This window comes from Streptomyces luteolus, from assembly GCF_029968015.1.
Taxonomy (GTDB): Bacteria; Actinomycetota; Actinomycetes; order Streptomycetales; family Streptomycetaceae; genus Streptomyces; species Streptomyces luteolus.
Genome location: NZ_JASCIS010000005.1, coordinates 113,845 through 168,899 on the forward strand (window position 1 = coordinate 113,845; position 55,055 = coordinate 168,899).

The 55,055-nt window shown below is 71.8% G+C and carries 52 protein-coding genes and 1 pseudogene (1 of these 53 running past the window's edge); 28 read left to right on the top strand and 25 right to left on the bottom strand.

The window, feature by feature from the left end:
• Nucleotides 1–142: 142 nt before the first annotated feature.
• Nucleotides 143–703: a nitroreductase family deazaflavin-dependent oxidoreductase gene (locus QIT00_RS06525; RefSeq protein ID WP_282534137.1), complete on the top strand. Its 561-nt coding sequence runs from the start codon at nt 143–145 to the stop codon at nt 701–703.
• Between the two features lie 58 nt (nt 704–761).
• Here QIT00_RS06525 and QIT00_RS06530 read toward each other — a convergent pair whose 3' ends face one another.
• A complete protein-coding gene (locus tag QIT00_RS06530) occupies nt 762–1,970 on the bottom strand; it encodes a geranylgeranyl reductase family protein (RefSeq protein ID WP_282534296.1) in 1,209 nt (402 codons plus the stop codon).
• Between the two features lie 328 nt (nt 1,971–2,298).
• Between QIT00_RS06530 and QIT00_RS06535 the strand changes: the two genes are divergently transcribed.
• The 3 genes from QIT00_RS06535 to QIT00_RS06545 all read left to right on the top strand — a co-directional run bounded on the left by QIT00_RS06535 (nt 2,299) and on the right by QIT00_RS06545 (nt 6,284).
• Nucleotides 2,299–3,654, top strand: a complete 1,356-nt coding sequence (locus tag QIT00_RS06535; protein WP_282534138.1) for a dipeptidase — start codon at nt 2,299–2,301, stop codon at nt 3,652–3,654.
• Nucleotides 3,655–3,799: 145 nt separating this feature from the next.
• Nucleotides 3,800–4,258, top strand: a complete 459-nt coding sequence (locus tag QIT00_RS06540) for a hypothetical protein (RefSeq protein ID WP_282534139.1) — start codon at nt 3,800–3,802, stop codon at nt 4,256–4,258.
• Nucleotides 4,259–4,349: 91 nt separating this feature from the next.
• The gene (locus tag QIT00_RS06545; protein ID WP_282534140.1) at nt 4,350–6,284 is read left to right on the top strand and encodes an ATP-binding protein; all 1,935 of its coding nucleotides are present in this window, start codon (nt 4,350–4,352) and stop codon (nt 6,282–6,284) included.
• 87 nt (nt 6,285–6,371) lie between these two features.
• Here the strand turns inward: QIT00_RS06545 and QIT00_RS06550 are convergent, their stop codons facing one another.
• The 4 genes from QIT00_RS06550 to QIT00_RS06565 all read right to left on the bottom strand — a co-directional run bounded on the left by QIT00_RS06550 (nt 6,372) and on the right by QIT00_RS06565 (nt 11,139).
• Nucleotides 6,372–7,397: an NUDIX hydrolase gene (locus QIT00_RS06550; protein ID WP_282534141.1), complete on the bottom strand. Its 1,026-nt coding sequence runs from the start codon at nt 7,395–7,397 to the stop codon at nt 6,372–6,374.
• A gap of 449 nt (nt 7,398–7,846) precedes the next feature.
• On the bottom strand, nt 7,847–8,428 hold the full coding sequence (locus QIT00_RS06555; protein ID WP_282534142.1) for a DinB family protein: 582 nt from the start codon (nt 8,426–8,428) through the stop codon (nt 7,847–7,849).
• Between the two features lie 393 nt (nt 8,429–8,821).
• Complete coding sequence (locus tag QIT00_RS06560; protein ID WP_282534143.1) at nt 8,822–10,477, bottom strand: glycine/sarcosine N-methyltransferase; 1,656 nt, start codon at nt 10,475–10,477, stop codon at nt 8,822–8,824.
• A 224-nt stretch (nt 10,478–10,701) separates the two neighbouring features.
• Nucleotides 10,702–11,139 carry an STAS domain-containing protein gene (locus QIT00_RS06565; protein ID WP_282534144.1) on the bottom strand — a complete coding sequence of 146 codons (438 nt, stop codon included), beginning with the start codon at nt 11,137–11,139 and terminating at the stop codon, nt 10,702–10,704.
• Between the two features lie 344 nt (nt 11,140–11,483).
• Here QIT00_RS06565 and QIT00_RS06570 point away from each other — a divergent pair.
• The 3 genes and pseudogenes from QIT00_RS06570 to QIT00_RS06580 all read left to right on the top strand — a co-directional run bounded on the left by QIT00_RS06570 (nt 11,484) and on the right by QIT00_RS06580 (nt 13,966).
• Nucleotides 11,484–11,886 (top strand): annotated as a pseudogene (locus QIT00_RS06570) (DnaJ family domain-containing protein).
• A gap of 245 nt (nt 11,887–12,131) precedes the next feature.
• Nucleotides 12,132–13,070, top strand: coding sequence for a pentapeptide repeat-containing protein (locus QIT00_RS06575; protein WP_282534297.1), 939 nt, complete (start codon nt 12,132–12,134; stop codon nt 13,068–13,070).
• 86 nt (nt 13,071–13,156) lie between these two features.
• A complete protein-coding gene (locus tag QIT00_RS06580) occupies nt 13,157–13,966 on the top strand; it encodes an ArsR/SmtB family transcription factor (protein WP_282534298.1) in 810 nt (269 codons plus the stop codon).
• 276 nt (nt 13,967–14,242) lie between these two features.
• Here the strand turns inward: QIT00_RS06580 and QIT00_RS06585 are convergent, their stop codons facing one another.
• Nucleotides 14,243–15,610, bottom strand: coding sequence for a dipeptidase (locus QIT00_RS06585; RefSeq protein WP_282534145.1), 1,368 nt, complete (start codon nt 15,608–15,610; stop codon nt 14,243–14,245).
• Between the two features lie 176 nt (nt 15,611–15,786).
• A complete protein-coding gene (locus tag QIT00_RS06590) occupies nt 15,787–16,314 on the bottom strand; it encodes a GNAT family N-acetyltransferase (protein WP_282534299.1) in 528 nt (175 codons plus the stop codon).
• 211 nt (nt 16,315–16,525) lie between these two features.
• Here QIT00_RS06590 and QIT00_RS06595 point away from each other — a divergent pair, with 211 nt between their 5' ends.
• Both QIT00_RS06595 and QIT00_RS06600 read left to right on the top strand, forming a co-directional pair.
• Complete coding sequence (locus QIT00_RS06595) at nt 16,526–16,954, top strand: SAM-dependent methyltransferase (RefSeq protein WP_282534146.1); 429 nt, start codon at nt 16,526–16,528, stop codon at nt 16,952–16,954.
• Between the two features lie 82 nt (nt 16,955–17,036).
• The gene (locus tag QIT00_RS06600; protein WP_282534147.1) at nt 17,037–18,125 is read left to right on the top strand and encodes an S-(hydroxymethyl)mycothiol dehydrogenase; all 1,089 of its coding nucleotides are present in this window, start codon (nt 17,037–17,039) and stop codon (nt 18,123–18,125) included.
• 357 nt (nt 18,126–18,482) lie between these two features.
• Here the strand turns inward: QIT00_RS06600 and QIT00_RS06605 are convergent, their stop codons facing one another.
• Nucleotides 18,483–19,448 (bottom strand): ROK family protein, encoded by a 966-nt coding sequence (locus tag QIT00_RS06605; protein ID WP_282534148.1) that lies wholly within the window; start codon nt 19,446–19,448, stop codon nt 18,483–18,485.
• A 264-nt stretch (nt 19,449–19,712) separates the two neighbouring features.
• Between QIT00_RS06605 and QIT00_RS06610 the strand changes: the two genes are divergently transcribed.
• A complete protein-coding gene (locus tag QIT00_RS06610) occupies nt 19,713–20,699 on the top strand; it encodes a LacI family DNA-binding transcriptional regulator (protein WP_282534300.1) in 987 nt (328 codons plus the stop codon).
• 363 nt (nt 20,700–21,062) lie between these two features.
• Here QIT00_RS06610 and QIT00_RS06615 read toward each other — a convergent pair whose 3' ends face one another.
• The 6 genes from QIT00_RS06615 to QIT00_RS06640 form a co-directional block, all read right to left on the bottom strand.
• Nucleotides 21,063–22,886, bottom strand: coding sequence for a serine/threonine-protein kinase (locus QIT00_RS06615; protein ID WP_282534149.1), 1,824 nt, complete (start codon nt 22,884–22,886; stop codon nt 21,063–21,065).
• A gap of 93 nt (nt 22,887–22,979) precedes the next feature.
• Complete coding sequence (locus QIT00_RS06620) at nt 22,980–24,269, bottom strand: DUF6986 family protein (RefSeq protein ID WP_282534150.1); 1,290 nt, start codon at nt 24,267–24,269, stop codon at nt 22,980–22,982.
• A gap of 358 nt (nt 24,270–24,627) precedes the next feature.
• Complete coding sequence (locus tag QIT00_RS06625) at nt 24,628–25,590, bottom strand: electron transfer flavoprotein subunit alpha/FixB family protein (protein ID WP_282534151.1); 963 nt, start codon at nt 25,588–25,590, stop codon at nt 24,628–24,630.
• Between the two features lie 64 nt (nt 25,591–25,654).
• On the bottom strand, nt 25,655–26,449 hold the full coding sequence (locus QIT00_RS06630; protein ID WP_282534152.1) for an electron transfer flavoprotein subunit beta/FixA family protein: 795 nt from the start codon (nt 26,447–26,449) through the stop codon (nt 25,655–25,657).
• Between the two features lie 192 nt (nt 26,450–26,641).
• Entirely contained in the window at nt 26,642–27,151 is a 510-nt protein-coding gene (locus QIT00_RS06635; protein WP_282534153.1) for a flavin reductase family protein, read from the bottom strand.
• Nucleotides 27,152–27,357: 206 nt separating this feature from the next.
• A complete protein-coding gene (locus QIT00_RS06640) occupies nt 27,358–27,765 on the bottom strand; it encodes a TlpA family protein disulfide reductase (RefSeq protein ID WP_282534154.1) in 408 nt (135 codons plus the stop codon).
• A gap of 74 nt (nt 27,766–27,839) precedes the next feature.
• Here QIT00_RS06640 and QIT00_RS06645 point away from each other — a divergent pair, with 74 nt between their 5' ends.
• Nucleotides 27,840–28,268, top strand: coding sequence for a DUF4395 domain-containing protein (locus QIT00_RS06645; RefSeq protein ID WP_282534155.1), 429 nt, complete (start codon nt 27,840–27,842; stop codon nt 28,266–28,268).
• 202 nt (nt 28,269–28,470) lie between these two features.
• Nucleotides 28,471–29,178, top strand: coding sequence for a lysophospholipid acyltransferase family protein (locus QIT00_RS06650; RefSeq protein ID WP_282534156.1), 708 nt, complete (start codon nt 28,471–28,473; stop codon nt 29,176–29,178).
• A gap of 122 nt (nt 29,179–29,300) precedes the next feature.
• Here the strand turns inward: QIT00_RS06650 and QIT00_RS06655 are convergent, their stop codons facing one another.
• The 7 genes from QIT00_RS06655 to QIT00_RS06685 all read right to left on the bottom strand — a co-directional run bounded on the left by QIT00_RS06655 (nt 29,301) and on the right by QIT00_RS06685 (nt 36,258).
• Nucleotides 29,301–29,993 carry a B3/B4 domain-containing protein gene (locus tag QIT00_RS06655; protein ID WP_282534157.1) on the bottom strand — a complete coding sequence of 231 codons (693 nt, stop codon included), beginning with the start codon at nt 29,991–29,993 and terminating at the stop codon, nt 29,301–29,303.
• 22 nt (nt 29,994–30,015) lie between these two features.
• The gene (locus tag QIT00_RS06660) at nt 30,016–30,615 is read right to left on the bottom strand and encodes a transglutaminase domain-containing protein (protein WP_282534158.1); all 600 of its coding nucleotides are present in this window, start codon (nt 30,613–30,615) and stop codon (nt 30,016–30,018) included.
• Nucleotides 30,616–30,684: 69 nt separating this feature from the next.
• Nucleotides 30,685–31,776 (bottom strand): threonine aldolase family protein, encoded by a 1,092-nt coding sequence (locus QIT00_RS06665; RefSeq protein WP_282534159.1) that lies wholly within the window; start codon nt 31,774–31,776, stop codon nt 30,685–30,687.
• Nucleotides 31,773–32,537 carry an SDR family NAD(P)-dependent oxidoreductase gene (locus QIT00_RS06670; RefSeq protein ID WP_282534160.1) on the bottom strand — a complete coding sequence of 255 codons (765 nt, stop codon included), beginning with the start codon at nt 32,535–32,537 and terminating at the stop codon, nt 31,773–31,775. The genes QIT00_RS06665 and QIT00_RS06670 overlap by 4 nt, the downstream gene beginning before the upstream one ends.
• Nucleotides 32,538–32,566: 29 nt before the next feature.
• Nucleotides 32,567–33,967 (bottom strand): DUF6421 family protein, encoded by a 1,401-nt coding sequence (locus QIT00_RS06675; protein ID WP_282534161.1) that lies wholly within the window; start codon nt 33,965–33,967, stop codon nt 32,567–32,569.
• Nucleotides 33,968–34,048: 81 nt separating this feature from the next.
• Nucleotides 34,049–35,086, bottom strand: coding sequence for an alpha/beta hydrolase (locus tag QIT00_RS06680; RefSeq protein WP_282534162.1), 1,038 nt, complete (start codon nt 35,084–35,086; stop codon nt 34,049–34,051).
• Nucleotides 35,083–36,258, bottom strand: a complete 1,176-nt coding sequence (locus tag QIT00_RS06685; protein WP_282534163.1) for an LLM class flavin-dependent oxidoreductase — start codon at nt 36,256–36,258, stop codon at nt 35,083–35,085. Before QIT00_RS06685 ends, QIT00_RS06680 begins: the two co-directional genes overlap by 4 nt.
• Nucleotides 36,259–36,434: 176 nt before the next feature.
• Between QIT00_RS06685 and QIT00_RS06690 the strand changes: the two genes are divergently transcribed.
• Nucleotides 36,435–37,079, top strand: a complete 645-nt coding sequence (locus QIT00_RS06690; RefSeq protein WP_349017162.1) for a PadR family transcriptional regulator — start codon at nt 36,435–36,437, stop codon at nt 37,077–37,079.
• 1,574 nt (nt 37,080–38,653) lie between these two features.
• On the top strand, nt 38,654–39,337 hold the full coding sequence (locus QIT00_RS06695) for a glycerophosphodiester phosphodiesterase (protein ID WP_282534302.1): 684 nt from the start codon (nt 38,654–38,656) through the stop codon (nt 39,335–39,337).
• Nucleotides 39,338–39,417: 80 nt separating this feature from the next.
• On the opposite strand, the gene QIT00_RS06700 is transcribed toward QIT00_RS06695, so the two are convergent.
• Nucleotides 39,418–39,975: a GNAT family N-acetyltransferase gene (locus QIT00_RS06700; protein ID WP_282534164.1), complete on the bottom strand. Its 558-nt coding sequence runs from the start codon at nt 39,973–39,975 to the stop codon at nt 39,418–39,420.
• 155 nt (nt 39,976–40,130) lie between these two features.
• Here QIT00_RS06700 and QIT00_RS06705 point away from each other — a divergent pair, with 155 nt between their 5' ends.
• The 8 genes from QIT00_RS06705 (at nt 40,131) to QIT00_RS06740 (ending at nt 47,518) form a co-directional block, all read left to right on the top strand.
• A complete protein-coding gene (locus tag QIT00_RS06705) occupies nt 40,131–40,517 on the top strand; it encodes a VOC family protein (protein ID WP_282534165.1) in 387 nt (128 codons plus the stop codon).
• 235 nt (nt 40,518–40,752) lie between these two features.
• Complete coding sequence (locus QIT00_RS06710) at nt 40,753–42,048, top strand: cytochrome P450 (protein WP_282534166.1); 1,296 nt, start codon at nt 40,753–40,755, stop codon at nt 42,046–42,048.
• 182 nt (nt 42,049–42,230) lie between these two features.
• Nucleotides 42,231–42,848 (top strand): DUF5134 domain-containing protein, encoded by a 618-nt coding sequence (locus QIT00_RS06715; protein ID WP_282534167.1) that lies wholly within the window; start codon nt 42,231–42,233, stop codon nt 42,846–42,848.
• Nucleotides 42,849–43,012: 164 nt separating this feature from the next.
• A complete protein-coding gene (locus QIT00_RS06720) occupies nt 43,013–43,948 on the top strand; it encodes a M56 family metallopeptidase (protein ID WP_282534168.1) in 936 nt (311 codons plus the stop codon).
• A 66-nt stretch (nt 43,949–44,014) separates the two neighbouring features.
• A complete protein-coding gene (locus QIT00_RS06725; protein ID WP_282534169.1) occupies nt 44,015–44,725 on the top strand; it encodes a phosphatase PAP2 family protein in 711 nt (236 codons plus the stop codon).
• An 881-nt stretch (nt 44,726–45,606) separates the two neighbouring features.
• Nucleotides 45,607–46,302: an HAD family hydrolase gene (locus tag QIT00_RS06730; RefSeq protein WP_282534170.1), complete on the top strand. Its 696-nt coding sequence runs from the start codon at nt 45,607–45,609 to the stop codon at nt 46,300–46,302.
• Between the two features lie 44 nt (nt 46,303–46,346).
• A complete protein-coding gene (locus QIT00_RS06735) occupies nt 46,347–46,892 on the top strand; it encodes an AAA family ATPase (protein ID WP_282534171.1) in 546 nt (181 codons plus the stop codon).
• Entirely contained in the window at nt 46,889–47,518 is a 630-nt protein-coding gene (locus QIT00_RS06740; RefSeq protein WP_282534172.1) for a 2'-5' RNA ligase family protein, read from the top strand. Before QIT00_RS06735 ends, QIT00_RS06740 begins: the two co-directional genes overlap by 4 nt.
• Here the strand turns inward: QIT00_RS06740 and QIT00_RS06745 are convergent.
• Nucleotides 47,515–47,862 (bottom strand): VOC family protein, encoded by a 348-nt coding sequence (locus tag QIT00_RS06745; protein ID WP_282534173.1) that lies wholly within the window; start codon nt 47,860–47,862, stop codon nt 47,515–47,517. The genes QIT00_RS06740 and QIT00_RS06745 overlap by 4 nt on opposite strands.
• Nucleotides 47,863–48,053: 191 nt before the next feature.
• On the opposite strand from QIT00_RS06745, the gene QIT00_RS38905 reads away from it, so the two are divergent.
• The gene (locus QIT00_RS38905; RefSeq protein WP_373297613.1) at nt 48,054–48,128 is read left to right on the top strand and encodes a 50S ribosomal protein bL37; all 75 of its coding nucleotides are present in this window, start codon (nt 48,054–48,056) and stop codon (nt 48,126–48,128) included.
• Between the two features lie 73 nt (nt 48,129–48,201).
• Here the strand turns inward: QIT00_RS38905 and QIT00_RS06750 are convergent, their stop codons facing one another.
• On the bottom strand, nt 48,202–49,428 hold the full coding sequence (locus QIT00_RS06750) for an acyl-CoA dehydrogenase family protein (protein WP_282534174.1): 1,227 nt from the start codon (nt 49,426–49,428) through the stop codon (nt 48,202–48,204).
• Between the two features lie 163 nt (nt 49,429–49,591).
• Between QIT00_RS06750 and QIT00_RS06755 the strand changes: the two genes are divergently transcribed.
• Nucleotides 49,592–50,236: a TetR family transcriptional regulator gene (locus QIT00_RS06755; RefSeq protein WP_282534175.1), complete on the top strand. Its 645-nt coding sequence runs from the start codon at nt 49,592–49,594 to the stop codon at nt 50,234–50,236.
• Between the two features lie 267 nt (nt 50,237–50,503).
• On the opposite strand, the gene def is transcribed toward QIT00_RS06755, so the two are convergent.
• Entirely contained in the window at nt 50,504–51,046 is a 543-nt protein-coding gene (def, locus tag QIT00_RS06760) for a peptide deformylase (RefSeq protein ID WP_282534176.1), read from the bottom strand.
• Between the two features lie 138 nt (nt 51,047–51,184).
• On the opposite strand from def, the gene QIT00_RS06765 reads away from it, so the two are divergent.
• The 4 genes from QIT00_RS06765 to QIT00_RS06780 form a co-directional block, all read left to right on the top strand.
• The gene (locus tag QIT00_RS06765; protein ID WP_282534177.1) at nt 51,185–52,432 is read left to right on the top strand and encodes a Mur ligase family protein; all 1,248 of its coding nucleotides are present in this window, start codon (nt 51,185–51,187) and stop codon (nt 52,430–52,432) included.
• 41 nt (nt 52,433–52,473) lie between these two features.
• Nucleotides 52,474–53,202, top strand: coding sequence for a type 1 glutamine amidotransferase (locus QIT00_RS06770; RefSeq protein ID WP_282534178.1), 729 nt, complete (start codon nt 52,474–52,476; stop codon nt 53,200–53,202).
• 232 nt (nt 53,203–53,434) lie between these two features.
• Nucleotides 53,435–54,460, top strand: a complete 1,026-nt coding sequence (locus tag QIT00_RS06775) for a 6-phosphofructokinase (protein WP_282534179.1) — start codon at nt 53,435–53,437, stop codon at nt 54,458–54,460.
• A gap of 91 nt (nt 54,461–54,551) precedes the next feature.
• Nucleotides 54,552–55,055: the 5' portion of a cytochrome c oxidase assembly protein gene (locus QIT00_RS06780; protein WP_282534180.1), read on the top strand. The gene runs 447 nt beyond the window's last position; 504 of the gene's 951 nt are visible here — the first part of the coding sequence; the start codon lies at nt 54,552–54,554; its stop codon lies off the right edge, out of view.

The window sequence follows — 55,055 nt, forward strand, 5'->3', positions numbered from 1 at the left end:
GGTCCGATACGAGAGCGGCGATCCAACACGAGAGCAGCGCTCGCAAAAGAGAGCACTGCTCTTGCCCTGCGGCGCACGAACGTGGAACACTGCTCACAAGCGAGAGCAGTGCTCACAGTTTCCCTCGAGAACGGATCCCGCGATGACTTCCACAACGCCCGCGCACCCCACCCCGCACTCCACCGCACACTCCACCCCGAACCCCACCCCGAACCCCACCCCGCAGCACTCCACCCCGCAGCCGTCCAAGTCACACCAGCCCTACTACCTGCGGGCCGGTGCCGTAGCCGCGCGCCTGAACCGCGTGATCGGCTGGCTGGCCCGGCACGGGATCAGCCTTGCGGGCTCGGCCGAACTGTCCGTGGTCGGGCGGAAGAGCGGCAAGCTGTTGCGCCTGCCGGTCAACCCGTTCCGGCACGGCGGTGAGCAGTACCTCGTGTCCGCGCGTGGGCATTCGCAGTGGGTGCGGAATATGCGGGCCGCGGGCGGGGGTGAGCTGCGGGTCGGACGCAGGGTGCGCCGGTTCACGGCCACCGAGATCGCCGACGACGGGGCGAAGGTCGAGATTCTGCGCGGCTATCTGGAGCGCTGGGGCTGGGAGGTCAACGGGTACTTCAAGGGCGTCACGGCCAAGTCCGACGACGCCGTACTGCTCGCCGCCGGGCCGGACCACCCGGTGTTCCGGATCACGGTCCAGGACTGACGGCGCGGCGGGACGCAGACGCCAGGACGCGATCCCCTCGGCCCGGGCCGGCGTCCGCCTACGCCGATTCCGCAGCCCCCTCCCGCACCCCCTGCTTCTCCTCCCGGTCGAGTGTGGAGAGGGCGCGCCGGGCCAGCGGATGGGTGCGGACGATCTCCGTGAGGGACGTGGAGCCTCGGGTGATCTTCGCGAAGGCGTTCCACGCGGGGCGGAAGCCGGTGAGGACCGCGTGCAGCAGTCCCGGGCGGCGTTCGAAGACGCTCAGCATGCGCCGGCCCAGGCTCATCTCCACGCCGAGGCCCGCTCGTACGGCGAAGGCGTAGTTGAGGGCCTGCCTGCGGGTGTCGACCGCGTCGTGCGCCTCCGCGACCCGGACCGCCCACTCCCCCGCGAGCCGCCCGGAACGCAGCGCGAACGAGATGCCCTCGCGGGTCCACGGCTCCAGGAGGCCCGCCGCGTCACCGCAGACCAGGACACGGCCGCGGGAGAGCGGGGAGTCGTCGCTGCGGCAGCGCGTCAGGTGCCCGGAGGAGATGCTCGGCTCGAAACCGGCGAGGCCGAGGCGGGCGATGAAGTCCTCCAAGTACCGCTTGGTGGCGGCGCCTTCGCCGCGGGCGGAGATCACGCCGACGGTGAGAGTGTCACCCTTGGGGAAGACCCAGCCGTAGCTGCCGGGCATCGGGCCCCAGTCGATGAGGACGCGGCCCGCCCAGTCCTCGGCGACCGTCTCCGGAACCGGGATCTCCGCCTCCAGTCCGAGGTCGACCTGGTCGAGCTTGACGCCGACGTGCGCCCCTATGCGGCTGGCGCTGCCGTCGGCGCCGACCACGGCGTGCGCGAGGAGGGTCTCGCCTTCGGAGAGGACGACCGCCGCCGTGCGCCGGTCGGGCACCGCCGGTCCGTGCTGCTCCACCCGCGAGACGGTGGCGCCGGTGCGCAGTTCGGCACCCGCCTTCTGCGCGGCCTCGACGAGCCCCTGGTCGAACTCGGGCCGATTGATGAGGCCGAAGAGCATCTGCTTCGAGCGGCGCGTACGCGCGTACTTGCCGTCGAGGGAGAAGGTGACGGCGTGCACCCGGTCGCGCAGGGGCAGTTCGAAGCCGGGCGGCAGGGAGTCGCGCGAGGGGCCGATGATGCCGCCGCCGCATGTCTTGTACCGGGGCAGTTCGGCCTTCTCCAGGAGGAGCACGCGGCGTCCGGCGACAGCGGCCGCGTAGGCGGCGGAGGCTCCCGCGGGGCCGGCACCGACGACGATCACGTCCCACACGTCGCGCTCCGCCTCCGCGCCCCGGTCCGCCTCGGGCGATCGCGCCCCCTCGGGCGATCGCGCCTCCTCGGGGGTCGTGCCGTCCGGTCCCGTGCCCGGCTCGTCCGGTCCCGTGCCCGGCTGCTCCCGCCGCTCGTCGGCCGGCTTCTCGCTCGAGTTCTCGCTGCTCACGATGGGCTGCTGCTCCGATCCAGCTGTCTTCCGCCGCTGTCCACGGCATCCTACGGCGGGCACCGATCACACCCGCCTGTGGGAAGATCGAGCCCGTATTCGAGGTGCGCACACGCACCCATACGTACACAACGTCGCACCCACAAGGAGCGTGCCCATGCCGTCGCAGCAGATCGCCGAGACCGTCGCCTCCCTCTTGCCGCGCGCGCGGCAGGAGCTGGCCGAGCTGGTGGCGTTCAAGTCGGTGGCGGACTTCACGCAGTTCCCGAGGAGCGAGAGCGAGGCCGCCGCGAACTGGGTGGCGGACGCGCTGCGCGCGGAGGGCTTCCAGGACGTGGCGCTCCTGGACACCCCGGACGGCACGCAGTCGGTGTACGGCTTCCTGCCCGGCCCCGCGGACGCCCCGACCGTTCTCCTCTACGCGCACTACGACGTGCAGCCGCCCCTGGACGAGGCGGCCTGGGCGACCCCGCCGTTCGAACTCGTCGAGCGGGACGGGCGCTGGTACGGGCGCGGGGCAGCGGACTGCAAGGGCGGCGTCGTCATGCATCTGCTGGCGCTGCGCGCCCTGAAGGCGGACGGCGGGGTGCCGGTGAACGTCAAGTTCATCGCGGAGGGCTCCGAGGAGCAGGGCACCGGCGGACTTGAGCGGTACGCGGAGGCTCACCCCGAGCTCCTGAAGGCCGACTCGATCGTGATCGGGGACAGCGGCAACTTCCGGGTGGGGCTGCCGACGGTGACGTCGACGCTGCGCGGGATGACGCTCGTACGGGTCGAAGTGGACACCCTGGAGGGCAATCTGCACTCGGGCCAGTTCGGCGGTGCCGCTCCGGACGCTCTGGCGGCCCTTGTGCGGGTGCTCGACTCGCTGCGCGCCGAGGACGGTTCGACGACCGTGGACGGCCTGGACGGCGGGCAGGTGTGGGACGGACTGCAGTACGCGGAGGGCGACTTCCGCAAGGACGCGAAGGTTCTGGAGGGCGTGGAGCTGATCGGTGAGGGCACTGTCGCCGACCGGATCTGGGCGCGACCCGCGGTCACCGTGCTCGGCATCGACTGCCCGCCCGTGGTGGGCGCGACACCTTCGGTGCAGGCGGGCGCGCGGGCGCTGATCAGCCTGCGGGTGCCGCCGGGCGTGGACGCCGCCGAGGCCACGAGGCTGCTGCGCACACACCTGGAGGCGCGCACGCCGTGGGGCGCGCGCGTCCGCACCGAGCAGATCGGTCAGGGCCAGCCGTTCCGCGCGGACACCAAGAGCCCGGCGTACGCGGCGATGGCGGAGGCCATGCGGATCGCGTACCCCGGTGAGGAGATGCAGTACGCGGGGCAGGGCGGCTCGATCCCGCTGTGCAACACGCTCAGCTCCCTCTACCCGAACGCGGAGATCCTGCTGATCGGTCTGAGCGAGCCGCAGGCGCAGATCCACGCGGTCAACGAGAGCGTCTCCCCGGAGGAGTTGGAGCGCCTTTCGGTGACGGAGGCGCTGTTCCTGCAGAAGTACGCGACGAGTTGAGCCACGCCCGCATACGTGACGGGTCGAGCCACGCCCGGACAGGGCGCGCGCCCGCGCCCGCGCCCGGGCACGCGCCCTGTCCGGAACCGTGCCGGTGTGCTCACCCGGCTGTGCTCGGCTGCGGATCATCCGTAGGCTCGGCCCCATGGAATCCCTCGGCCTGCCCACGGAACGTCTGGTCGGCTCCTGGCGCATCGTCTGGTCCACGTTTCCCATGTGGCTGACGGGCCGGCGCAGTGGGGCGACGTTCACGTACGCGCCGTTGCCGGAACGCGGCGGTGCGGCCCGCCTGCGCGACGTGGTGTCCTACCGGGCCCGTGGCCGGGAGCGTCGCATCGTGGGAACGGACACCCGGCTCCCCGGCCGGGCGGGCACCGCCTTCCGCTGGCGCGGGCGCGGTGTGCTCGCGCCGTTGACCAGCGTCTGGGAGGTGGCGGAGATCGCCGAGGACGGGTCGTGGGCGGTCATCACGTTCGCCAAGTCCCTGGTGACGCCCGCGGGGATCGACGTGGTCGTACGTACGGAGCACCTGTCGGACCCCGAGGTCATGGCCGCGGCGGAGCGGGCCGGTGTCCGGCTCGGCGCCACCCGGCTGCCCGCCTGAACCGGTGCAGAACGCTGGAGGACTGAGCGTGTTCGTGGGTCGAGGCAGGGAACTGACCCGTCTGGGCAGCGCACTTGAGCAGCATCGGCTGGTGACCTTGACGGGGGTCGGCGGGGTGGGCAAGTCCCGCCTCGCGCGGCAGCGGATCGGCGAGGGGCTCCCGCCGGACGTGGGCACCGTCTGCTGGGCGGACCTGTGGCCCCTCCAGGGCGAGGATCTCCTCGCGGCTGTGGTGGCCGACGCCTGCGGGCTTTCCGACCACACGCCGCGGATGCCCCTCGAAGTGCTGTCCAGCTGGATCGGCGCGCGTCCGGTCCTGCTCGTCCTCGACTCCTGTGAGCATCTCCTCGACGCCTGCCGCCGCCTCGTGGCCGCGCTGCTGACCGCCTGCCCGCGGCTGACGGTCCTGGTGACCAGCCGTGAGCCGCTGCATCTCGACGGTGAGCGGGTGATCCGGGTCGACCCGCTGCCGGGTGCGACCGACGCCGTCGAGCTGTTCACGTACCGCGCCGCGGAGGCCGGGCACCCGCTGGCGAACGGCGAAGCCACCGAGCGGGTACGGGAGTTGTGCGAGCACCTGGACGGGCTGCCGCTCGCCCTGGAGCTGGCGGCCGGGCAGCTCGGCCACAGCACGCTCGAAGAGACCCTGATGCGGCCACGGCTCGGCCTGGACCGGCAGGACTCGGGCGTACGTCCCGTGGTGCCCCGGCGCCATGACGCGCTGCGCACCGCGCTCGGCTGGAGCCATGAGCTGTGCACCCCGGCCGAACGGCTGCTCTGGGCACGGCTCTCCGTCGTACGCGGCCACTTCGACGCGGGGACGGCGGCGGCGGTGTGTGCCGGTGGACCGCTGACCGTGGCCGATGTGTACCGCGCGCTCGACGGCCTCGTCGACAAGTCGGTCGTCGTGCACGACCGGGGCCGGCACCGCGTCCTCGACACCGTCCGGGAGTACGGCCGGCTGTGGCTGGAGGAGCTCGGCGAGGTGGACCGGGCGGCCGACCGGCACGCCGCGCACTTCCTCGAGCTGGTCCGCAGCGCGGACGCGGCGTGGGCGGGCCCGGAGCAGGCGGCGTGGTACCGCACGATCCGCGAGCCGTACCCGGACCTGTGCGCGGCCGCCGACCATCTCCTGGAGCACCGGCCCGACGAAGCGCTGGAACTCACCGCTCTGGTCGGCTTCTTCTGGATGTGCTGCGGCCATCTCCACGAGGCGCAGCGCTATGTCGAACGCGCCCTGTCCGCGAGCACCCTGGGCGGCCCGATGCGCGTGCACGGGCTGTGGGCGCTCGGTCTGACCCACATCCTCCAGGGCGACTACGCGGCGGGGCACGGCCTGGCGTCGGCATGCCTGAGCGAGGCCCGGCTCGCGGGGGACGAGGCGGGCCTTCTGCGGGCCGGGTATCTGCACGGGCTGAGCAACCTCCTCGAAGGGCGGGCCGCGGCGGCCCTCGACCTGGTCGACGAGGCCCTGCCGCGCGCCGGTGCTCCTGTCGGGGGCAGGGCGTCGGGGCCCGCGTTGATGTGCCGGCTCGTCCGGGTCTTCGGGCTGACCGCGTCCGGCCTGCTCCAACAGGCCCGGCGGGAGGCGCAGTTGCTGCGCGAGACATGTGTGACGGACGGGGAGCACTGGACCCGGTCGTACGCGGACTACCAGCTCTGTGTGATCGCCCTGAGCGAGGGCGACGCCGATGCGGCGGTCCGGCACGCCCGCTCGATGCTTGCCTCGAAGCAGCAGATCGGGGACAGCTTCGGCATCGCCCTGGGGCTCGACATGCTGTCGGCGGCGTTCGCCGCGGCCGGTGACGGGGAGGGGTCGGCGCTCGCCTACGGCACGGGTGACCGCTTCTGGCAGGTGGTCGGGCACCCCCAGCGCGGCACACCGGAGGTCGCGCCGCTGCGGGACGAGGGCGAGCGGACGGCCCGCGCCCTCCTGGGCGACCAGGCGTACGACGACGCCTTCCAGGAGGGCGCGCACGCCGACCCCGCGTCGATGCTGAGGTGGGCGGTCGGCAGCGGTTACTAGCGGTCGGCAGCGGTTTCTAGGGGCGTCTCCCCTATCTCTGCGGGCCCTGGGCCCTGGGCCCTGGGCCGTGTCCGTGGAGTCCCGGGCTCAGCCCGTGTCCCGGGGGGTTCCGACCGGCACTCCCGCCTCCAGGTACAGCGGCCGGCCCTGCCTCCTCGCGCGCAGGGCCCAGCGCAGCCGCTCGTAGCGCACCGGGGGCAGCAGGCGCGCCGCCTCCTGTTCGGTGACGAAACGGCAGTCACGGAGTTCGGGGCCGGGCAGCAGGACACGCTCGGTGGCGGCGCTGTCGAGCCGCCCGCCGTCGAAGAGCAGCCGCATCCCGCCGTATCCCGGAGGCTGGGGCGCCTCCCAGTCGATGAGCAACAGGCCGGGCAGCCGGTCGAGTCGGATGCCGGTCTCCTCGGCGACCTCGCGCACCCCGGCCGCCGCCGGGGCCTCGCCGGACTCGACGACGCCGCCCGGGAACTCCCAGCCGGGCTTGTAGGTGGGGTCGACGAGCAGCACCCGGTCCCGCTCGTCGAAGAGCAGCACGCCCGAGGCGAGGGTCTCGGAGGTGGGCTCGGGGGTCTGCACGATGTCGCAGAGCCCGAGATCCGAGCTGCGGACGGCCTCGGCGATCCGCTCTGCGGTCTCGTACGGAGTGAGGGCGCTGGTGTCGACGGGATGGGCGTCGCAGGTGAGCCAACCGGCCAGCGCCGCCCGGTACGGCTCGATGTGGTCGTACGCCCACTCTGGTGCGGGCCGGTCGGCTATACGTGCGCGCAGGATCGTTTCAGCCGGGGTGAGCAGCACATGGCGTACGGCGATACGGCGGGCGGCGAGGCCGCCGAAGATCTCGTCGCGGTACTCCTGGCGCAGCAGGGTCATGGGGACGACGAGGACACCGCCGACCTCGTGGAGGAGTGCCGCGGCGGTGTCGACGACGAGGCGTCGCCAGATCGTCAGGTCCTGGAAGTCGCTCACTTCGTCCAGATGCTTCTGGGGCAACAGGTGGCGCAGCCCGCGGCCGATGACCTCGGGGTCGAAGAGCGTGCTGTTCGGGATCAGTTCGACAAGGTCCCGTGCGGCGGAGGTCTTGCCCGCACCGAACGCACCGTTGATCCAGATGATCACGGTTCCCCCTCTTCTCTTGGCCCACTGTGGCTTGCCCGTTCCACTGTGCCGGGAAAACCACCGGCAGAGCAGGGCACACCATAGAGCGCGTTCCGGCTGCGCGAATCGAGCGGGGCCGGGAAGTCCACCTGCCGGAATAGCCGGTGGAATGGGTTTCGTTCACAACTCCCGGACAATACAGTCCGGTTGGGCATTTTCGGTGAGGACGTCGAACTCGCGGCGGGCCTGGCGGTGGGCCTGGCGGCGGGCCTTCTTCGGGAATTCGCCGAAGGCACGACACGGCGGGCATATGCCGTGCCCCGGCGGCACGCACCCCGCTTTACGACTCCGGTGATCGCGTGCGTGATTGAGTCCGGGCAATGGACCGGAAATTGGCGTTCGGCGTTCTCCCGCTAACAGGCCACGCCGCTCAACATCCCTATACGGAAAGGAAGTTCAGCCTCAGAAGGTTACGCTCCCACCGCCCCGTCGATCCCTTCCCGCAGGAAGTCGGCGTGGCCGTTGTGGCGGCCGTACTCGAGCAGGACGTGGACCATCACCATGCGCAGGGACACCTCCTCGCCCCAACGTGGCTGAAATCCGGCCACGTCGAGGGAGTCGGCGGCGCGCTCGACGCGGCGCGAGGTCTCGACCTCGGCCTCCCAGGCGGCGAAGGCCTCGGCGCGGGTCGAGGCGCGCACGTCGTACGCGGCCTGGAAGTCGATCTCGTCGGACCACACCATCGGGGCGTCCTGGTCCTCGAACGGGCGGCGGAACCAGGCGCGTTCGACCTCAGCCAGGTGTCGTACGAGGCCGAGCAGGGTCAGGGTCGAGGTTGGCATGGATCGCCGGCGCAGTTCGTCGTCGGTCAGGCCCGCGCACTTCAGGGCGAGGGTGGCCCGCTGGTGGTCGAGGAAGGCCCGCAGAGTCTCGCGTTCGCCGCCGAGCTTCGGTGGGGCGACGCGCGCGTCCTGTTCCTGTTCCTGGCCCTGTTCCTGGTCCTGGTCCTGGTCCTGGTCCTGGTCCTGGTCCTGGTCCTGGTAAGAGGTCATGCCCAATCTGGTACCACGAGCACCAGCCACACCGCAGCAGGTACGACGACGACCACCAGGCCTCCGTACACCATGAGTTGGCGGAAGAAGCGGTCGCGGTCGACCCCGCCGAGGACGACCTCCCCCTCGCCCAGGACCCGTCCGGCGGGCCCGACGAGTCGCGCCGCTGACCTCTACGGGTACAGCGCCTCTCGTCGCTCCGCGACGGCCTGTCCCTGCGGCAGCACCCGGGCACGGTGTGGCGACTCGGCAAGGGATCAATATCGCGGCACGCCGGGATGGGTGCAAGCAGCTGCTGAATTGCCGTCACATGTTGTGTCTCGCAGGCCACTTGGGACAGGGGACGGCGGCGCATCTCCGAACTCTCGGTGGGCGCCGCCACCCCCGCACACCTCAGCCGCGCACGAAGTGGAAGATCCCCCACGTCAGATGTCCGCGCCGGCCGCCGTCGACCCAGTGGCCGAGGCCCTTCTTCATCTGGGCGAGGTAGTCGTGGCTCACCTCGCGGGCGAGGCCCTCCTTCTCCTGGCGGGTGGTTTCCGCGAGCACGCGCGCGTAGTGCGTGGAGAGTTGCTCGCGATGCTCCTCGAAGCCGTCCGCGTCGGCCGCGTCGCCGGGGGTGAAGCCGAGGGCGCTCAGTTCGGCGCGGTAGAAGCCGGGTGAGCCCATGTCGTCGAGGTGGATCCGGTCCAGGATCGGCTGGAGCACCCCGGGCGGGCAGTCGTCCGCGGCCATCGGGTCGGTGAAGATCAGCCGGCCGCCCGGTTTGAGGACGCGGGCTATCTCCCGGAGCACCGTGGCGCGGTTGCCGCTGTGCAGGAAGGCGTCCTGGGACCAGACGACGTCGACCTCGGCGTCTCCGTACGGGATGCTCTCGAAGGAGCCGTCCACGACCTCGATGCGGTCGGTGAGGCCGCGGGCCGCGTTCAGCTGGCGGTGCCGCTGGTTCTCGACCTCGCTGAGGTTGAGGGCGAGCACCTTGCAGCCGTACCGCTCGGCGAGCAGCCGGGCGGACCCGCCGTAGCCGGAGCCGAGGTCGAGGACCACGGAGTCCTTCGTCAGCGGGAGTTTGCCGGCCATCCGCTCGACCGTGCGTCGGCTCGCGTCGGCGATGGGTTCGCCGGGCTGCTCGTACAGGCCGATGTGGATGTCCTCGCCGCCCCACACCTTGGCGTAGAACGTGTCGGCGTCGGGTGAGTTGTAGTACGTACGGGCGGTGCTGACAGCGCCGGAGTAGCGGGCGTCGGTGTCGTCGGCGCGGTACTCCTTCTCCGCTACGTGCACGAAGAAGTCGGGCTGCTCACCCCGGTAGGTGTGCTGGAAGTCGCCGTACGTCTCGACCCGCTGGAAGCCCACGTCGGTCATGAGTCTGCGGGTGTAGTCCCTGCGCAGCGGGAACATGTTGAGGTGGTACACGGACTCGTCCGGGAACCGGTACCGCATGCGGCACAGGCCGTCGTCGACGTACTCCGGCTCCACCTCGACGTCCTCGCCGCAGTAGTAGTACTTGTGCTTGCTGGTGTAGCCGTCGTCGAGGATCGCGTCGTAGTTGCGCTGGTCGAGGACGAGGATGCCGTCGTGTTTGAGCATCGCGTAGAACTCGGCGAGGGCCTTGCGGCGGTCGCGTTCGGCGAAGAGGTGCGTGAAGGAGTTGCCGAGGCACACGATGGCGTCGTACTCGCCGTGCACGTCGCGGTTGAGCCAGCGCCAGTCGGCCTGCACCACACGCATGATGTGGCCGCCGTCCTTCATGCCGTTGGCGAAGGCCTTGGAGAGCATCTCCGCGCTGCCGTCGGCGCTGACGGTCTCGAAGCCGGCGGCGAGCAGCCGCACGGAGTGGAAGCCGGTGCCGGTCGCCACGTCGAGGACGCTCTTCACGCCTCGTTTGCGCAGCAGATCGACGAAGAAATTGCCTTCGCTCTCCTCTCGTTTCTGCCAGTCGATGAGCGAGTCCCACTTCTCGACGAAGCTGGGAACGTATTCCTCCGTGTAGTGGCCGGTTTGCCTGACTGCGACGGGGTTGTCGCCGAACTCCTGGGCCGGTCGCACGATGTGGGAGAACCCTTCGATCGTCGGATGCCTGCGAGTGCCTTGCGTTCGCGGACGGACACGGTGCCCGCGTGCATCGCCTGTCCAGAGCTCGCCGGTTCATCCCTTCAACTGACGTATACAAGGGACCAGTTGGTCGATCAGCCACGGATAGTCGGCGTTTCGGCCAGTGCTCGGCGCCGCGAGCGGGCTCGGTCGGCCCGTGCTCGGCGTCGCGAGCGGGCTCAGCCCTCGCCGACCGGTGCGCGGGTCTCCTGCGCGCCGGTGTCGTCACGGTGCGGCGGCCAGTCGGGGCGGTGCCCCTCGGGGAGCTCGGCGAGCGCCAGGGCGACGGTGCGACGCGCGGGCAGCAGCTCCGTGCTTCCGGTCTGGGCGAGGAGTTCGGCGAGGCGACGGCCCACGCCCGCGAGGACCAGCAGACCGTCGCGCCGGGCGAGCAGCCAGCGGATGGCGAGCAGACAGTTGAGGCCGCGCGAGTCGCAGAACGCGAGGGCCGTGACGTCCAGGACGAGGTGCACACGACCGGCGGCGACGCTCGCGCCGAGGGTGCTGAGGAAGAACTGCTCGACGTTGTGGTCGAGTTCACCGCTGACGCGCAGCACGGCTGACTCCTGCCGGGCGGACAGCTCGGTGATGGTCAGGCGGTGGCTCTGCGTGGACATCGCTCCTCCGTCCGGCTGTCGGGCGAGGGCCCGTGTCGATGCGCGCGAACCCGGCCGCGTGCGCGGTCCGTGCTCGTGTGCCCCCTGGGGTACGGTACGGCGCCACTCGGCCTGAAACGCACCGATTGCGCCGTCACACTCCCCCGCACCGCCAACCTACGTCCCCATCCGGGACGTTGGGGCGACATCGCGCCATTTCCCGGCCGAACCCTACGCGAATCACGCGGTAACCGTACGGAGACCGCCGTACGGGCGCGGCCCACGTCCGCCGCACTCGGTGACCGCCCGGCGTACCGTGGGGATACGCGCAGGCAACCCGCTGAACCCTTCGTGAGGAGCGCACGATGACCGAGCGGAAACCCCCCCGGCGTCAGCTTCGAGTCCTGGGTCGACAAGCAGATCCGGGAGGCGGAGCAGCGCGGCGACTTCGCGGAGCTGCCGGGCATCGGCCGGCCGCTCCCCGACCTCGACCGTCCCTACGACGAGCAGTGGTGGCTGAAAGAGAAGATGCGCCGCGAGAACGTCTCGGTGCTTCCGCCCGCCCTCGCTCTGCGCAAGGAGGCCGAGGACGCGCTCGCGGCGGCGGAGGCGGCACCGACCGAGGCGACCGCGCGCAAGATCCTGACGGAGATCAACAAGAAGATCACCAGCATGCTCCTCCGCCCGCCGCCTGGCCCACCGCTCGGCATCAAGCCGTACGACGTGGAGGACGTCCTGGCGCGCAGGCGCACCGCACGCGAGGGCTGACCGGGGCGGCGCGCGAGCGCTGACCCGGGCTCTCCCGGTGCGGGGCGGCGGGGGCTCTCCCGGTGCGGGGCGGCGGCGCCGGTCGGGGACAATGAACGTCCGGCGTTCCCGTTCCGCCCGAGCGCGCCGCACGCCGCACGCCGCCCGCCACGTCCCGCATCTGGAGACCCACCGCCTTGTCGAAGCAGTCCGCGTCCGCCGCCGCCCCTGACCGCCGCGCCGCAGCGGAGCCCTCGGCGGCCGGAATCGCCCGGGACGAGCTGAAGGCGGACTGCGCCAGCTGCTTCGGGCTCTGCTGCGTGGCCCTCCCCTTCGCGGCCTCCTCGGACTTCGCGGCGGACAAGGCCGCGGGCACGCCCTGCGGCAATCTGCGCACTGACTTCGGCTGCGGCATCCACGCCCGGCTGCGCGAGAGCGGCTACCCGGGCTGCACGGTGTACGACTGCTTCGGCGCCGGCCAGCAGGTCTCGCAGGTGACGTTCGGCGGCCGCGACTGGCGGGCCGAGCCGGACAGCTCGCGGCAGATGTTCGCGGTGTTCCCGGTGATGCGCCACCTGCACGAACTCCTCTGGTACGTGAACGAGGCCCTGGCCCTGCCGACCTCCCGGCCCCTGCGGGCGGACCTCCGGCGCGCCCTCGACGACGTACGGGCCCTGACGCGCGCCGACGCCGAGACGGTGATCGCGGTCGACGTGGCCGAGCTGCGCGGCGAGATCAACGTCCTGCTGCTGCGCGCGAGCGAACTGGCGCGCGCCGCCGAACCGGACGAGAGGCCGGGCCGGACGACGAACCAGAAGGAAGGCCAGAAGGAAGGCCAGAAGGAAGGCCAGAAGCACGGCCAGAAGTACGGTCAGAAGCCAGGCCGGAATCCGGGCAGGAACCCCGGCAAGAAGCCGCGCAAGAACAAGAATCACCGCGGCGCCGACCTCATCGGCGCCCGATTCCGCCATGCCGACCTGCGCTGCGCCAACCTCCGCGGCGCCCTCCTGATCGCCGCCGACCTCGCGGGCGCGGACCTGCGCACGGCCGATGTCATCGGCGCCGACCTGCGGGACGCCGACCTGTCCGGCGCCGACCTGCGCGGCGCGCTGTTCCTGACCCAGGCGCAGGTCAACGCGGCGCGCGGCGACGAGCACACCCAGCTCCCGGACACGGTGACGCGCCCCGGCCACTGGACGGCCTGAGTCCCGCATACGCCCCGACCCGTCGGTGCCCGTACAGCGACACTTGAAGGGCAACCAAATGGTTGCCTATAATGGCGGACGTGACGATGGACGACGTGTTCCGCGCACTCGCCGATCCGAGTCGCCGGGCACTGCTCGACCGGCTGAACGACCGCAACGGGCAGAGCCTGCGAGAGCTCGGCGAGGGGCTCGGCATGAGCCGGCAGGCGGTCAGCAAACACCTGGCGGTCCTGGAGTCGGCCCGGCTGATATCGACCGTCCGGCGCGGTCGCGAAAAGTTGCACTACCTCAACCCGGTCCCGATCCAGGAGATCGCCGACCGCTGGATCGGACAGTACGAACGGGGCCGCCTCGCGAGCCTCTCCCGCCTCAAGCGGAATTTGGAAGGAAGCACCATGAGCAAGCCCGAGTTCGTCTACGTGACGTACATCCAGACCACCCCGGAGAAGCTCTACGAGGCTCTCACCGACTGGGAGTTCATCAAGGAGTACATGGAGGGCTGGGGTCCGCAGTCCACCTGGGAGGTCGGCTCGACCGTCAAGTGGAAGATGGGCCCCGACGGTGAGGCGGAGGAGCTCGGCCAGCGGGTCCTGGAGGCCGTCCCCGGCAGGCGCCTCGCGTACACCTGGCACACGCTGCAGCCCATGCACCGCGAAATGCTCGGCATCACCTCGGACGAGGAGTGGGAGCGGGCCGTCAAGGAGCGGTCCAAGGTCACCTTCGACATCGAGCCCGCCGAGGAGGCCTCGGCCGGGGTGAAGTTGACGATCACGCACGACGGCTTCGACAGCCCCGACAGCAAGATGCTGGAGAGCGTCAGCGGCGGCTGGATCATGATCCTCTCGGCCCTGAAGACCTTCCTGGAGGGCGGCCGCCGCCTCGCGGACCAGCGCTGACGCGCAGGGCCCGTCTCCCCGATCTTTGCGGGTCCGCGACGCCTGGCACGCCCTCTCGCCGCACGCCCGAATCACCCAAGTACGTCCAGTACGAGGGCGATCCGGGCGCACGCCGAGAGCACGCACCAGACGCCGCGGCCTGATCCGCAAACATCGGGGAGACGGGCCCTGGTTCGAGGAGGGGCGGGGAAGTCCGGGCCTCAACGGACCTCCCCGCCCGCTCCGCGGTCCGCCGGCCCATGGTGGCCGGGAACCGGTCTGTGGTGGCCGCCCTGTTCAGCGGCGGCGGGCGGTCGCGTACTCGTGTAGGAACAGGGCCTCCACGTGCGCCATGTGCTCGATCTCCGCGGGGTCGACGCTCTCGTCGGGCGCGTGGATCCGGCAGCGGGGCTCCGCCACGCCCATGAGGACGACCTCGGCGCGCGGGAACGCGTCGGCGAGCACCGTGCACAGCGGGATCGAGCCGCCCTGGCCGAGATACACGAGCGGCCGTCCGTACACCTGGCGCATCGCGGAGCCGAGTGCCGCGTAGGCGGGCCCGTCGGTCGCGGCGCGGAACGGGGCGGCGGCGCCCTGCGGCTCTACGGTGACCTTGGCGCCCCAGGGCGCGGCTTCGGTCAGCTGCTCGGTGAGCATGGCGAGCGCGGCGGCCGGATCGACGCCCTGCGGGATGCGGAGGCTGACGCGGGCCCGGGCGCGCGCGGGGACGGTCGCGGACGAACCGGCGGCGGCCGAACCGGTCGCGGGCGGGCAGTCGATGCCGAGGACGGTGACGGCGGGCCGGGCCCACAGCCGGTCGGCGACGGTTCCGGTCCCGGTCAGGCGTACGCCGTCGAGGACGCCCGCGTCGGTGCGGAACCGGGCCTCTTCGTAGCCGACGCCGTCCCAACTGCCTTCGTAGTCAAGGCCGTTGACTCGGGTTGCGCCGGTCTCCGGGTCGTGCAGCGTGGCCAGCATCTGGATCAGCGCGGCGAGCGCGTCCGGTGCGGGCCCGCCGAACATGCCCGAGTCCACCTCGCCCCGCAGCGTGGCGACGGTGACGAGCAGGTCGGCGAGGCCGCGCAGCGTGATGGTCGCGGCGCCGGTGCCGGCCTCGGCGTTGCCGGTGTCGCAGAGGAGGAGCGCGTTGGCGAGGAACTGCTCCGGATGTTCCTCGACGTAGGCCTCAAGCCCGCCCGTGCCCTGCTCCTCGGAGCCTGCCGCGACGAACTTCAGGCCGACGGGGATCTCCTCGCCGAGTGCCCGCAGCGCGGTCAGGTGCATCACGATGCTGCCCTTGCCGTCCGCGGCGCCCCGCCCGTACCAGCGACCGTCGCGCTCGGTCAGCGTGAACGGCGGCGAGGTCCAGGCGGTGTCGTCGAGCGGGGCCCGCACGTCGTAGTGGCAGTGGAGGAGCACCGTGGGGGCGCCGCTCGGGGCCGGGTGGTGGCCGAGGACGGCGTGGCTGCCGTCGGGAGTCTCGGCGAGGTGCACGTCCCGGAGCCCGACCTCCGTGAAGGCGTCGGCGACCCACTGGGCTGCCTTGCGGCACTCGCGCGGCGGGTACTGGCGGGCGTCGGCGACCGAGGGGATGGCGACGAGCTCCGCGAGGTCCCGCCGGGCGCGCGGCATCAACGCGGATACCCTTCCGCCCAGTTCGGTCATCAGGCCTGCCTCACGCCGGTGCGCCGAGCGCTCGCGGTTCGAGCACGTGCCACGACCGTAATCGGCCCGCGCGCCCCCTGCATGTCGGGCGTGTCGCCCGAGGAGCTGGGCTGGGTCCGGGTCCGGGTCCGAGGCCGGAAGGTCTCTCCCCCGGCCCCGCGGCGCCGGGCACGCCCCTAGGAGGGAGGCGCGGCGTGCAGGGTGAGGAGCCGGGTCGTGCTGCCGTCGTCCTCGGAGAGGTCGCGGACGTGGACGAAGCCGAGCCGATGCAGCAGCGCGAGCGAGGCCTCGTTCGGCGCGGCCACGGTGGCGTGCACCTCGGCCAGACCCAGAGTTCCGAAGCCGTGGGCGACGATCGCCCCGGCGAGCTCACGCCCGAGGCCACGGCCCCAGGTGTCGGGGTGCAGGGCGTAGACGAGCTCGTGGCCGCCGCTCTCCTCCGTCGGCTTGATCTCGGCGTGACCGACCAGCCGCCCCTCGTACCGCACGGCCCACACGTCGAAAAGCCGCCGCGCGTACACCTTGCTGAAGATCCGCCCCAACAGGGCCCGGTCCGCGTCCTCCGACGACGTGCCGTCGCCCATCCACCGATGCACCCGCGGGTCCCCGAACAGCGCGACGAACCCGTCCTCGTCCCCGGGGACGTACGGGTCGAGGCAGAGGCGCCTGGTGCGCAGACGCGGCGTACCGGGCGTCGGCCGCAACGGCTCAACTACCGTGGCGGGAGCGCCGGACGGGGGCACGGAAGAGGTCACGGAAGGGGTCACGGAAGGCGGCACGGAAGGGGTCACGGAAGGTGTCACGGAAGAGGTCGCGGAAGGGTTCACGAGCCGGGACGCTACCCAGGCCGCGCCGACGCCCGCCAGCCATTTCGGCGCCGTGCCGGACGGCCCGGCCCGGCGTACCGTCGATGCCATGTCCGCCCTCTCCCCGCGCCAAGCCCGCGCCGTCGACGCGCTCCCGCTCGAACCGCAGATGCGCGTGCTGGAGATCGGCTGCGGGCCCGGTGCCGCCGCGCGAGCCGTGGCCGCGCGGCTTGACACCGGGCACGTCGTGGCGATCGACCGGTCGGCGGCGGCCGTGGAGCTCGCGCGGAAGGCGTGTGCGGAGGAGATCGCGGCGGGCCGCCTGACGGTGCGGCAGTGCGCGGCCGAGGAGTTCGAGGCGGGACCGGGCGAGGGCCCGTTCGACCTCGTCTACGCGTTCCGGGTCGGCGCCCTGGACGGCCGGCACCCGGAGGCGGGTGCGCGCGCCCTCGCCCGGATCGCGGCCGTGCTCGCGCCCGGCGGACGGCTGTTCATCGACGGCGGCGACCCGCTGCGGGAGGTGCCTCTACGGCGGTGAGGCGTCGCTCGCCAGGCCTGGCCGGATCACCGCAGAGCGGTACGGTTCCGAGCAATCCCCTTATGAAGGATGTGAGTTCGACATGGCGCAGGAAGTACGCGGAGTGATCGCGCCGGGCAAGAACGAACCGGTACGCGTCGAGACGATCGTCATCCCCGACCCCGGCCCCGGCGAAGCCGTCGTACAGGTGCAGGCGTGCGGGGTGTGCCACACGGATCTGCACTACAAGCAGGGCGGCATCAACGACGAGTTCCCGTTCCTGCTCGGCCACGAGGCCGCCGGAATCGTGGAGGCGGTCGGCGAGGGCGTGTCCGACGTGGCGCCCGGGGACTTCGTCGTCCTCAACTGGCGTGCGGTGTGCGGGAGTTGCCGGGCCTGTCGGCGCGGGCGGCCCTGGTACTGCTTCGCCACGCACAACGCCGGGCAGAAGATGACGCTCGCCGCCACCGGCCAGGAGCTCTCCCCCGCCCTGGGCATCGGCGCGTTCGCGGAGAAGACCCTGGTCGCGGCCGGACAGTGCACGAAGGTCGACCCGGCGGCGTCCCCGGCCGTCGCGGGCCTGCTCGGCTGCGGCGTGATGGCGGGCATCGGCGCGGCGATCAACACCGGGAACGTGGGCCGGGGCGACAGCGTCGCCGTGATCGGCTGCGGCGGTGTCGGGGACGCGGCGATCGTCGGCTCCCGGCTCGCGGGCGCGAGCCTGATCATCGCCGTCGACATCGACGACGCCAAGCTGAACACCGCCAAGCGCCTGGGCGCGAGCCACGCGGTCAACTCCACGCACACCGACCCGGTGGCGGCCATCCGGGAGCTGACCGGCGGCTTCGGCGCGGACGTGGTGATCGAGGCGGTCGGCCGCCCGGAGACCTACGAACAGGCCTTCTACGCCCGTGACTTGGCGGGAACGGTCGTCCTCGTCGGCGTACCGACCCCGGAGATGAAGCTCGAACTGCCGCTCCTCGACGTGTTCGGACGCGGCGGCGCGCTCAAGTCGTCCTGGTACGGGGACTGCCTGCCGAGCCGCGACTTCCCGATGCTGATCGACCTGTACCTGCAGGGGCGGCTCGACCTGAAGTCGTTCGTGACCGAGACGATCGCTCTCGACGAGGTCGAGCAGGGCTTCGAGCGGATGCACCGCGGTGACGTGCTGCGTTCGGTGGTGCTGTTCTGACGGCCGCACGCAGCGTGCCCGGTCCGGAGTCCTCGTCGTCCGGGTCGGCGCGGTCGAAGCGGTAGTCGGAGACGGTGACGGTGACGCCGCCGCCGCCGCCGGTGAGCGTGGACTGAGACGGCCACTCCGAACTCTTCGAGCGCGCAGGCGACTTCGTATCGCGACTTCATCGGTTCGCTCGCGTACTCGGCGCAGTCCTCCAGCAGGCTCCCGGCCGTCTCCCGGCCGTCTCCCTGCCGTCTCCCGGCCGTCTCCCTGCCGTCTCCCGACCGGCTCCTCGGTGATCATTCCGAGGTCGGTGAGCGCGCTCGCCAGCCGTACGTCACAGCTGTGTTGGAAAGCCCGCGCAGAGAACCCTCAGGCCCCGCCGCCCACCACCATGTCCCGCCGCCGCTCCGGCGCCCCGAGGGCCGCGGCCGCCGCGCCGATCAGTCCGGCGTCCGTGCCGGTGACAGCCGGGGTCACGGTCAGGCCGCTGACGAAGGAGAGCGTGGCGTAGTCGCGCAGCGCGCGGCGCAGCGGGACGAACAGGACATCGCCCGCCTTGGCCACTCCCCCGCCGATCACCGCGATGTCGATCTCCACGAGTGTGGCCGTCGCGGCGATCCCGGCCGCGAGCGCCTGGGCGGCGCGCTCGAAGGAGGCGCGCGCCACGGGGTCCCCCGCGCGGGCCGCCGCGGCGACCGCGGCCGCGGAGCTGTCGCCGTCCGGCCCCGGAACCCAGCCGTCGCGCACGGCTCGGCGCGCGATGTTCGGCCCGCTGGCGATCCGCTCCACGCAACCGCGCGCCCCGCACGGACACGGATCGCCGTCCAGGTCCACGCTGATGTGGCCGATGTGCCCGGCGTTGCCCGTAGGGCCCGGGTGCAGCCGCCCGCCGAGGACCAGGCCGCCGCCGACACCCGTCGAGACGACCATGCACAGCGCGTTGTCGTACCCCTGCGCGGCGCCCTGCCAGTGCTCGGCGGCGGTGATGGCCACACCGTCGCCGATCAGCTCCACGGGCAGCCCGCCGCTCGCCGCGATCACGCGCTCGACCAGCGGAAAGCCGCGCCAGCCCGGGACGTTGACCGGGCTGACCGTGCCCTTCGACGCGTCGACGGGGCCGGCGCTGCCGATGCCGAGCGCGCGGGCCCGCGGCCAGTGCGACGAGGTGGACAGCTCAGCGACCACGGCCTCGACGGCCCGCATCACGGTCTCGCCGTCCTCCTGCGCCGGGGTCGGGCGCTGGGCCCGCACAAGGATCCGCCCGCGCAGGTCCACCAGCGCACCAGCGATCTTGGTGCCGCCGATGTCGAGCGCGGCGACGATGTCGTTCTGCATCAGAGTCGGATCTCCTGGTCGTTCCGCTGGTCGTTCCGTTGGTCGTTCTGCTGGGCGTTCCGCTGGGCGTTCCGCTGGTGGGGGATCTACGAACAGTCTCCACCGAGACTGACAACGTTGTCTAGGCTCTATGCTCGACGGCACAGCCGTCGAACCCGCCGCCCCCGACCCGCCGAGCCCCACGGGGCGCCGTTGCACCAGAACAGGACAGCACACGTGGCCGAGACCGCCCGACCCGAGCACCGCTACGGCAACCGTCCCACGATGAAGGACGTCGCAGCCCGCGCCGGCGTCGGCCTGAAGACGGTGTCCCGCGTCGTCAACGGCGAACCCGGCGTCACGCCCGACACCGAGCGCCGCGTCCAGGAAGCCATCGAGGCGCTCGGATTCAGGCGCAACGACAGTGCCCGGGTCCTGCGCAAGGGTCGCACGGCCAGCATCGGTCTCGTACTGGAGGACCTCGCCGACCCGTTCTACGGCCCGCTCAGCCGCGCCGTCGAGGAGGTCGCCCGCGCGCACGGCGCCCTGCTCATCAACGGCTCCAGCGCCGAAGACCCGGACCGCGAACAGGAGTTGGTGCTCGCCCTGTGCGCGCGCCGGGTCGACGGGCTCGTGGTGATCCCGGCCGGTGACGACCACCGCTATCTGGAGCCGGAGCTCAAGGCGGGCGTCGCCACGGTCTTCGTGGACCGCCCGGCCGGGCGGATCGACGCGGACGTGGTGCTCTCGGACAACTTCGGCGGCGCGCGCGACGGCGTGGCCCATCTGATCGCGCACGGCCACCGCAGGATCGGCTTCATCGGCGACCAGCCCCGTATCCACACGGCCGCCGAGCGCCTGCGCGGCTATCGCGCCGCGATGACGGAGGCCGGGCTTCCGGTGCACGACTCCTGGGTCTCGCTCGGCTCCACGGCACCGGAGCGGGTCCGCTCGGCGGCCGAGGCCATACTCTCCGGGCCCGAGCCGGTCACGGCGATCTTCGCGGGCAACAACCGCGTGACGGTCACGGTCGTACGGGTCCTCGCCGACCTCGACCGCCCGGTGGCCCTGGTCGGCTTCGACGACTTCGAGCTGGCCGACATGCTGCGCCCGGGCGTGACGGTGATCGCCCAGGACGCCGCGGCGTTGGGCCGTACGGCGGCGGAGCGCCTGTTCCACCGGCTCGACGGCGCGCCCGACACCGCCCAGCGCTTCGAGCTGAGCACCCGCCTGATCAGGCGCGGGTCGGGGGAATTGCCTCCGGCGGGCTGAGGCGCGGACGGGACGAGCGAGTCGCGGCGCTTCGGGGGCTCCGCCCCCGGACCCCCTCCCTCAAGCTCTCGGCTTCGCTCGAGCAGGGGGGACCCCCATCTCAATCGCCGGAGGGGCTGAGAATTCAGCCCGTCCGGCGATTGAGGACGAGCGCCTCAGCGCGATACGGGGTCCGGGGCGGAGCCCCGGGATGGGGGGCCGGGGGCGCAGCCGAAGAACAGCCCCTGGGACAACCGCCCGCACCCGAGCCGACCCGCCACGAACCCTGCAAACATGGCCCCGACGCCGCACGCCCGGAGTGGAACTAGGAGGGCGGCAGACCGTACGCAGCACGTCACCCGGCCACCGCGGCCAACCGGCCGTTCAGCAGACCGGCAACCCGGGCAGGGGCTTGTCGTTCTCGCCGCCCTTGATGTAGACGTCGCTGACGAACACGTTCGTGTTGCCGCTGTCGTCGTCGGTCTTGGCCCACCAGACGTTCGTCCAGCCCTGGTAGGTCTCGCGGCGGCCCAGGTTCTGCTGGCAGTAGAAGTAGTTGGTGCCCGCGTTGAGGACGCCCGCCTTGGCGCCGGACGCCGTGTACGAGTCGGCCGTGCGCCAGACGTCGCAGTTGTACTTGCCGCCGCCCGCGGGGTGGCAGACCGGGGCCGGTTCTCCGCCGCCGCCCGAGGAGCCGGACGAGCCGGAGCCTCCGGAGGCGCCGCCGGAGCCACCCGACGTACCGCCCGAATCGCCGCCCGTGGAGCTGCCGCCGTCCGAGCCGCCGTCCGCTCCTCCGTCGGAGCCGCCGCTCGTGGTGCCGCCGTCGCCCGCGGGCTTCGAGGCGTCCTCGTCGGGCTTGTCCTCGGAGCCGTCCGGTGAACTCGACGAGGGGGAGGGTGAGTTGGCGCCCTGCTCGGTCGGCTCGGGCTTGCCCGACGCGCTCGGGCCCGCCTCCTTCGACGGGTACTCGGGCGCGTTCGGCCCTCCGCTGCCGCCCGCCTCGACGCGCTTCCCGTCTCCCCCGGCCAGCCACACGTACCCACCGCCGCCCGCCGCGAGGACCGCGAGCACCGCCGCGGCGACGATCAGCGTACGGCGGCGCCCCCGCTGGGCCGGGGCGCCGGGGACCGGAGTGACCAGCGGGGTGTCCGAGCCGCCCGGGGTGTCCGCGCCGTGCGCGGCGAACGGGCCCGGTTCGTACGGGCCATGGGGTGACTGCGGCCCGCCGCCGACCGGCGAGGGCGTGACCGGGAAGCCGCCGGAGCCGACCGTCGGCGCGCCGTGCACGGGCGGGACGCCGGGCGTGGGCCGGGCGCCGGGGCGCAGCACCGTGGTGTCGTCGTCCCGGTCCGACTCGGCGACGGCGGTGAGGAGCCGGACGGCCGTCTCGGCGTCGGGGCGGGCCTGCGGGTCCTTCGCCATGAGCTGCTGGAGGACCGGCGCGAGGGGACCGGCCTGGACCGGGGCGGGCAGCGGTTCGCTGACGATCGCGGTGAGCGTCGACCACGTGGACGTGCGGCGGAAGGGGGCATTGCCCTCGACCGTGCCGTAGAGCGTCGCGCCGAGGGCCCAGATGTCGGAGGCCGGGCCCGGCTCGTGGCCCTGGGCGCGCTCGGGCGCCAAGTAGTCGAGGGAGCCGACGAGTTCGCCGCTGCGGGTGAGGTTGGTGGAGTTGCCGTCCCCCGGGTCGTCCACCATGGCGATGCCGAAGTCGGTGAGGACGACGCGCCCGCCGCGCTCCAGGAGGACGTTGCCCGGCTTGACGTCGCGGTGCAGGACGCCCGCCTGGTGGGCGGCTGCGAGCGCCTCCATCACCTTGGCGCCGATGGCCGCGGCCTCGCGCGGCGGGAGCGTGCCGCGCTCGCGCAGGACGTCGTCCAGGGACGGGCCGTCGACCAGCTCCATGACGATCAGCGGGCGGCCGTCGACCTCCGCCACGTCGTGCACGGCGATGACGCCGGTGTGCCGGACCCGGGCGGCGGCTCTGGCCTCGCGCTGCATACGGGTGCGGAGCGCGGCCAGCTCGGTCGCGGCCGCGTCCGTGAACGTACGCAGCTCCTTGACGGCGACCGGGCGGCCGAGGACCTCGTCGACAGCCCGCCAGACGATGCCCATGCCGCCGCGGCCGAGCTGCTCCTGGACGCGGTACCGGCCCGCGAGCAGGCGGCCGGCGCCGTCACCCTGTTGGTTCTCCCCCGAAGCCACCGCTGCCCCGCTCCTCTGTACGGCCTACTGCTGCACGGCCTGCTGCCAAGACGCGTACAGACTAAGGGGCGGCGGTGACACCGCGTGCGGCCGTTACTGGGCCGATGCCGTGAGGGCCGCGCGGCGCGGCGAGGAGAAGCCTTCGAGGTCGGCTCGGGTCAGACCGGTGAGGCGGGCGACCTCGGCGATGTCGAGGGCGCCGCAGTCGAGGCCGCGCAGCAGGTAGCCGCTGAGGGCCTTGGCGGTGGCGGGCTCGTCCGCGATGTCACCCTCGACGTGGTTCGCATAGGCGGAGAGGCGCTTGCCGGCGGCCTCGAAGCCCTCGCGGTAGAAGGCGAACACGGCGGCGTACCGGGTGGGGATGTGCGCCGGGTGCATGTCCCAGCCCTGGTAGTACGCGCGGGCCAGGGCGCGCCTGGTCAGGCCGTAGTGCAGCTTCCAGGCCTCGTGGACGTGGGCGGTGGAGCCGACCGGCAGGACGTTGGTGGAGCCGTCGGAGACGCGGACGCCGGTGCCGGCGGCGGCGACCTGCATGATCGCCTTGGCGTGGTCGGCGGCCGGGTGGTCGCTGGCCTGGTAGGCGGCGGAGACGCCGAGGCAGGCGCTGTAGTCGAAGGTGCCGTAGTGCAGGCCGGTGGCGCGGCCCTCGGCGGCGTCGATCATGCGGGCGACGTTGGCGGTGCCGTCGGCGGCGAGGATGGACTGGCTGGTCTCGATCTGGATCTCGAAGCCGATCCGGCCCGCCTCCAGGCCGCGGGCCTTCTCGAACTCCTCGACGAGCCGCACCATCGCGGTGACCTGCTCGGTGTACGTCACCTTCGGCAGGGTCAGGACGAGTCCCTCGGGCAGGCCGCCGGCCTCCATCAGGCCGGTGAGGAAGACGTCGAGCGTGCGGATGCCGCGGTCGCGGACCGGGGACTCCATGCACTTCATGCGGATGCCCATGTACGGGGAGGCGGTGCCGTTCTCGTACGCCTCGGCGATGATGCGGGCGGCGCGGGCGGCGTCGTGGTCTTCGTCCTTGCCCTTGTAGCCGTCCTCGAAGTCGACGCGGAGGTCTTCAATCGGCTCGCGCTCCAGCTTGGCGCGCACGCGCGCGTAGACCGGCTCGGCCAGTTCGTCGCTCAGGCCGACGGCCTCGGCGAAGGTGGCGGCGTCCGGGGCGTGCTCGTCGAGGGCGGCCAGGGCCTTGTCGCCCCAGCTGCGGATGGTGTCCGCGGCGAAGACCTCACCCGGTACGTACACGGTGTGGACCGGCTGGCGGGTGCCTGGGTCTCCGGGGTAGCGGCGCTCCAACTCGGCGTCCACCGGGGCGAGGGACGCGCTGATGCCCTCGCTGACCGCGCCCGCGAGGCTCGTCGCCACCTGCTCTTGCTGACCCATCCTTACACCCTCCACGTCACGTTTTTCCGCTGCACGGAATCAACAATCCGTATGGTGAAGTTATCTGTGTACCTTCCACCTGGTCAACACCCCCCTTTCTCCCCGGACCTGCACCGTTCACCACTCCGGTCCCGATCCGTTCACCACGCCCCTTCGAGGATGCCCTGCCTTCAGGCGGGAGAACCAAGGGGCGGCGCCGGGAGGTCGCCGCTGGTCGGGCATGCCCCGTCAAACTCCCCGGAACGATCCAGTTCCCGAGCGACCATCTGCCCCTACAGGCGACGCTCACGCTCGCGTAGCCGTACGGGGACGCGCGAAGGCCCCCGGGCGGTCCCGGGGGCCTTCGGTGCGAACAGGCTCAGCCCTTGCGGGTGTTGACCTCTTCGGTGAGCTGCGGGACGACCTCGAAGAGGTCGCCGACCACGCCGTAGTCGACCAGGTCGAAGATCGGGGCCTCGGCGTCCTTGTTGATCGCCACGATCGTCTTCGACGTCTGCATACCGGCACGGTGCTGGATCGCACCCGAGATGCCGGACGCGATGTACAGCTGCGGGGACACGCTCTTACCGGTCTGGCCGACCTGGTTCGAGTGCGGGTACCAGCCCGCGTCCACCGCGGCACGCGAGGCACCGACGGCCGCACCGAGCGAGTCGGCGAGGGCCTCGATGATCGCGAAGTTCTCCGCGCCGTTGACGCCACGGCCACCGGAGACCACGATCGCGGCCTCGGTCAGCTCCGGACGACCGGTCGACTCACGCGGCGTACGCGCGACGACCTTCGTACCGGTCGCGGCGTCCGAGAAGGACACGGCCAGGGCCTCAACCGCACCCGCGGCCGGAGCGGCCTCCACGGCAGCCGAGTTCGGCTTGACCGTGATGACCGGAGTGCCCTGCGTGATGCGGGACTTGGTGGTGAAGGAAGCTGCGAACGCGGACTGCGTCGCGACCGGGCCCTCGTCACCCGCCTCCAGGTCGACGGCGTCGGTGATGATGCCGGACTTGATACGGACCGCCAGACGCGCGGCGATCTCCTTGCCCTCGGCGGAGGACGGCACCAGGACGGCGGCCGGGGACACGGCCTCGTACGCGGCCTGCAGCGCGTCCACCTTCGGCACGACGAGGTAGTCGGCGAACTCGGCGGAGTCGTTGGTGAGGACCTTGACCGCACCGTGCTCGGCGAGCGCGGCGGCGGTGTCGGCGGCGCCGTTGCCCAGCGCGACGGCGACGGGCTCGCCGATGCGACGGGCCAGGGTCAGCAGTTCAAGGGTGGGCTTGCGGACGGCACCGTCCACGTGGTCGACGTAGACCAGAACTTCAGCCATGGGACTTCTTCTCTCCTGCGTTGCGAAGAAAAACGGTGAGGGGCTTGACCGGGCTCTGCGGGGCTCAGATGAACTTCTGGCCCGCGAGGAACTCGGCCAGCTGCTTGCCGCCCGCCCCCTCGTCCTTGACGATCGTGCCCGCGGTACGGGCCGGACGCTCCGTGGCCTCGTCGACCTTGGTCCAGGCACCCTCCAGGCCGACTTCCTCGGCCTCGATGTCCAGGTCGTCCAGGTCAAGGGACTCCACCGGCTTCTTCTTGGCGGCCATGATGCCCTTGAACGACGGGTAGCGGGCCTCGCCCGACTGGTCCGTCACCGACACGACGGCCGGAAGCGCGGCCTCCAGCTGCTCGGACGCGGTGTCACCGTCACGACGGCCCTTGACCGTACCGTTGGGGCCTCCCTCGACCGAGACCTCGGAGAGCAGCGTGACCTGCGGGACGCCGAGGCGCTCCGCGAGGATCGCCGGCAGCACACCCATGGTGCCGTCGGTGGACGCCATACCGGCGATGACCAGGTCGTAACCCGTCTTCTCGATCGCCTTGGCGAGCACCAGGGACGTACCCATGACGTCGGTGCCGTGCAGGTCGTCGTCCTCGACGTGCACGGCCTTGTCGGCGCCCATGGACAGCGCCTTGCGCAGCGCGTCCTTGGCGTCCTCCGGACCGACCGTCAGGACGGTGATCTCCGCGTCATCGGCCTCGTCGGCAATCTGCAGGGCCTGCTCGACCGCGTACTCGTCGAGCTCCGACAGCAGGCCGTCGACATCGTCGCGGTCGACGGTCAGGTCATCGGTGAAGTGCCGGTCGCCGGTGGCGTCGGGCACGTACTTCACACAGACAACGATCCTCAAGCTCACGCCGGCTCTCCTACTGCATCGTCATTTCTGGGCTGCTGCCTTATTACAGGCAGCATAGGCGCCTGAAGAGGCGGATCCCGGTCGGGGCGACCCGCGCTCCGATCGAAATGTTACTTGCTAGTACATCCACTACCTGCCCATTAAGCAAGCGCTCAGCACTGTGACGTTGCCAACGCCGGGCGGGCCGCGGACTCAGTCCCGCAGCGCGGTGAAGCGGCCCTGGTGGTAGAGGAGCGGACGGCCGACTCCGGCGGGGTCTCCGACGACGACCTGGCCGAGGACGAGCCGGTGATCGCCCGCGGGCACCCGGGCCACGACCCGGCAGACCATCCAGGCGAGCACGTCGTCCAGGACCGGCACACCCTCGGGGCCCTCGTGCCAGCGCGTGGGCGAACCGAAGCGGTCGGCGCCACTGCGCGCGAAGGTGGCGGCGAGGTCCTGCTGGTGCTCGCCGAGTATGTGGATGCCGACGTGCTCGGTGTCGGAGATCACGGGCCAGCTTGAGGAGCCGGTGCCGATACCGAAGGAGACGAGGGGCGGGTCGGCGGCGGCCGAGCTGAGGGAGGTGGCGGTGAAACCCACCGGTCCCGCGGGCCCGTTCGCGGTGATCACGGCGACGCCGGCCGCGTGCCGCCGGAAGACCGAGCGCAGCAGGTCGGGTGAGGCGAGCTGCGGGGTACGAAGGTCGGGTGAGGCCGTCATGGAGTTGTCCTTCTGCCGTGGTGAACGAGGTCCGTGGCTGCTCAGCGGCCCGGACAGCGCGCGCTCGCATGACGGCCGAGGTCCACGTGGGCGCGCTCGAAAAGAAGGATTTCCTGCGGCATGGAGTCAGGCTGACGATAGGTGTGGCGTGCAGTCAAGTGCGTACCGGGATATGGGAGCAGGCTCACGGCGGGCGCCCCGCGGGCTCAGACCGCCTCGCCGAGCGCGGCGATGACGTCCGCCTTCCGCGGCTGGCCGCTCGCGCGGCGCACCAACCGGCCCCGGGCGTCGAGGACGAGGACCGTGGGCGTGCGCAGGATGTCGAGGTCGCGGACGAGTTGGAGGCGCTCCTCGGCGTCGATCTCGATGTGGGCCACGCCGGGGACGAGTCGGCTCACCTCGGTGAGCGTGCGCCGCGTGGCCCGGCAGGGCTGGCAGAAGGCGCTGGAGAACTGCACGAGGGTGGCGCGCTCGCCGAGGGCGGCACCCAACTCCCGCTCGCCGAGCACCTGTTCACCGTCGCGCACCTTGAGCCTCCCGCTCCGCCGTCGGTGCAGCAGTCCGTAGGCGCTCGCCGCGAGGAGCACCGCCACACACACCATGAGTCCGGTCATCACCGCGTGCAGCACTCATGAAGCCGCGAACATTCCCGTTCCCCTGGAGTGGCTTCCCGGGCGATGCTTGCCCTGTGGACCCCAAAGACGAGATCGACGCACGCGGACCCCGCTTCGGCGCCGCCCTGACGACGGTCGTGCTCGCCCTGGTGCTGATCACGGGCAGCGTCTGGCTGCTGGCCTGGCAGGCCCTGTGTTTCGCGACAGGTGTGGCCGCGGGGGTGCGGCGCACACCGTACGGGCTGCTGTTCCGCACGGTCGTACGGCCGCGGCTCGGGCCCGTCACGGAACGCGAGTCGCCCGCGCCGCCGCGGTTCGCACAGGCGGTCGGGCTGCTCTTCGCCGCGCTCGGGCTCGTGGGGTACGCCGTGGGCCCGGAGTGGCTGGGAATGGCCGCTACGGCGTGTGCGCTGGCGGCGGCGTTCCTCAACGCGGCGTTCGCGTACTGCCTCGGCTGCCGGCTGTTTCTGCTCTTCAAGCGGGGTACGAGCGTTCGGATCTGAGTCGGACCTGAGTCGGACCTGAGTCGGATCCGAGTACGCGAACGGGGCGTACGTGACGAGAATCTCCCTGCTCACCGCCGTGAGGGGTGGCTACTCGGCCGTCGATGGGGCACGATCTGCGCAGCGCCCGAAACCTACGGGCCCGTAACTTACCCGCCAGGGGAGACCCTTCCCAGGCGCACAGAAGGGTCGATCGCCCCCCATGGCAGAACTCGTCTACCGTCCGGTCATCGGTGCCGCGCTCACCATGTTCAAAGCGCTGGACCTGAGGATCGACCTGAAGGGTGCGGAGAACATTCCGCGCACCGGTGGCGCGGTCCTGGTGAGCAACCACATCAGCTACATGGACTTCATCTTCGCGGGGCTCGCGGCCCGTCCGCAGAAGCGCCTCGTGCGGTTCATGGCGAAGGACGCGGTGTTCCGGCACAAGGTGTCCGGTCCGCTGATGCGCGGCATGAAGCACATCCCGGTGGACCGCAACCAGGGGGAGGCGGCGTACGCGCACGCCCTCGACTCGCTGCGGTCCGGACAGATCGTGGGCGTCTTCCCGGAGGCGACGATCTCGCCGTCGTTCACGCTGAAGAGCTTCAAGTCGGGTGCCGCGCGGATGGCGCAGGAGGCCGGGGTTCCGCTGATCCCGGTGGCGCTGTGGGGCACGCAGCGGCTGTGGACCAAGGGACGGCCGCGGAACTTCAGGCGCAGCCACATCCCGGTGACGATCCGGGTGGGCGAGCCGGTGGAGGCGCCGCGCGAGCAGTACGCGGGGGCGATCACGCGGCGGCTGCGCGGGCGGGTCCAGGACCTCCTGGAAGCCGCCCAGCGCGCCTATCCCGTACGCCCCAAGGGGCTGGACGACACGTGGTGGGTGCCGGCGCACCTCGGGGGTACGGCTCCGGAGCCGGTGAAGTAGCGCGGGGCGCAGGTCTTTCAGTCCCCATCCCCGCCCCTTCCCGAAAGCCTGCGGCGCTGTCGTTTTGGCTTTCCCGCCGTTGTGGCTGAGCGCGCAGTTCCCCGTGCCCCTGCCGGGGCGCCCTACTCCGGCGCGCCCAGCTGTACCCGCGCCCCCGGGCTGAACTTCTCCAGGAGCTCGGCGAGTTCGGCCCCCGCCCGCTCCAGGTCGGCGAGCGGCATCGGCGCGAGCGACTCCAGCAGGAACAGCGCGCTCGTCGAGTCCTCCGTGAGGCGCGTGCGGGGGCCCTGGCGCCAGTTCCAGCGGCGGCAGGTGACGCCCGCTTCGTCACGCCAGACGACCTCACCCGCGTCCGGGTGCTCGACGGTCTCCTCCCCCGCCGCCGTCGTCACGAACTCCTCGTCGCCCTGCGCCCGTACGAGACGCATGCCGCCCCGGATGCGGTCGAGGTCCTCGCCGCCGACCGGGATCAGGTGGGCCACGCTGATCGCGTTGTAGACGTCGACCAGGACGTTGATGCGGGGCAGTCCGCCGTCCGTGAGGGCGCGCTTCGCGAGGGCCTCGGCGGAGTTGCGGGTGCGCGAGGGCTTGGCGCCGAACGCGGTGTACGCCGCGCGCCAGGCCGCCATGTGCGGGTCCTCGTGCGGGGCGCGGCCGTCGAGCCGGTCGGCGAGGCGGCGCGCGGCGTCGTCGAGGAGGGCCGAACTGGCCTCGGTGCTGGGGCCGTTGACGAGCCCGCGGGCCTCGATGGCGAGGTGGGTGAAGCCGGGGACGAGGGTGCGGACCTCGTCCGCGACGGTCAGTTCGAGAGTCATGCCGAGCCTTGGGTCGAAGCGGTCACAGTGTGTCGGGGAGCGTCCGCCACAGCGTCGGGCGGTCGGGGGCGGCCTTCAGAGCGTCCAGGACCACGACGTGCGGTTCAGCATAGAGTACGGGATAGTCCAGCTCACTGAACTCCGCCCGCGGTACCCACGCAAGCCGCTCCCCGGAGAGCGAGAACCGCGCGTCCACGCCGGGCTTGTTGCCCCGTACGTCCTGGCGGTGCCAGGCGCCGTCGAGCCACACCGCGATCAGGCCGTGCAGGGCATGCCCCTCCTCCGGGCCGTCGCCGAGGGTCAGCCGCTGGTAGCAGAACGCGGTGGGGATATCGGCGGCGCGCAGCAGGGCGGCGGCCAGATGAGCCTTGGCGTGACAGATGCCGGTACGGAGTTCCAGTACGTCCGAGGCGCGCCAGGTGACCCGCGGATCACCGGAGTCCTGCGAGTGCGGCACGGCGTCCCGTACGAAGGCATAGGCGGCGCGGGCGTATGCGTATACATCGGGCGTCGAGGCCTGGAGGCGTTCCACCTCGCGCCGGATCGACGGGTGACCGTGGTCCACCGCCTCGTTCTCGGCCAGATAAACGGAGAGTTGAGGGTGTTCCTGGAGGAGTTCCATGCGGCCAGAACGTACGGAAGCGGCCGACCGCAAGTCAATCACTTTACGGTCGGCCGCATACTCATACACTTAGCGGGAGGCCATCTCCTCCTTGAGGGCGGCCACGAATCCGTCCACGTCGTCCGCGGTGGTGTCGAAGGAGCACATCCAGCGCACGTCGCCCGCCGCCTCGTCCCAGAAGTAGAAGCGGTAGCGCTGCTGCAGGCGCTCGCTCACGTCGTGCGGGAGGCGCGCGAAGACGGCGTTGGCCTGCACGGGGTGCAGGATCTCCACCCCGTCGACGGCGCGGACGCCCTCGGCGAGGCGCTGGGCCATCTCGTTGGCGTGCCGGGCGTTGCGCAGCCACAGATCCTTGGCCAGCAGCGCCTCCAACTGCACGGAGACGAACCGCATCTTGGACGCCAGCTGCATGGACAGCTTCCGCAGATGCTTCATGTGCCGCACCGCGTCCGGGTTCAGGACGACGACGGCCTCGCCGAACAGGGCACCGTTCTTGGTGCCGCCGAAGGAGAGCACATCGACCCCGGCGCGGTTGGTGAAGGTCCGCATCGGTACGTCGAGGGAGGCGGCCGCGTTCGCGATGCGGGCGCCGTCCAGGTGCACCTTCATGCCGTGCGCGTGGGCGTGCTCGCAGATCGCGCGGATCTCCTCGGGCGTGTAGACGGTGCCCAGTTCGGTGTTCTGCGCGATCGAGACGACCTGCGGCATCGCCCGGTGCTCGTCGTCCCAGCCGTACGCCTCCCGGTCGATCAGCTCCGGGGTGAGCTTGCCGTCCGGCGTCGCCACGGTGAGGAGCTTGAGGCCGCCGACCTTCTCGGGGGCACCGCACTCGTCGACGTGGATGTGCGCGGTGTCGGCGCAGATCACCGCGCCCCAGCGGTCGGTGAGCGCCTGAAGTGCCGTGACGTTGGCGCCCGTTCCGTTGAAGACCGGGAAGGCCTCGGCGCTCGCGCCGAAGTGGCCGCGGATCACCTGCTGGAGGTGCGCGGTGTAGTCGTCCTCACCGTACGCGACCTGGTGGCCGCCGTTGGCGAGGGCGAGGGCCGCGAGTATCTCGGGGTGTGCCCCGGCGTAGTTGTCGCTGGCGAAGCCTCGTGTCTCCGGGTCGTGATGGCGGCGGGCGTCTGTCTTCGGAGGGTTCGGAGGGTTCGGAGGGTTCACGGCTTCTCGGTCAGCCACTGGCGGGTTCCGTTCACATCCTCGGCGGGCCGCTCCCACACTCCGGCGATGGCCTCGGCCAGCTCCGTCACGTCGGTGAAGCCCGCGAACTTCGCGTTGGGGCGTTCGGCTCGCATGGCCTCGTGCACCAGCGCCTTCACCACCAGGATGACCGCTGCCGAGGTCAGCTCGGAACCGTCCGCCTTGGCCGTCTTGCGGAAGGCGTCGCCGAGGGCGAGCGTCCAGGCCTCGGCGGCCGCCTTGGACGCGGCGTACGCGGCGTTGCCGGCCGTCGGCTTGCTCGCGCCGGCGGCGCTGACCAGGACGTACCGCCCGCGGTCGCTGCGGCGCAGGCCCTGCTCGAAGGCGAGCGAGGTGTGCTGGACGGTGCGGATCAGGAGCTTCTCCAGGACGTCCCAGTCGGCCAGGTCGGTCTCGGCGAAGGTCGCGCTGCCGCGCCAGCCGCCGACCAGGTGCACGAGGCCGTCGATCCGCCCGAACTCCTTCTCGGTACGGGCGACCCAGTCGCGGGTGGCGTCGAGGTCGAGGAGGTCGACCGTGTCGCCGGTGACCGTCGCGCCGCCGTGCGCGTACCGGGCGGCGTCCACGGCCTCGGCGAGGCGGGTCGCGTCCGCGTCGGAGGCGACCACCGTGGCGCCCGCCTCGGCCAGGCGCAGCAGGGTGGCCCGCCCAGCGGGTCCGGCCGCTCCTGCCACCGCGATCACAGCACCGTTCAGCACACCGTTCCCGTTTCCGTCTCTCATGGTCCTCACCTCCGCGTCGGCGGGGCGGCTCACGCGGCGACCCGCTGGACGTCCGCTGCCGTGATCCCCCTGGTCGAGGCGATCACGCCCTTGAGCTTCTTGGAAAGCGCCTCATAGAACATGCTCAGCGGAAACTCGTCCGCAAGCACCTCGTCGACCAGTTTGCGGGGCGGCAAGGAGGTGTCCAGGGCGTCCGGGCCCTTGGCCCAGCGCGATCCCGGGTGCGGGGCGAGATAGGTGGAGACCAGGTCGTACGCGGCGAACCAATGCACCAGCTTGGGGCGGTCGATGCCCGCGCGGTACAGCTCCTCGATCTCGGCGCAGAGCTGGTTGGTGATCTGCGGGGCCCGGTCCCAGTCGATGCGCAGGGTGTTGTCGGTCCAGCGCACCACGTCGTGCTTGTGCAGGTACGCGAAGAGCAGCTGGCCGCCGAGGCCGTCGTAGTTCTTGACGCGGTCGCCGGTGACGGGGAAGCGGAACATCCGGTCGAAGAGCACGGCGTACTGGACGTCGCGGCCGTGCCGGTTGCCCTCGGACTCCAGCTTCACGGCCTCCTTGAAGGCGGTGAGGTCGCAGCGCAGCTCCTCCAGGCCGTACATCCAGAACGGCTGGCGCTGCTTGATCATGAACGGGTCGAAGGGCAGGTCGCCGTGGCTGTGGGTGCGGTCGTGGACCATGTCCCAGAGCACGAAGGCTTCCTTGCAGCGCTCCTGGTCGCCGATCATCTCGCGGATGTCGTCGGGCAGTTCGAGCCCGAGGAGGTCGACGGCGGACTCGGTGACGCGGCGGAAGCGGGCCGCCTCGCGGTCGCAGAAGATGCCGCCCCAGGAGAAGCGCTCGGGGGCCTCGCGCACGGCGATCGTCTCGGGGAAGAGCACCGCGGAGTTGGTGTCGTACCCGGAGGTGAAGTCCTCGAAGGTGATGCCGCAGAACAGCGGGTTGTCGTAGCGCGTGGCCTCCAGGTCGGCCAGCCAGTCGGGCCAGACCATCTTGAGGGCGACCGCCTCGAGGTTGCGGTCGGGGTTGCCGTTCTGCGTGTACATCGGGAAGACCACGAGGTGCTGCAGTCCGTCCTCGCGCCGCGCGGCGGGCTGGAAGGCGAGCAGCGAGTCCAGGAAGTCGGGCACCTGGAAGCCCTCGTCGGCCCAGCGCCGCAGGTCGAGGCCGAGGGCCCGGAGATACGCGGCGTCGTGCGGGAGCAGCGGCGCGAGCTGCTCGACCGCGGATATGACGCGGTCCACGGTGAGCTCGGCCACGGAGCGGGGCGGGGCGTGCTCGGCGTCGAAGTCGATCGAGCCGTCCGCGGACTGCCAGGGCCTGATCTCCTCCACGGCATCCTTGAGCACCGGCCAGGCAGGGTGCTCGATCACCCTGGATGACGCGGAAGGAATCTGTCCCTCCGCCACAGGCTGCACAAGAATTTCCGTCATGTCACTTCCTCCACGGGAGAACCTCGCGTAAAGACACCGTATGCATGCGAGGTTCTCCGCCACAAGGGGAGCCTGCGGAAATTATCCTGCGAGACCCCCTGATTCACCGATGTTTTTCCTGCCGTTCCCCAGATTGGCAGCGTTCCCTGGGGCGGCGGCTGTCCCGGCGATCGCGGCCGCCGCGCCCTCCAGTGCCGCGCGGGCGTCGGCGAGCGCCTGGGGGAAGCCGAAGAAGCCGTGGAACATCTGCGGGAAGTGCGCCTCCGTGACCGGGACGCCCGCCTCGCGCAGGCGTTCCGCGTAGGCCGTGCCCTCGTCGCAGAGCGGATCGCAGCCCGCCGTGACGATGTGCGCGGGCGGCAGTCCGGACAGCTCGCCGAGCAGCGGGGAGATCCTCGGGTCGGCCGGGTCGCCGCCGGCCGCGAGGTACTGCTGCCCGAACCACTTCATGTGCGCCAGGGACAGGAAGAAGCCGCTGCCGTTGCGCTGCAGGGACGGCCACGGGCGGCTCATGTCGGTCGCCGGGTAGATCAGCAGCTGCAGCGCGACGGCCGGGCCGCCCTCGTCCCTGGCCTGCTGCGCGATCACCGCGGAGAGGTTGCCGCCCGCACTGTCCCCGGCCACGACCAGGGCGTCCGGGTCTCCGCCGAGCTCCTCGACGTGCGCCGCGGTCCAGCACAGGGCGGCGTACGCGTCCCGCACCCCCGCCGGGAACGGATGCTCGGGCGCGAGCCGGTAGTCCACGGCGACGACCGCGGCGCCCGCCTCCCGGCAGAGCCCGCGGGCCGTGCTGTCGTGGCTCTCCAGGTCGCCGATGACCCAGCCGCCGCCGTGCAGGAAGAGCACGGTCGGCCGGGGCCCGGCGGCCGACGCCGGGTCCGGCAGGTAGATCCGTACCGGAATCTCGGGCTCGCCCTCCGGTCCCGGGATCACGCGGTCCTCCACCGAGCCGACCTCGGGCGGCTCCCAGGGCGGGCGCGGCTGCGCCGACAGGATCCGCCGGGCCTGAGCGGCGTCGGTCACCGTGCCCCCGAGGTCCGGGAAGACGGAGGTGATCAGGTCCACCAACTGCCGTGCGTCCGGCGGGAGTCGGTCCTCTCTCACATGCTCTGTCGTCATCGGGCTGCCTCCTGGTCCCGCGCGGTCCGTCGGCCCACCGGCCGCCGCCGCGCGTCGTCGCGGAAGTGCGGAATCACCTTCTCGCCCCACTGCCGGATGGTCTCCATGCAGGCCTCCTGCGGCACCGTGCCCATCTGGATCAGGCACATGATCTCGTCGGCGCCCGCGTCGCGGAGCCGCTCGACGTAGCGAATCGCGTCGTCCGCGGTGCCGTAGGCGTGGTCCGCGTTGAAGGTGGCCGTGGCGTTGGGGCGTACCGGAATGCTGTGCTCGTGCAGTCGGGCCACGACCTGCTCGGCGGCCCGGCGCATCTCCTCGGCCTCGTCGGCGCCCTCGACCACGGCCTCGTCGGGAACGCCCGCCCCGCCGTACCAGTGGCCGATCGACTGCGCGAAGAACCGCTGCCCTCGGATGCCGATGCTCCGTGCCGTCTCGCCGTCGTCGAGCACGATCGTCGGACAGAGTACGGAGAAGTGGTCGTTGACGACAGAGGAGACGAGGCGTTCACTGCCGCGCTCCGCCCGCGCGGTGTCGTACGCGGTCCGCATCTCCTTGATCGACTCGGGCCCGGCGAAGCCCATCACGAGGGCCCCGATGCCGAGTTCGGCCGCCTGCCGCAGTGTCTCCGTACGGCTGCACGCGAGGAACAGCGGGGGGTGCGGCGTCTGCTTCGGGCGCGGCAGGATCGGGTGCGGGTCGATGTCGAGCAGCTCGCCGTGGTGCTCCAGCTCGTCCTTCTCCCAGGCCTTTCCGATGATCCTGAGCGCCTCCTCGACCTCCTGCGTGGTGCGGTCCCGGTCCACGCCGCACAGCGAGGTCTCCTGCAGCGTGCCGCCGCGGCCCGCGCCCAGGTCGACGCGGCCGCCGGAGAGCAGGTCGAGCATGGCGGCGCGCTCGGCCACGCGCGCGGGGTGGTTGAAGGCGAACGGCATGCAGACCACACCGTGCCCGATCCGGATCGTGCTGGTCTTCGCGGCGACCCAGGTGAGGAAGATCTCCGGGGCGCTCATGTGCGCGTACCACTTGAGGGAGTGGTGCTCGACCGCCCAGACGCGGTCGAAGCCCATCTCCTCGGCGAGCACGGCCTGTTCGACGCAGTCACGGATCACCTGGTGCTCGCGCTCGACGGTCGGATCCGCCAGCTGCGCCTCGAAGATCACGGAGAACTTCACGCCGCCTCCTGGGAGTTGAGTGGGTCTGCGTTTGCCTCGACGCGGTGCCTCGATACGGTGCCTCGATACCTCTACCAGCCATATGACTAATAGTCAGGTGTAGCGGGAGGGGGGTGAAGTGGCAAGGCATACGACAGGGGATTGCGCCCGGCCGCACCGCCGCCTTCAATGCGGCCATGAGCAAGGGCGATCACGAGTCGACAGCGCACCCGGCCGATCCGGTGGACCCGGCTGACCTGGGCGACCCGGGTGACCCGGGTGACCCGGGTGACCCGGGCGAGAGTCTGCCGCCGACGGCCTGGGCGGTGCTCGGCCTGCTCTCGTTCCCCGGCGAGCGCACGGGCTACGAGCTGAAGAAGTGGGCCGACTCCTCCCTCCGCTTCTTCTACTGGTCGCCCGCGATCAGCCAGATCTACGCCGAGCTGCGCCGCCTGGAGTCCTGCGGCTACGCCACGTCACGCCGCTCCGGCCCGGAGGAGCCGCGCGCCAAGCGGGCGTACGCGATCACGGACGCGGGCCGCACCGCCCTGTCCCGCTGGGCGAGCGCGGGCCAGGACCCGGGCGCCCCGGTCCTCAAGCACCCACTGCTGCTGCGCGTCTGGCTCGGCCATCTCACACAGCCGGAGCAGCTGCGGGCTCTGGTGCACGAGCATGTGGCGCGTACGCGGGGCGAGTTGAAGGAGGTACGGGATGCTCTGGCGCGGGCCGACGGGGTGGAGGCCTGGGGCCACCCGCAGATCGCCCTGCGCTGGAGCGAGCGGCGCCTGATCTCGGAGGTGGAGCTGGCAGAGGCGATGCTGGGGGATTTGGAGGGGTTGTAGGCCCCCCTTGACCGTCCCGCCCTGTCGACTCGGTGCACGCCGGGCGCGCTGGGGGAGGGATTGGCGTGCTCGGCGCCGCCGGGCGCCTTGCGGACTGAGCTGGCGCGTCGCGCCCGTTCGCGGCTGTGTCTAGCTGCGTCTAGCTGTGCCCGCGGGGCTGGCTCCGTGGCCTGCGGCGGTCGGCTGCTGGGCCTACGCCCCGGGGCCTCCCCGGGCTCACGGCTTCTCCTCTCCCCCTGCGCCTCGGCCCGGAGGGGAAGGTTGTGCCGGTCCAGGGCTGGAAGGTGAGCCAAGATCCAGCCCGTCCGGCGCTTGAGGACGAGCGCGAAGCGCGATCGGGGGTCAGGGGCGCAGCCCCGGGGATGGGGCAGGGGCCCAGCCCCCGGCGGGTGTCGGGGGCGCAGGCACCGGTCGAGGCCAAGTGCGCAGCCCGGTCGGGGTCAGGGGCGGCAGCCCCGGCGGGCGAAGGCCTGGTCGGGGGCAGGGGCGAAGCCCCGTGCGGGGTCCAGGGCGGCAGCCCCGGTGGTCTGCTCTGGGGCGGCAGCGCGTGGGGCGTAGCCCCAGTCGGGGGTGGGGATTCGCCCCGTGCGGGAACCGGGGGCGGCAGCCCGGCGGGCGAACACCCGGAGCGGGCCAAGCACGCAGCCCCGGCGGGGGGCAGGGGCAGCCCCGGCGGTCTGCTCTGGGGCGGCAGCGCGTGGGGCGTAGCCCCAGTCGGGGGTGGAGATACGCCCCGTGCGGGATCCGGGGGCGGCAGCCCGGCGGGCGAAGGCCCGGAGGGTGCCAAGGTCGCCGCCCCCCGGCGGGGGGCAGGGGCAGTCCCGGTCGAGGTCAGGGACACAGCCTCGCCTGGGGTCAGCGGCGCAGCCCCGACCGGGTCAAGGGCGCGCAGCCCGTTGGGCGCCGCCCCGGTCCGGGACCAGGGGCCCAACCCGGGGATTGGGGCAGGGGCGAAGCCCCGGGGGGACGAAGGCCCGGAAGGAGCTAAGCACGCACCCCCAGCGGGGTTCAGGGGGCAAGCCCCGGTCGAGGTCAGGGCACAGCCCCTGCGGAGCCCGGGGGCGGCAGCCCTGGCGGGCCCAGCCCCGGTCGGGGTCAAGGGCTCAGCCCCGGCAGGGTCCAGGGGCGGCAGCCCCGGGGGGGGAGGTTCGGGGGGCGGAGCCCCCAGGGGGCCAGGGGCGGCAGCCCCGGGATGGGGGTCCGGGGGGCGGAGCCCCCAGGGGGCCAGGGGCGGCAGCCCCCGCGAGGTGGCCCGTGAGGGCTTCGGGAAGGGGAGGGGAGGGGAGGAGAAGCGCGGGTGAATCGCGCGCGCACCGCCTTGACCCCCGAAGCACACGTTCACGAGCGTCGTCTTGCGCTCCGCAGGAACCCTCGCCAAGCTTGCGCAGTGGCTCGGACCCCGAGTTCGGCATTCGCCCCGCGACCGCGGTGAATGGCCGCCGACCTGCCCGTGAACGGGACTCACGGCAGCGCCCGGCGGAGCCGCGAGCCGCGTCGCGCCGGACCTCCCGGACCGCCCGCCATCGCGGCGCACCTGGACAGCGTCAGGCATGTCGACGGAAGCGAGTGAACCCTTGAACTTCCTCACCATCGGTCATCGTGGAGTCATGGGCGTCGAGCCCGAGAACACTCTCAGGTCCTTCGTGGCCGCCGAGCAGGGCGGCCTCGACGTCATCGAGCTCGACCTCCACCTCAGCAAGGACGGCGCCCTCGTCGTCATGCACGACGCGCAGGTCGACCGCACCACCGACGGCAAGGGGCCGATCGCCGAGAAGACCCTCGCCGAGCTGCGCGCCCTCGACGCCGGTCGGGGCGAGCGCATCCCGGTGTTCGAAGAGGTCCTGGACGCGGTGAAGGCGCCGCTGCAGGCGGAGATCAAGGACGTGGCCGCCGCCCGCTCCCTCGCCGAGGTGATGCACCGGCGCGACCTCGTGAGCCGCGTCGAGGTGCTCTCCTTCCACGACGAGGCGCTCGCGGAGATCTCCCGGCTCGTCCCCGGCGTACGCACCGCGCTCGTCGCCAGCCGCTACGGCACCGACGTCGTGGAGCGGGCCGTGGCCGTCGGCGCCACCACGCTCGTACTCAACATCCGCCGTCTGGCCCTGGAGACGGTCGAGGCCGCGCGCAAGGCGGACCTGCGGATCATCGGCTGGGTCGTCAACACCCAGGACCATCTGCGCCTGGTCCGCGCCCTCGGCCTCGACGGCGCCACCACCGACTACCCGGAGATCAAACGCACCGGCCGCTTCACCGCCTGAGCCACCTCAGGTGCATACAAGAGGCATCCCAGAGGCACCCCAGAGGCACCCCGCCCAACTCCCTTCCGGACACGGCCTGTTCAGTCGCCGAGCGGCTTCACCAGGAGCTCGAACTGCAGGTCGTCCCGCTGCGGAACACCGAAGCGCTCGTCGCCGTACGGGAACGGGGTCATCTCGCCCGTACGGCGATACCCCCGGCGCTCGTACCAGGCGATCAGGTCCTCGCGGACCGAGATCACCGTCATCTGCATCTGTCGTACGCCCCATTGCGCGCGGGCCGTGCGCTCCGCCTCCGCGATGATCACCTTGCCGAGGCCGGCGCCCTGCAGCTGGGGGCTGACCGCGAACATCCCGAAGTACGCCGCGTCGCCCCGGTGTTCCAGCTGGCAGCAGGCGACCGTACGGCCGTCCCGCTCCACCACGAGCAGCCGGCTGTCCGGTGCCTCGACGACCGCGCGCACGCCCTCCGGATCCGTCCGCTGCCCCTCCAGGATGTCCGCCTCCGTGGTCCAGCCGGTGCGGCTGCTATCGCCCCGGTAGGCCGACTCGATCAGCGCGACGAGCGCCTCTACGTCGGCGTCCGTGGCATCACGGAAGGTCGGTTCGCCGGTGGTGGCGGTGCGGGATGCGGTGTCCATGGAGGTGCTGCCCTTCGTGTCTCGCGGCGTGGCTGTGACGGGGTATGACGGGGTATGAGGGGGTATGAAGGGGTACCGCGCGGACCACCACACGCCCCCCGGCGGTCTCCGATCGTGGTGCCGTCGAGCCTAGCGCGCCATTACAGTGCCGTTTCATGGTCCATGTACTGAGCAGCCGCACCCTCCTGCGCCCCGTCGACCCCGAGCGCAGCCGCACCTTCTACGGCGAGACCCTCGGCCTCGACATCTACCGCGAGTTCGGCACCGGGCCGGAGCGCGGCACCGTCTACTTCCTGGGCGGCGGATTCCTGGAGCTGTCCGGGCGGGCGGAGCGGGCGCCGTCGCCGGGGATCCGGCTCTGGCTGCAGGTCGCCGACGTCGCGGCCGCGCACGAGGCACTGCGGGCGGGCGGCGTGGACATCGTCCGGGAGCCGCGTCAGGAACCCTGGGGCCTCATCGAGATGTGGATCAAGGACCCCGACGGCCACGACCTCGTGCTCGTCGAGGTGCCCGCCGACCACCCGCTGCGCCACCGCCCGTGACGTACCGCGCGCAACCCTGCTCCCCCACTCCCCGGGGGCGCCCTCACGCGCCCCCTGTGCCACAGCGCACACCATGATCCGTGCAACCCCGAGACGGGGCCCGAGCGTCCCTGATTCGACCCTGATTCCCAGCCCAGAGACGCCCCTCGGTCACCACGGGCCCCGATCGGCCACTTATGCTGACCGCTCCCGTTAATTCCGAGACCGCATCGAGAGTCTGGGCTGTACGTCGACCATGGAGCTCACATTGAGGGCGAATCTCCGATCCCGCATCGCCGCTCGGCTGGGGCGCAAGTACCTGGCCAGGATCAAGAAGCACGGCATCGGATCGTCCACGATCTCGCTCCTGCCCGAGGCACTCCTGATGCCGCTGCGCCGCGAAGGGCTCGATCCGGCGCCGCAGCTGATCAGCACCCAGGAGCAGGCGCCGATCTCCAAGGTGCCGCTGCCGTTCGGCATGGACGCCTGGGTCGTCACGGGGCACGAGGAGGTGAAGGCGGTCCTCGGCGCGACCGACGGATTCAGCACGGACTTCACCAACATCGCGGGGAACGCGGGCGTGCTTGAGGAGCAGAACCCCGGCGGCCTCGGCTTCGCGGACCCGCCGGTGCACACGCGGCTGCGCAAGATACTCACCCCGGAGTTCACCATGCGCCGCCTGCGCAGGCTGACTCCGCGGATCGACGAGATCGTCAACGACTGCCTGGACTCGATGGAGCGCAGCGGCCCCGGCCCGGTCGACCTCGTGCAGAACTTCGCCCTGCCGATCCCCTCCCTCACGATCTGCGAACTGCTCGGCGTCCCCTACGAGGACCGGCACGACTTCCAGCAGCTGAGCATGGCCCGCTTCGACCTGTCCGACGGCGCGATAGCGCCCTTCGGCCACACCTCGGCCTCGCTCGACTACTTCCGCGACGTCGTGAAGAAGCAGCGCGAGAAGCCCGGTGACGGACTGCTCGGCATGATCGTCCGCGAGCACGGCGACACCGTCGGGGACGAGGAGCTCGCCGGCCTCGCCGACGGCGTCCTGACCGGCGGTTTCGAGACCACCGCGAGCATGCTGGCGCTCGGTTCGCTCGTACTCCTCCAGGACCCGCGGGCATTCGCCCGGGTCCGGGACGAGGACGCGGCGGCGGCGCCGTTCGTCGAGGAGGCGCTGCGCTATCTGACGGTGGTGCAGCTGGCGTTCCCGCGGTTCGCGAAGGAGGACATCGAGATAGCCGGGGTGCACATCCCGAAGGGCGACATGATGTTGTGCTCCCTCAGCGGCGCCAACCGCGACCCGCGCTTCACCGGTGGTGACCGCGGCGCCTTCGACCCGGACCGCAAGGCCTCCGGCCACCTCGCCTTCGGCTACGGCATCCACCGCTGCATCGGCGCTGAGCTGGCCCGGATGGAACTGCGCGCCGCCTACCCCGCGCTGCTGCGCCGCTTCCCCGAGATGAAGCTGGCCGTCTCTCCGGACGCGCTCTCCTTCCGCAAGCTGTCCATCGTCTACGGCGTCGAGTCCCTGCCGGTGCATCTGCGCTGACGCTCCCCCAGCTCCCCGCCCGCTCCCCGCCCGCTCCCCCAGGCGTACTTCCGCTCCCCTTCCGCCGGTGCGTGCTCCCCGCGTACACCCGTGCGCCGCGTAGGTAACCGCCCCACCGGGCATCGACCTGTCGACACGGATGAGTGCCGATGCGTCGACGGTGACGGAGGGGGAGGTGTGCCGTGCACGGACCGGCACTGGCCGGGTGGCTGCTCGTCGCGTTGTGCGCGGCGACCGGGGCGTACTGCCTGCTGCGGATGCGCAGCCCGGTCGCCGAGCAGCGCAGCGCGGCGGGCGGTGAGGCCCTGATGGGGTTCGGGATGGCGGTGATGGCGGTCCCGGCAGCGGTGTTCGGGCCGCCCCGCTGGGCGTGGTGGGCGTACGGGGTGGTGTTCGGCGCGGCCGCGGTGCGCGCGCTGTGGAACGCGCGGGGGCACGCCCGTGCGCATCACCTGCACCATCTCGTCGGCACCCTCGCGATGGTCTACATGGCGGTGGCCATGGCGGCCGCGCCCGCGGCAGGCGCGGGGCACGCGGCGCATGCGGGCCCGGCGGGCGCCCCCCTGGTCACCGGTGTGCTGCTGCTGTACTTCGCCGGGTACGTGCTCGGGGCCGGGATGCGGCTCGTGCCGGCTGCGGGGGCGGTCGGGGGCGCGGTCGCGGGTGCGGGGGGAGTTGGTACCGGGCGCGTTGGTGACGGGCCACTTGGTGCCGTGGCCTGGGGTGACCGGGCCGAGGTGGCGCTCGCCTGCCGACTCGCCATGGGCATCGGGATGTTCGCGATGCTGCTGACGATGTGAGCCCTCCGTGCCACGGACGCGACGCTCGCCGCTGCGAAATCCGTGGCGTGCGCCGACCCCCTGCGAAATCCGTCGTCGGCGCCCGCACCTACGAAATCCGTGGCGTGCGTCACTTGACGGCTCAGCCCATGTCCTCCGGTAGCCCGCGCTCATAGGCTGGGGTCATGTTGGTCCCCGTCGCCCTGCTCATGCTCGGCGCGCTGACCGCCGTCGTGGGCCCCAGACTCCTTGCACGCGCCGAGTGGCCGGAGCGCGAACCCGTGGTCGCGCTGTGGGTATGGCAGTGCGTGATCGCGACCGTGCTGCTGTGCTGCGCGCTGTCCATGACGCTGAGCGCCGCCGCGGCATGGCAGGCGGTGCGAGGACACCTCTTCGCGCCCGCCCCGCAGGGCGTCGTCGAGGCGTACGCCCTGTCGGCCGCGGGCCCTTGGGCCGCCGCCACCGCGGTCGCGCTCGCCCTCGGCGGGGTGTGGACCGCGGCGATGCTGAGCCGCGAGGTGTTCCGGGCGCGCGCCCGCCGCCGCGCGCGCCGCGCCGAACTCCTCGTACGCTCCCCGCTGCTGCCCGGCGAGGAGCCCGGCACGGACCGGCTTGTCGTTCTGGAAGGTGAGCGTCCGGATGCCTGGTGGCTGCCCGGCACGGCGCCCCAACTGGTCATCACCACCGCCGCGTTGCGCCGTCTGAAAGGCCGTCAGCTCGATGCGGTGCTCGCCCACGAGCAGGGTCATGCGCAGGCCCGCCACGACTGGCTGCTGCACTGCTCGGCCGCGCTCGCCAACGGCTTTCCGCAGGTACGGGTCTTCGCGGCGTTCCGCGACGAGATGCACCGGCTCGTGGAGTTGGCGGCCGACGACGTGGCCTCCCGCCGCTTCGGGCGCCTGACAATCGCACTCGCCCTGGTCGAACTGAACGAGCACCGGGGCGTGTTCGGCCCGTGCCCCAGCACGATGGCCGAAGTGCCGCAGCGCGTGCAGCGGTTGCTGTCGCCGCTGCCCCGGCTCACCGCGGGCCGACGCCTGCGTCTGACCGCGGCGGCCGCTCTGGTTCCGGTGATCCCGCTGCTGATCGCGTTCGTCCCGGGTCTGAGCGCCCTCGGCTGAACCGCGCCGCCACTTCCTCCCGTTCGGCTCTGGCCCGTACCGGCGCGCGTCGGCGAGGATCTTCGTATGCACTCCGCACCACGCCCCGACGCGCCCCAGAACTCCCCCGCGGCGGAAGGTCCGTCGGCGCCCCTTGCGGGGCGGGCGGGCCGGGTCTCCGCCGCCGTGCTCGGGGTGCTGACCGCTCTGCTGGTCGGCGCCGTGGCGGCCGACTGGGCGCCGCTGCTCGACGCCGACGCGTCACTCGCCCGCACCACCCACCGCTGGGCCGTCGAGAATCCGGCGCTGACCCAGACCAACCGGATTCTCACCGACTGGATCTGGGACACGTGGACGATGCGCGCGCTCTGCGCGGTCCTGGTCGTCTGGCTGTGGTGGCTCGGCGACCGACGGCTCGCCGTGTGGGTGGGCGCGAGCTGCCTCCTCGCGACGCTGCTCCAGCAGGGCCTGAAGGCGGCCGTCGGGCGGGAGCGGCCGACGTGGCCGGACCCGGTCGACAGCGCCCACTTCGCGGCGTTCCCGTCCGGGCACGCGATGACGGCGACGGTCGTCTGCGGCCTCGTCCTGTGGGTCCTCGCCCTCCGCCACGCGGGCCACGCGGTATGGCGCACGGCGCTCACCGTGACAACCGTCTCGGTCCTCGGCGTGGGCTGGACCCGAGTCTGGCTCGGCGTCCACTGGCCATCGGACGTCCTCGGCGGCTGGCTCTTCGGCACACTCCTGGTCCTGCTCACGGCGGTGCTGTACGGACGAACACCCCGAGCGGAACGCCCCTGACGAGGCCACGATTCCCCACCGAACGACCGGACCGGGACGGGGCGTTCTTGGCCGGGCACGGCCGGGGCACAGGGACCATCCCCCGGGAGCCCACCGCGACCGTGCCTCCCGTCGCCTGCGCGGGCCCGTGTGGCCGCGCACACTGCCCCGCCCGATGTCCCCCGCTGCCAGCTCTTCGGCACACTCCTGGTACTGCTCGGCGGTGCTGTACGGACGGCCGACGCGAGCGGGACGCCTCTGGCAGGCCACGAATTCCCGCCGAACGACCGTACTGGGACGGGGCGTTCCCGGCCGGGCACGGCCGGGGCACAGGGACCAGCCCACGGGAGCCCACCGCGACCGTGCCTCCCGTCGCCTGCGCGGGCCCGTGTGGCCGCGCACACTGCCCCGCCCGACGTCCCCGGCTGCTGGCTCTTCGGACCCTCCTGGTACTGCTCGGCGGTGCTGTACGGACGGCCGACGCGAGCGGGACGCCCCTGGCCAGGCCACGATGCCCCGCCGAACGACCGGACCGGGGCTGGGACGTTCTCGACCAGGCCAGGCCGGGCCGGGCCGGGCCGGGGCACCGAGGATCAGCGCGCACGGCGCCCGCCGTGACCGTGCCGCCCGTCGCCTGCGCGAGCCCCGTTTCCGGCCGTTTGTACATCCCCGCCCGACGCCCCCGGGGGTTGGCGCTTCGGCACACTTCCTTTCCCTGACTGTGCCTCCCGTCACCGCCGCAGGCGGCCCCCGGGCCCGCCCAGCGCACATGGCCCGTCAGCCTCGTCGGCGGCAGGCATCTCGGCTCACGTACCGCTCACGGCTGTGCTGTACGGACGACGGGTGCGGGGGCCCGACCCGGCGTTCTTGACCGGTTGGGTGTCGGCGTTGAGGATCGGGGGATGGCGATCAAGGGTGTGCTGTTCGACTTCTCCGGAACCCTGCTGCGTATCGAGTCCACCGAGTCCTGGCTGCGCGCCACCCTGGACGCGTCCGAACTGGCCGTTGCCGACGAGGAGTTCAGGCACTACGTCGCCGAGCTGGAAGCCGTCGGCGCGCTGCCCGGCGGCACGCCTCCCGGTACGGTCCCCGCGCACCTGGAGGAGCTGTATGCCACCCGGGACGTGAGCGCCGAGCTGCACCGCGCGGCGTTCACCGGGCTGTCCCGCGAGGTGGCCCTGCCGGCGCCCGGCCTCCACGAGGCGCTGTACGACCGCCACAAGACTCCGGCCGCCTGGCGTCCCTACCCGGACACCGCCGACGTGCTCGCCGCGCTCAAGGAGCGCGGACTGCTCGTCGGCGTGGTCAGCAACATCGGCTGGGACCTGCGGCCCGTCTTCCGCGCGCACGGCCTCGACCGGTACGTCGACACGTACGTCCTGTCGTACGAACACGGCGTGCAGAAGCCCGATCCGCGGCTGTTCGCGGTGGCCTGTCAGGCGCTCGGAGTGGCACCGGAGGACGCGTTGATGGTGGGTGACGACCGGCGGGCGGACGGGGGCGCGGCCCGGCTCGGCTGCGCGGTGCACTTCGTGGACCACCTGCCGGTGGAGCAGCGCCCGGCGGGTCTGGAGCCGGTGCTCGCACTCCTCGACTGAGCCCGCGCGCCCGGCGGTTCGGGCCCCGGTGCTACGGTCCCGGGATGATCGTCTGGATCAACGGCGCCTTCGGCAGCGGCAAGACGACCCTGGTCGCGAACCTGCGCAGGCGGCTGCCCGAGGCGCTGGTCTTCGACCCGGAGGACATCGGCCAGGTGCTCGGCCGCATCGTCGACGTGCCCACCGGGAACTTTCAGGATCTGCCCCTGTGGCGCCGCCAGGTCGCGGAGCTTGCCCTCGGTCTCGTCACGGAGTACGAGCGTCCGCTGCTCGTGCCGATGACGCTGGTCGACCCCCGGTACGCGGCGGAGGTCTTCGGCGTCTTCGACCGTGCCGGGGTCACGCTGCACCACTTCTTCCTGCGCGTGCCGCCCGAGGAGCTGGAGCGCCGGATAGAGGAGCGCACGGTCTCGCCCGGCGACCCGGAGCGGGACGCCGCCGCCAAGCGGTGGTGCCGGGCGATGATCGAACCGTACACGGCCGCCGTCGCCACGCTGCCCGAGCGGACGGTCCTCCTGGACGGGCTGCTGCCCGAACAGCGCCTGGTGGACGAGGTGTTGGGGCACCTCGACGTCCAGACCCCGGCGTGAGCGGCACGGACGAGGGCGCGCACGGCTGGCCGGACCGTCCCGGTGACACCGCGCTCACCATCAAGGTGCCCGCGGCCGACCCGCTGGTGCGGGCTCCCTTCCCCGCGCATGTCACGGTGCTCTACCCCTTTCTGCACGCGAGCCGCATCGACGCGGCGACGGACGCCCGGCTCGGCGCGCTCTTCGCCGGGCACGAGGCGTTCGAGCTGACCTTCGCCGAGTTCGGCCGCTACCCCGGTGTGCTGTATCTGGACCCGTGGCCGCACGCGCCGGTCACCGCGCTCACCAAGCACCTGATGGCGTGCTGGCCGGAGGCGCTGCCGTACCGAGGGATCTTCGGCGCGGCCCCGTTGGCGCCGCATCTGACCCTCGCCAACGACGCGGGCCCTGACACCTGCCGCCGCGCGTACGACGCAGTGGAGGCCGAACTGGCACCGGAGCTGCCGCTGACCGCGCCCGTGACCGCCGTCGACCTGATCGTCTGGGACGGTACGGGCTGGCGGGACCGGAAGGCGTACGAACTGGGGCGCGGGAGCCGTCAGCCGGCGACGGGCTCGCGGGCGGTCTCGGCACAGAGCCTAGGTGCGACCACTGACAACGCCGGATCGCCGGCCAGGGCCGTCTAGGACGCCGGGTTCTCGATCAGGGTGACCCGGTTGCCGTCCGGGTCCTCGACGGCGGCGAAGCGGACGCGCTGCGCGCCGGGCGTGACCGGGCCGGGGGTGATCTCGCGGGCCACGAGGTCCGCGAGGGCCTTGTCGAGGTCGTCCACGACGAGGTTCACCAGGGTGCGACCGGCCTGCTCGGGCGCCTGGAAGACCTGCAGCCAGGCGTACGGCGCGATGTGCCAGTCGGCGAGGCCGGGCATCGGGCGGGAGTCGGCGGCGCGGCCGAGGAGCCGCTCGTACCAGGCGACCGAGGCGTCGATGTCACGCACGGGGGCGACCGCGAGGACGTGGGTGAAGGACATGAGCGCAGCCTTTCGCGTGGGCGTTACGAGGGTGCCGATGACGGAGCACCGTCCTCACCCTTACCGACTCCCCCGGCGTCGGCGACTCATCGCCCCCGCTTCGGATGCGGCCTCGGACCACCTCTCCCTACACTGGCCAGCACGCCGACATGTCCGGAAACAGTCGGCACGTACGGCAAGGAGCCGCCTCCATGTCCAAGCGAGGGAACAAGCGCCGCGCCCGTAAGAAGAAGGGCGCCAACCACGGAAAGCGCCCCAACGCCTGAGCGGTGAGCGCACTGCGGCCCCCGCCCGAGCACGGGTGGGGGCCGCGGCGTACGCGCGTACAGGCCGGATGATCTAGCGGATCGGCAGACCGGAGAGCGTGCGGGCGATGACCAGGCGCTGGATCTCGCTGGTGCCCTCGAAGATCGTGTAGATCGCGGCGTCGCGGTGCATCCGCTCGACCGGGTACTCACGCGTGTAGCCGTTTCCGCCGAGGATCTGGATCGCCTGGGCGGTGACCTTCTTGGCCGTCTCGCTGGCGTACAGCTTGGACATCGAGCCCTCGGCGTTCTCGAACTTCTTGCCCGTCGACGCCATCCAGGAGGCGCGCCAGACAAGCAGCCGGGAGGCGTCGACCTGGGTGGCCATGTCGGCGAGCTGGAAGGCGACGCCCTGGTTGTCGATGATCGGGCGGCCGAACTGCTCACGCGTCTTCGCGTACTCCAGCGCCTCCTCGTACGCGGCACGCGCGGTGCCGACCGCCATCGCGCCGACGGCCGGGCGGGACGCCTCGAAGGTGGCCATCGCGGCGTTCTTCACACGCTCGCCGCCCTTCTTGGCCTTCTCGCGGGCGCGGGCGAGGCGCTCGTCCAGCTTCTCCTTGCCGCCGAGCAGGCAGTGGCCGGGCACGCGGACGTTCTCCAGGACGACCTCGGCGGTGTGCGAGGCACGGATGCCGTGCTTCTGGAACTTCTGGCCCTGCGAGAGGCCCTCGGTGTTCGGCGGCACGATGAAGGAGGCGTGCCCCTTGGAGCCGAGCTCGGGGTCGACGGAGGCGACGACGACGTGGACGTTCGCGATACCGCCGTTGGTCGCCCAGGTCTTGGTGCCGTTGAGGACCCACTCGTCCTTGGCCTCGTCGTACACCGCGCGGGTGCGCATCGAGGCGACGTCGGAGCCGGCGTCCGGCTCGGAGGAGCAGAAGGCGGCGACCTTCACGTCGTTCGGGTCGCCGTACATCTGCGGGACCCAGGTGCCGATCTGCTCCTCGGTGCCGTTGGCGAGGACGCCGACGGCGGCGAGGCCCGTGCCGACGATGGACAGGGCGATGCCCGCGTCGCCCCAGAACAGCTCCTCCATCGCCATGGGGATGCCGAGTCCGGTCGGGTCGAAGAACTGCTGGGCGTAGAAGTCCAGGGAGTAGATGCCGAGCTTGGCGGCCTCCTGGATGACGGGCCAGGGGGTCTCCTCGCGCTCGTCCCACTCGGCGGCGGCGGGACGGATCACATCGGCGGCGAAGCCGTGCAGCCAGTCCCGGACCTCCTTCTGCTCGTCGTTCAGGTCCATGGTGAACTCGGCCATGCCCGTCCCCTCCAACACCTTGTTACTTGCGGTAACAAGAGTCTGTTACCCGCCAGTAGCGCCTGTCAACTCCGCAGTGGCGTTCGATGTGTTCGAGGACCCGAACCGGCGGGTGCTACGTTGCGCGTTGCGTCACGGAATCGCACGGGCGGGGAGAAACACCATGGACACGACTGAACGGACCGAGCAGGCCCTGGCGGCCGAACGCCGCAAGCGGGAGCTGCTCGAGGCCGCCGACCGGGTCGTGCTGCGCGACGGCCCCGGAGCGTCGATGAACGCCATCGCCGCCGAGGCCGGCATCACCAAGCCCATCCTGTACCGGCACTTCGGCGACAAGGGCGGGCTCTACGCGGCCCTCGCCAAGCGCCACACCGACGCGCTCCTCGCCTCCCTGCGGGCCGCTCTGGACGCCCCGTCCGAACGCCGTGCGCGCGTCGAGTCCACGCTCGACACGTACCTCGCGGCCATCGAGGGCGCGCCGCAGGTCTACCGCTTTCTGATGCACCCCGCCGAGTCCGCCTCGCCCGGCGAGCAGGGCTTCGACGTGGGCCGCCACTCGGCGCCGCTGCTGCGCAGGCTGGGCGAGGAGCTGGCCCAGGTGATCGCGGAGCGGGTCGACCTCGGTTCGGACAGCGAGCGGCTCGCGCGGGTGTGGGGGCACGGGATCGTCGGCATGATGCACGCGGCGGGTGACTGGTGGCTGGGTGAACGGCCTTGCAGCCGGGCCGAGTTGGTGCGGGATCTGGCGGATCTTTTGTGGGGGCGGTTGGCTGCCGCGGGGGATCGGGAGGGTGGGCCCGGGTTCTGACCCGCACCGTCGGCTCGGTGCACGCCGGTCGCCCCTGCGGGCTCGTCCTCAAGTGCCGGACGGGCTCAATTTGAGCCCCTCCCCGCCCCTTCCCGTAAGCCTGCGGCAGCTTCGGGGGCCAACCCCCGGACCCCCGCTCCTCAAACGCCGGAGGGGCTGATTTAAGCCCCGACAGGGGCGCGGGGAACTGCGCGACCAGCCACCACGGCGCCGCAGACGGACGACAGCCGACGGCAGTCTTTCGGGAAGGGGCGGGGTGGGGAAGGCTTAGCGCGCCCCCCACGGCGCTCGGCGGACCGCCCGGAGGACGCGTGCCCTGCGCCACCCCGCAAGCCGGTCCGGGTAGACCGTGCCCGACAAGTGGTCACACTCGTGCTGGAGGCACCGGGCGAACCACCCCGTGCCCTCGATGCGGACCGGCTCGCCGTGGCGGTCCACGCCTTCGATCAGGGCTCGGTCGAACCGTGGAGTGGACGCCTCCAGGCCCGGCAGGGAGAGGCAGCCCTCGGGGCCGCGTACGGTGTCGCCGTCGGCATCGATCAGGCGCGGGTTGACCACGTGCCCGAGGTGGCGGCGGTCCTCGTCGTCCGGGCAGTCGTAGACGAACACCCGCCGCGGGACACCGATCTGGTTGGCGGCGAGACCCACGCCATCGGCGGCGTACATGGTCGCGAACAGGTCGTCGATCAGCCCCGACAGTTCGCGGCCGAACTCGGTGACGTCCTCGCAGGGCCCGTGCAGCACGGGGTCGCCGAGCAGAGTCAGGGGCCGTACGCGCCCGGAACTGCCGGGGATCGATCCGTGTCGCATAGCGGTCAAGGGTACGTTCCGGTGTACTGCGGCGGGCGTCACGGTGCCGCAGTTCGGGCAGCGGCGGGGATCTCGATAGGCTGAGGCGACCAGTGCCGGGGGCAGGCGCGGCGCCGGAAGCAAGGAGGAGCAAGGACGATGGCAGCAAACCCGGGTGGTGTGGACCCGCTGTCGCCGCGGGCCAAGCTGGCCGTGACGGCCGGCAAGGCGGCCGCGGCGGTGTCGCGGGCGGCCGGCCGCGGCAGCGGTTCGGTGATCGGCGGCCGTGTGGCCCTGAGGCTCGACCCGGATCTGCTCGGCCGGCTCGCCCAGCACCTCGATGTGGTGCTGGTCTCGGCGACCAACGGCAAGACCACCACCACACGGCTCATCGCGGAGGCGCTCGGCGCCGCCGGACCCGTAGTGTCCAACGCGCTCGGCGCCAACATGCCCGCGGGCATCACGTCGGCGCTCGCCGGTGGTTCGGACGCCAAGTTCGGTGTGATCGAGGTCGACGAGAAGTACCTCGCCGGAGTCGCGCGCGACGTGGCCCCGAAGGCCATCGCCCTGCTCAACCTCTCCCGCGACCAGCTCGACCGGGCCGCCGAGACCCGCATGCTGGCCGAGAGGTGGCGCGAGGGCCTGGCCGGCTCCAAGGCGACGATCATCGCCAACGCCGACGACCCGCTCGTGGTGTGGGCCGCGTCCTCCTCGCCGAACGTGGTGTGGGTCGCTGCGGGCCAGGAGTGGAAGGACGACGCCTGGTCCTGCCCGTCCTGCGGTGGCGTGATGCAGCGCCCCGGCGACGACTGGTTCTGCGGCGAGTGCGGTTTCCGCCGCCCCGCGCCGAGCTGGGCGCTCAACGGCGACCACGTGCTCGACCCGCACGGCTCCGCCTGGCCGATCCAGCTCCAGCTGCCCGGCCGCGCCAACAAGGCCAACGCCACCAGCTCCGCCGCCGTCGCCGCCGCCTTCGGGGTGCCGCCGCAGGTCGCCCTGGAGCGGATGCACCAGGTGCAGGCGGTCGCCGGGCGGTACGACGTCGTGCAGTTCATGAACCGCGACCTGCGGCTGCTGCTCGCGAAGAACCCGGCCGGCTGGCTGGAGACGTTCTCGCTGATCGACCCGCCGCCTACGCCGGTGATCCTCTCGGTGAACGCGCGCGGCGCCGACGGCACGGACACCTCCTGGCTGTGGGACGTCGACTACACCCGTCTCGCCGGGCACCCGATCTTCGTGATCGGCGACCGCAGGCTGGACCTGGCCGTACGCCTCGAAGTGGCCGGTCTGGAGTTCCGGGTCTGCGACACCGTCGACGAGGCCGTGCAGCTGGCTCCGCCCGGGCGGATCGAGGCGATCGCCAACTACACCGCCTTCCAGGACCTGCGCCGCCGCGTCGGCAACTGACCCGCGCCTCAAGGCACTTCAAGGATTGAGGACCTTCAAGCATGAGTGACAACAGTCTTCGCCTGGTGTGGGTCTACCCGGACCTGCTGAGCACCTACGGCGACCAGGGCAACGCCCTCGTCGTGGAGCGCCGCGCCAACCAGCGCGGGCTGCACGTGGAGCGCCACGACGTACGCAGCGACCAGCCGGTGCCGACCTCCGGCGACATCTACCTGATCGGCGGCGGCGAGGACCGCCCGCAGCGGCTCGCCGCCGAACGGCTGCGCCGCGACGGCAACTTGAGCCGCGCGGTCGCCAACGGCGCGATCGTGTTCTCGGTGTGCGCGGGCTACCAGATCCTCGGCCACGAGTTCATCAACGACCTCGGCCAGCGCGAGCCCGGCCTCGGCCTGCTCGACGTGACGTCCACCCGCGGCGAGGCCGAGCGCTGCGTCGGTGACGTACTGGCGGACATCGACGAGCCGTTGGGCCTGCCGCAGCTGACCGGGTTCGAGAACCACCAGGGCGTCACGCACCTCGGCCCGACCGCCCGCCCGTTCGCCCGGGTCCGCCTCGGCAAGGGCAACGGCACCGGCGACGGCACCGAAGGCGCGTACAACGACACGGTGTTCGGCACGTACATGCACGGTCCGGTGCTCGCCCGGAACCCGCAGATCGCCGACATGCTGCTGCGCCTCGCGCTCGACGTGAACGCGCTGCCGCAGGTCGACGACCGCTGGTACGAGGCACTGCGCACCGAGCGGATCGCGGCCGCCACCCAGCCCGCCTGAGCGGGTCGACCACCGCATGAGCGGGTCCGACCGGCCCGCCTGAGCGGGCCTCAGCACGCTTGAGCGGACGCCTCAGGGGTCTTCACGACCCCTGAGGCGTTTTTGTCGTCTTGGACAAAGACCGGCCCTTGGAACGGATTCGGCGCCGTCGCTTCGCACTAGTAGGGTGACGCTGTCTTAGCCGGACGACGTGGTCCGGTCATCCGCCCCACGTTGCAAGGGTTCTTGGGTCATGCGTATTGGTGTCCTCACCTCCGGCGGCGACTGCCCCGGCCTCAACGCGGTCATTCGCTCGGTCGTGCACCGTGCCGTCGCCGACCACGGCGACGAGGTCATCGGCTTCCACGACGGGTGGAAGGGCCTGCTCGAGTGCGACTACCGCAAGCTCGACCTCGACGCCGTCAGCGGCATCCTCGCGCGCGGCGGCACCATCCTCGGCTCGTCCCGCGTCCAGCCCGCGCATCTGCGGGACGGCGTCGAGCGGGCCAAGGGCCACGTCTCGGAGCTCGGGCTCGACGCGATCATCCCGATCGGCGGTGAGGGCACGCTGAAGGCGGCGCGGCTGCTTTCCGACGCCGGTCTTCCGATCGTCGGCGTGCCGAAGACCATCGACAACGACATCGCGGTCACCGACGTCACCTTCGGCTTCGACACCGCGGTCGGCGTCGCCACCGAGGCGCTCGACCGCCTGAAGACCACCGCCGAGTCGCACCAGCGCGTCCTGATCGTCGAGGTCATGGGCCGCCACACCGGCTGGATCGCGCTCAACTCCGGTATGGCCGCCGGCGCGCACGCGATCGTCGTGCCCGAGCGGCCCTTCGACATCGAAGAGCTGACCGCGAAGGTCGGCGCCCGTTTCGAGGCCGGCAAGAAGTTCGCCATCGTCGTCGCCGCCGAGGGCGCCAAGCCGCGCGCCGGTTCGATGGAGTTCGACGAGGGCGGCAAGGACATCTACGGCCACGAGCGGTTCGCGGGCATCGCGCGTCAGCTCTCCATCGAGCTGGAGCAGCGCCTCGGCAAGGAGGCCCGGCCGGTGATCCTCGGCCATGTGCAGCGCGGCGGCACCCCCACCGCGTACGACCGTGTGCTCGCCACGCGCTTCGGCTGGCATGCCGTCGAGGCCGCGCACCGCGGGGAGTTCGGCATGATGACCGCGCTGCAGGGCACCGAGATCATCATGGCGCCGCTCGCGCAGGCCGTGGAGACGCTGAAGACGGTGCCCGCCGACCGGTACGCGGAGGCCGAGACCGTCCTCTGACCCCGGCTGTCCCGAACCGCCCCCGGCCGAACTCCCGGCCGGGGGCGGTTCTACTCTGGTTCGGACAACCGGCACGAATCAGGAGCAGCGGATGGATCACAGCGGGCACGGCATGATGATGGATCTGCCGCCGTTCACGCTGGGCCGAGCCCTTCAGTTCTCTTCGGACCCGTTCTTCCTGGTGGGCTGCCTGCTGGCGCTCGGCCTGTACGGATGGGCCATGGTGCGGCTGCGGCGCCGCGGCGACTCCTGGCCGGTGGGCCGGGCGATCTCGTTCGTGCTCGGTGTGCTGACCGTCGCCCTGGTGATGTGCACCAAGCTGAACGACTACGGCATGGTCATGTTCAGCGTGCACATGGTGCAGCACATGGTGATCAGCATGCTGTCGCCGATCCTGCTGCTCCTGGGCGCGCCGATCACGCTTGCGCTGCGGGCGCTGCCGGTCGCGGGGCGTGGGCGCAAGGGTCCCCGTGAGCTGCTGCTCATGCTGCTGCACAGCCGGTACATGAAGGTGATCACGCACCCGGCGTTCACCATCCCGCTGTTCATCGCGAGCCTGTACGCGCTGTACTTCACGCCGCTCTTCGACTTCCTG

Excerpts from the sequence above, each read along its gene's own strand:
- QIT00_RS06525 (WP_282534137.1), top strand. The coding sequence starts at position 143 with ATGACTTCCACAACGCCCGCGCACCCCACCCCGCACTCCACCGCACAC.
- QIT00_RS06535 (WP_282534138.1), top strand. The coding sequence starts at position 2,299 with ATGCCGTCGCAGCAGATCGCCGAGACCGTCGCCTCCCTCTTGCCGCGC.
- QIT00_RS06540 (WP_282534139.1), top strand. The coding sequence starts at position 3,800 with ATGGAATCCCTCGGCCTGCCCACGGAACGTCTGGTCGGCTCCTGGCGC.
- QIT00_RS06555 (WP_282534142.1), bottom strand. The coding sequence starts at position 8,428 with ATGACCTCTTACCAGGACCAGGACCAGGACCAGGACCAGGACCAGGAC.
- QIT00_RS06565 (WP_282534144.1), bottom strand. The coding sequence starts at position 11,139 with ATGTCCACGCAGAGCCACCGCCTGACCATCACCGAGCTGTCCGCCCGG.
- QIT00_RS06580 (WP_282534298.1), top strand. The coding sequence starts at position 13,157 with ATGGACGACGTGTTCCGCGCACTCGCCGATCCGAGTCGCCGGGCACTG.
- QIT00_RS06585 (WP_282534145.1), bottom strand. The coding sequence starts at position 15,610 with ATGACCGAACTGGGCGGAAGGGTATCCGCGTTGATGCCGCGCGCCCGG.
- QIT00_RS06595 (WP_282534146.1), top strand. The coding sequence starts at position 16,526 with ATGTCCGCCCTCTCCCCGCGCCAAGCCCGCGCCGTCGACGCGCTCCCG.
- QIT00_RS06600 (WP_282534147.1), top strand. The coding sequence starts at position 17,037 with ATGGCGCAGGAAGTACGCGGAGTGATCGCGCCGGGCAAGAACGAACCG.
- QIT00_RS06605 (WP_282534148.1), bottom strand. The coding sequence starts at position 19,448 with ATGCAGAACGACATCGTCGCCGCGCTCGACATCGGCGGCACCAAGATC.
- QIT00_RS06610 (WP_282534300.1), top strand. The coding sequence starts at position 19,713 with ATGAAGGACGTCGCAGCCCGCGCCGGCGTCGGCCTGAAGACGGTGTCC.
- QIT00_RS06620 (WP_282534150.1), bottom strand. The coding sequence starts at position 24,269 with ATGGGTCAGCAAGAGCAGGTGGCGACGAGCCTCGCGGGCGCGGTCAGC.
- QIT00_RS06625 (WP_282534151.1), bottom strand. The coding sequence starts at position 25,590 with ATGGCTGAAGTTCTGGTCTACGTCGACCACGTGGACGGTGCCGTCCGC.
- QIT00_RS06635 (WP_282534153.1), bottom strand. The coding sequence starts at position 27,151 with ATGACGGCCTCACCCGACCTTCGTACCCCGCAGCTCGCCTCACCCGAC.
- QIT00_RS06640 (WP_282534154.1), bottom strand. The coding sequence starts at position 27,765 with ATGACCGGACTCATGGTGTGTGTGGCGGTGCTCCTCGCGGCGAGCGCC.
- QIT00_RS06650 (WP_282534156.1), top strand. The coding sequence starts at position 28,471 with ATGGCAGAACTCGTCTACCGTCCGGTCATCGGTGCCGCGCTCACCATG.
- QIT00_RS06655 (WP_282534157.1), bottom strand. The coding sequence starts at position 29,993 with ATGACTCTCGAACTGACCGTCGCGGACGAGGTCCGCACCCTCGTCCCC.
- QIT00_RS06660 (WP_282534158.1), bottom strand. The coding sequence starts at position 30,615 with ATGGAACTCCTCCAGGAACACCCTCAACTCTCCGTTTATCTGGCCGAG.
- QIT00_RS06670 (WP_282534160.1), bottom strand. The coding sequence starts at position 32,537 with ATGAGAGACGGAAACGGGAACGGTGTGCTGAACGGTGCTGTGATCGCG.
- QIT00_RS06675 (WP_282534161.1), bottom strand. The coding sequence starts at position 33,967 with ATGACGGAAATTCTTGTGCAGCCTGTGGCGGAGGGACAGATTCCTTCC.
- QIT00_RS06680 (WP_282534162.1), bottom strand. The coding sequence starts at position 35,086 with ATGACGACAGAGCATGTGAGAGAGGACCGACTCCCGCCGGACGCACGG.
- QIT00_RS06690 (WP_349017162.1), top strand. The coding sequence starts at position 36,435 with ATGAGCAAGGGCGATCACGAGTCGACAGCGCACCCGGCCGATCCGGTG.
- QIT00_RS06700 (WP_282534164.1), bottom strand. The coding sequence starts at position 39,975 with ATGGACACCGCATCCCGCACCGCCACCACCGGCGAACCGACCTTCCGT.
- QIT00_RS06705 (WP_282534165.1), top strand. The coding sequence starts at position 40,131 with ATGGTCCATGTACTGAGCAGCCGCACCCTCCTGCGCCCCGTCGACCCC.
- QIT00_RS06710 (WP_282534166.1), top strand. The coding sequence starts at position 40,753 with ATGGAGCTCACATTGAGGGCGAATCTCCGATCCCGCATCGCCGCTCGG.
- QIT00_RS06720 (WP_282534168.1), top strand. The coding sequence starts at position 43,013 with ATGTTGGTCCCCGTCGCCCTGCTCATGCTCGGCGCGCTGACCGCCGTC.
- QIT00_RS06725 (WP_282534169.1), top strand. The coding sequence starts at position 44,015 with ATGCACTCCGCACCACGCCCCGACGCGCCCCAGAACTCCCCCGCGGCG.
- QIT00_RS06730 (WP_282534170.1), top strand. The coding sequence starts at position 45,607 with ATGGCGATCAAGGGTGTGCTGTTCGACTTCTCCGGAACCCTGCTGCGT.
- QIT00_RS06735 (WP_282534171.1), top strand. The coding sequence starts at position 46,347 with ATGATCGTCTGGATCAACGGCGCCTTCGGCAGCGGCAAGACGACCCTG.
- QIT00_RS06745 (WP_282534173.1), bottom strand. The coding sequence starts at position 47,862 with ATGTCCTTCACCCACGTCCTCGCGGTCGCCCCCGTGCGTGACATCGAC.
- QIT00_RS06750 (WP_282534174.1), bottom strand. The coding sequence starts at position 49,428 with ATGGCCGAGTTCACCATGGACCTGAACGACGAGCAGAAGGAGGTCCGG.
- QIT00_RS06755 (WP_282534175.1), top strand. The coding sequence starts at position 49,592 with ATGGACACGACTGAACGGACCGAGCAGGCCCTGGCGGCCGAACGCCGC.
- def (WP_282534176.1), bottom strand. The coding sequence starts at position 51,046 with ATGCGACACGGATCGATCCCCGGCAGTTCCGGGCGCGTACGGCCCCTG.
- QIT00_RS06765 (WP_282534177.1), top strand. The coding sequence starts at position 51,185 with ATGGCAGCAAACCCGGGTGGTGTGGACCCGCTGTCGCCGCGGGCCAAG.
- QIT00_RS06770 (WP_282534178.1), top strand. The coding sequence starts at position 52,474 with ATGAGTGACAACAGTCTTCGCCTGGTGTGGGTCTACCCGGACCTGCTG.
- QIT00_RS06775 (WP_282534179.1), top strand. The coding sequence starts at position 53,435 with ATGCGTATTGGTGTCCTCACCTCCGGCGGCGACTGCCCCGGCCTCAAC.